Source organism: Cognatiluteimonas sedimenti (assembly GCF_022808325.1).
Taxonomy (GTDB): Bacteria; Pseudomonadota; Gammaproteobacteria; order Xanthomonadales; family Xanthomonadaceae; genus Cognatiluteimonas; species Cognatiluteimonas sedimenti.
Window position 1 is genome coordinate 171,300 of the sequence record NZ_JALGCL010000002.1, and the last position, 54,041, is coordinate 225,340.

General features: G+C 69.9%; 60 protein-coding genes and 1 tRNA gene (2 of these 61 cut by a window edge). 31 read left to right on the forward strand and 30 right to left on the reverse strand.

The genetic code is table 11. The features are described from left to right. The 14 genes from ruvC to MQC88_RS07500 form a co-directional block, all read left to right on the forward strand. Positions 1–49, forward strand: the 3' end of a protein-coding gene (ruvC, locus tag MQC88_RS07435) for a crossover junction endodeoxyribonuclease RuvC (protein ID WP_243320653.1). Its footprint begins 479 nt before the window's first position; only the last 49 of its 528 coding nucleotides appear in the window; the start codon falls outside the window, past its left edge; the stop codon is at positions 47–49. After that, positions 46–642, forward strand: coding sequence for a Holliday junction branch migration protein RuvA (gene ruvA / locus MQC88_RS07440; protein WP_243320655.1), 597 nt, complete (start codon positions 46–48; stop codon positions 640–642). The genes ruvC and ruvA overlap by 4 nt, the downstream gene beginning before the upstream one ends. Positions 643–667: 25 nt before the next feature. Further along, the gene (locus tag MQC88_RS07445) at positions 668–2,590 is read left to right on the forward strand and encodes a potassium transporter Kup (RefSeq protein ID WP_425491603.1); all 1,923 of its coding nucleotides are present in this window, start codon (positions 668–670) and stop codon (positions 2,588–2,590) included. Between the two features lie 49 nt (positions 2,591–2,639). Further along, on the forward strand, positions 2,640–3,707 hold the full coding sequence (ruvB, locus tag MQC88_RS07450; protein ID WP_243320659.1) for a Holliday junction branch migration DNA helicase RuvB: 1,068 nt from the start codon (positions 2,640–2,642) through the stop codon (positions 3,705–3,707). Next, the gene (ybgC, locus tag MQC88_RS07455) at positions 3,700–4,152 is read left to right on the forward strand and encodes a tol-pal system-associated acyl-CoA thioesterase (RefSeq protein ID WP_425491604.1); all 453 of its coding nucleotides are present in this window, start codon (positions 3,700–3,702) and stop codon (positions 4,150–4,152) included. Before ruvB ends, ybgC begins: the two co-directional genes overlap by 8 nt. Before the next feature lie 3 nt (positions 4,153–4,155). Further along, positions 4,156–4,938 carry a protein TolQ gene (tolQ, locus tag MQC88_RS07460; RefSeq protein WP_243320663.1) on the forward strand — a complete coding sequence of 261 codons (783 nt, stop codon included), beginning with the start codon at positions 4,156–4,158 and terminating at the stop codon, positions 4,936–4,938. Positions 4,939–5,071: 133 nt separating this feature from the next. Continuing rightward, positions 5,072–5,527, forward strand: a complete 456-nt coding sequence (locus MQC88_RS07465) for an ExbD/TolR family protein (protein WP_243321292.1) — start codon at positions 5,072–5,074, stop codon at positions 5,525–5,527. Between the two features lie 71 nt (positions 5,528–5,598). Beyond that, complete coding sequence (locus MQC88_RS07470; protein ID WP_243321294.1) at positions 5,599–6,468, forward strand: TonB C-terminal domain-containing protein; 870 nt, start codon at positions 5,599–5,601, stop codon at positions 6,466–6,468. A 107-nt stretch (positions 6,469–6,575) separates the two neighbouring features. Then, entirely contained in the window at positions 6,576–7,907 is a 1,332-nt protein-coding gene (gene tolB, locus MQC88_RS07475) for a Tol-Pal system beta propeller repeat protein TolB (RefSeq protein WP_243320664.1), read from the forward strand. Between the two features lie 108 nt (positions 7,908–8,015). After that, the gene (pal, locus tag MQC88_RS07480) at positions 8,016–8,528 is read left to right on the forward strand and encodes a peptidoglycan-associated lipoprotein Pal (protein WP_243320666.1); all 513 of its coding nucleotides are present in this window, start codon (positions 8,016–8,018) and stop codon (positions 8,526–8,528) included. Between the two features lie 136 nt (positions 8,529–8,664). Next, positions 8,665–9,477 carry a tol-pal system protein YbgF gene (ybgF, locus tag MQC88_RS07485; protein ID WP_243320669.1) on the forward strand — a complete coding sequence of 271 codons (813 nt, stop codon included), beginning with the start codon at positions 8,665–8,667 and terminating at the stop codon, positions 9,475–9,477. A 38-nt stretch (positions 9,478–9,515) separates the two neighbouring features. Further along, complete coding sequence (gene queE, locus MQC88_RS07490) at positions 9,516–10,205, forward strand: 7-carboxy-7-deazaguanine synthase QueE (RefSeq protein ID WP_243320671.1); 690 nt, start codon at positions 9,516–9,518, stop codon at positions 10,203–10,205. Between the two features lie 21 nt (positions 10,206–10,226). Further along, the gene (queC, locus tag MQC88_RS07495; RefSeq protein WP_243320674.1) at positions 10,227–10,928 is read left to right on the forward strand and encodes a 7-cyano-7-deazaguanine synthase QueC; all 702 of its coding nucleotides are present in this window, start codon (positions 10,227–10,229) and stop codon (positions 10,926–10,928) included. Between the two features lie 57 nt (positions 10,929–10,985). Further along, positions 10,986–11,061, forward strand: a tRNA-Lys gene (locus MQC88_RS07500). 90 nt (positions 11,062–11,151) lie between these two features. Here the strand turns inward: MQC88_RS07500 and MQC88_RS07505 are convergent. Continuing rightward, positions 11,152–11,994 carry a kinase gene (locus tag MQC88_RS07505; protein WP_243320676.1) on the reverse strand — a complete coding sequence of 281 codons (843 nt, stop codon included), beginning with the start codon at positions 11,992–11,994 and terminating at the stop codon, positions 11,152–11,154. A 17-nt stretch (positions 11,995–12,011) separates the two neighbouring features. Between MQC88_RS07505 and pdxH the strand changes: the two genes are divergently transcribed. Both pdxH and MQC88_RS07515 read left to right on the forward strand, forming a co-directional pair. Further along, entirely contained in the window at positions 12,012–12,614 is a 603-nt protein-coding gene (gene pdxH / locus MQC88_RS07510; protein WP_243320679.1) for a pyridoxamine 5'-phosphate oxidase, read from the forward strand. After that, entirely contained in the window at positions 12,611–13,423 is an 813-nt protein-coding gene (locus tag MQC88_RS07515) for an ABC transporter substrate-binding protein (protein ID WP_243320680.1), read from the forward strand. The genes pdxH and MQC88_RS07515 overlap by 4 nt, the downstream gene beginning before the upstream one ends. A gap of 176 nt (positions 13,424–13,599) precedes the next feature. On the opposite strand, the gene MQC88_RS07520 is transcribed toward MQC88_RS07515, so the two are convergent. Genes MQC88_RS07520 through MQC88_RS07530 form a run of 3 tightly spaced genes read right to left on the reverse strand, consistent with a single transcriptional unit; the run spans position 13,600 to position 15,699 of the window. After that, positions 13,600–14,085: a DUF4426 domain-containing protein gene (locus tag MQC88_RS07520; RefSeq protein ID WP_243320683.1), complete on the reverse strand. Its 486-nt coding sequence runs from the start codon at positions 14,083–14,085 to the stop codon at positions 13,600–13,602. 17 nt (positions 14,086–14,102) lie between these two features. Then, positions 14,103–14,951 carry a pyrroline-5-carboxylate reductase gene (gene proC, locus MQC88_RS07525; protein WP_243320685.1) on the reverse strand — a complete coding sequence of 283 codons (849 nt, stop codon included), beginning with the start codon at positions 14,949–14,951 and terminating at the stop codon, positions 14,103–14,105. 19 nt (positions 14,952–14,970) lie between these two features. Beyond that, complete coding sequence (locus MQC88_RS07530; protein ID WP_425491605.1) at positions 14,971–15,699, reverse strand: YggS family pyridoxal phosphate-dependent enzyme; 729 nt, start codon at positions 15,697–15,699, stop codon at positions 14,971–14,973. 159 nt (positions 15,700–15,858) lie between these two features. Between MQC88_RS07530 and MQC88_RS07535 the strand changes: the two genes are divergently transcribed. Both MQC88_RS07535 and MQC88_RS07540 read left to right on the forward strand, forming a co-directional pair. Next, the gene (locus tag MQC88_RS07535; protein WP_117201271.1) at positions 15,859–16,896 is read left to right on the forward strand and encodes a type IV pilus twitching motility protein PilT; all 1,038 of its coding nucleotides are present in this window, start codon (positions 15,859–15,861) and stop codon (positions 16,894–16,896) included. 118 nt (positions 16,897–17,014) lie between these two features. Continuing rightward, the gene (locus tag MQC88_RS07540; protein ID WP_243320687.1) at positions 17,015–18,145 is read left to right on the forward strand and encodes a PilT/PilU family type 4a pilus ATPase; all 1,131 of its coding nucleotides are present in this window, start codon (positions 17,015–17,017) and stop codon (positions 18,143–18,145) included. 102 nt (positions 18,146–18,247) lie between these two features. Here the strand turns inward: MQC88_RS07540 and MQC88_RS07545 are convergent, their stop codons facing one another. Next, on the reverse strand, positions 18,248–19,990 hold the full coding sequence (locus tag MQC88_RS07545) for a dipeptidyl-peptidase 3 family protein (RefSeq protein WP_243320689.1): 1,743 nt from the start codon (positions 19,988–19,990) through the stop codon (positions 18,248–18,250). A gap of 219 nt (positions 19,991–20,209) precedes the next feature. Between MQC88_RS07545 and MQC88_RS07550 the strand changes: the two genes are divergently transcribed. The 5 genes from MQC88_RS07550 to MQC88_RS07570 all read left to right on the forward strand — a co-directional run bounded on the left by MQC88_RS07550 (position 20,210) and on the right by MQC88_RS07570 (position 25,093). Next, complete coding sequence (locus MQC88_RS07550; protein ID WP_243320690.1) at positions 20,210–22,360, forward strand: toll/interleukin-1 receptor domain-containing protein; 2,151 nt, start codon at positions 20,210–20,212, stop codon at positions 22,358–22,360. Between the two features lie 129 nt (positions 22,361–22,489). After that, positions 22,490–22,888 (forward strand): hypothetical protein, encoded by a 399-nt coding sequence (locus MQC88_RS07555; protein ID WP_243320692.1) that lies wholly within the window; start codon positions 22,490–22,492, stop codon positions 22,886–22,888. Between the two features lie 112 nt (positions 22,889–23,000). Further along, positions 23,001–23,564, forward strand: coding sequence for a YqgE/AlgH family protein (locus MQC88_RS07560; RefSeq protein WP_243320694.1), 564 nt, complete (start codon positions 23,001–23,003; stop codon positions 23,562–23,564). Continuing rightward, positions 23,557–24,057, forward strand: a complete 501-nt coding sequence (gene ruvX, locus MQC88_RS07565) for a Holliday junction resolvase RuvX (RefSeq protein WP_243320696.1) — start codon at positions 23,557–23,559, stop codon at positions 24,055–24,057. The genes MQC88_RS07560 and ruvX overlap by 8 nt, the downstream gene beginning before the upstream one ends. A gap of 88 nt (positions 24,058–24,145) precedes the next feature. Continuing rightward, the gene (locus MQC88_RS07570; RefSeq protein WP_243320697.1) at positions 24,146–25,093 is read left to right on the forward strand and encodes an aspartate carbamoyltransferase catalytic subunit; all 948 of its coding nucleotides are present in this window, start codon (positions 24,146–24,148) and stop codon (positions 25,091–25,093) included. A 51-nt stretch (positions 25,094–25,144) separates the two neighbouring features. On the opposite strand, the gene mgtE is transcribed toward MQC88_RS07570, so the two are convergent. The 14 genes from mgtE to MQC88_RS07640 all read right to left on the reverse strand — a co-directional run bounded on the left by mgtE (position 25,145) and on the right by MQC88_RS07640 (position 36,970). After that, entirely contained in the window at positions 25,145–26,506 is a 1,362-nt protein-coding gene (mgtE, locus tag MQC88_RS07575; RefSeq protein ID WP_243320699.1) for a magnesium transporter, read from the reverse strand. 195 nt (positions 26,507–26,701) lie between these two features. Beyond that, on the reverse strand, positions 26,702–28,417 hold the full coding sequence (ptsP, locus tag MQC88_RS07580) for a phosphoenolpyruvate--protein phosphotransferase (protein ID WP_243320700.1): 1,716 nt from the start codon (positions 28,415–28,417) through the stop codon (positions 26,702–26,704). Beyond that, positions 28,417–28,686: an HPr family phosphocarrier protein gene (locus MQC88_RS07585; RefSeq protein WP_243320702.1), complete on the reverse strand. Its 270-nt coding sequence runs from the start codon at positions 28,684–28,686 to the stop codon at positions 28,417–28,419. The genes ptsP and MQC88_RS07585 overlap by 1 nt, the downstream gene beginning before the upstream one ends. A 12-nt stretch (positions 28,687–28,698) precedes the next feature. After that, positions 28,699–29,091: a PTS sugar transporter subunit IIA gene (locus tag MQC88_RS07590; RefSeq protein WP_243320703.1), complete on the reverse strand. Its 393-nt coding sequence runs from the start codon at positions 29,089–29,091 to the stop codon at positions 28,699–28,701. A gap of 155 nt (positions 29,092–29,246) precedes the next feature. Then, entirely contained in the window at positions 29,247–30,095 is an 849-nt protein-coding gene (rapZ, locus tag MQC88_RS07595; protein ID WP_315857093.1) for an RNase adapter RapZ, read from the reverse strand. A gap of 26 nt (positions 30,096–30,121) precedes the next feature. After that, entirely contained in the window at positions 30,122–31,075 is a 954-nt protein-coding gene (gene hprK, locus MQC88_RS07600; RefSeq protein ID WP_243320707.1) for an HPr(Ser) kinase/phosphatase, read from the reverse strand. A gap of 63 nt (positions 31,076–31,138) precedes the next feature. Then, entirely contained in the window at positions 31,139–31,600 is a 462-nt protein-coding gene (locus MQC88_RS07605) for a PTS sugar transporter subunit IIA (protein ID WP_243320709.1), read from the reverse strand. 18 nt (positions 31,601–31,618) lie between these two features. Beyond that, the gene (gene hpf / locus MQC88_RS07610) at positions 31,619–31,948 is read right to left on the reverse strand and encodes a ribosome hibernation-promoting factor, HPF/YfiA family (RefSeq protein ID WP_243320711.1); all 330 of its coding nucleotides are present in this window, start codon (positions 31,946–31,948) and stop codon (positions 31,619–31,621) included. Positions 31,949–32,065: 117 nt separating this feature from the next. Continuing rightward, a complete protein-coding gene (locus MQC88_RS07615; RefSeq protein ID WP_243320713.1) occupies positions 32,066–33,493 on the reverse strand; it encodes an RNA polymerase factor sigma-54 in 1,428 nt (475 codons plus the stop codon). An 85-nt stretch (positions 33,494–33,578) separates the two neighbouring features. Further along, positions 33,579–34,298: an LPS export ABC transporter ATP-binding protein gene (gene lptB, locus MQC88_RS07620; RefSeq protein WP_243320716.1), complete on the reverse strand. Its 720-nt coding sequence runs from the start codon at positions 34,296–34,298 to the stop codon at positions 33,579–33,581. Beyond that, a complete protein-coding gene (lptA, locus tag MQC88_RS07625; RefSeq protein WP_243320718.1) occupies positions 34,298–34,873 on the reverse strand; it encodes a lipopolysaccharide transport periplasmic protein LptA in 576 nt (191 codons plus the stop codon). The genes lptB and lptA overlap by 1 nt, the downstream gene beginning before the upstream one ends. Then, positions 34,857–35,414, reverse strand: a complete 558-nt coding sequence (gene lptC, locus MQC88_RS07630) for an LPS export ABC transporter periplasmic protein LptC (RefSeq protein ID WP_243320719.1) — start codon at positions 35,412–35,414, stop codon at positions 34,857–34,859. Before lptC ends, lptA begins: the two co-directional genes overlap by 17 nt. Continuing rightward, positions 35,411–35,947, reverse strand: coding sequence for a KdsC family phosphatase (locus MQC88_RS07635; protein ID WP_243320721.1), 537 nt, complete (start codon positions 35,945–35,947; stop codon positions 35,411–35,413). Before MQC88_RS07635 ends, lptC begins: the two co-directional genes overlap by 4 nt. A 27-nt stretch (positions 35,948–35,974) precedes the next feature. Next, the gene (locus MQC88_RS07640) at positions 35,975–36,970 is read right to left on the reverse strand and encodes a KpsF/GutQ family sugar-phosphate isomerase (RefSeq protein ID WP_243320724.1); all 996 of its coding nucleotides are present in this window, start codon (positions 36,968–36,970) and stop codon (positions 35,975–35,977) included. Between the two features lie 56 nt (positions 36,971–37,026). On the opposite strand from MQC88_RS07640, the gene MQC88_RS07645 reads away from it, so the two are divergent. Further along, positions 37,027–37,260: a BolA family protein gene (locus tag MQC88_RS07645; protein ID WP_243320727.1), complete on the forward strand. Its 234-nt coding sequence runs from the start codon at positions 37,027–37,029 to the stop codon at positions 37,258–37,260. Positions 37,261–37,262: 2 nt separating this feature from the next. Beyond that, entirely contained in the window at positions 37,263–38,522 is a 1,260-nt protein-coding gene (gene murA, locus MQC88_RS07650) for a UDP-N-acetylglucosamine 1-carboxyvinyltransferase (RefSeq protein ID WP_243320730.1), read from the forward strand. Positions 38,523–38,573: 51 nt separating this feature from the next. Here the strand turns inward: murA and MQC88_RS07655 are convergent, their stop codons facing one another. The 4 genes from MQC88_RS07655 to purM all read right to left on the reverse strand — a co-directional run bounded on the left by MQC88_RS07655 (position 38,574) and on the right by purM (position 41,854). Then, positions 38,574–39,296 carry a DUF3108 domain-containing protein gene (locus MQC88_RS07655; RefSeq protein ID WP_243320731.1) on the reverse strand — a complete coding sequence of 241 codons (723 nt, stop codon included), beginning with the start codon at positions 39,294–39,296 and terminating at the stop codon, positions 38,574–38,576. Positions 39,297–39,298: 2 nt separating this feature from the next. Beyond that, complete coding sequence (locus MQC88_RS07660; RefSeq protein ID WP_243320734.1) at positions 39,299–40,051, reverse strand: DUF3108 domain-containing protein; 753 nt, start codon at positions 40,049–40,051, stop codon at positions 39,299–39,301. Then, on the reverse strand, positions 40,048–40,722 hold the full coding sequence (gene purN / locus MQC88_RS07665) for a phosphoribosylglycinamide formyltransferase (RefSeq protein ID WP_243320736.1): 675 nt from the start codon (positions 40,720–40,722) through the stop codon (positions 40,048–40,050). Before purN ends, MQC88_RS07660 begins: the two co-directional genes overlap by 4 nt. Positions 40,723–40,795: 73 nt before the next feature. Next, positions 40,796–41,854, reverse strand: coding sequence for a phosphoribosylformylglycinamidine cyclo-ligase (gene purM / locus MQC88_RS07670; RefSeq protein WP_243320738.1), 1,059 nt, complete (start codon positions 41,852–41,854; stop codon positions 40,796–40,798). Between the two features lie 145 nt (positions 41,855–41,999). Between purM and MQC88_RS07675 the strand changes: the two genes are divergently transcribed. From MQC88_RS07675 to hda, 3 genes are read left to right on the forward strand one after another with little or no spacing between them, the layout of a single operon-like run. Further along, entirely contained in the window at positions 42,000–43,094 is a 1,095-nt protein-coding gene (locus MQC88_RS07675; RefSeq protein ID WP_243320740.1) for a DUF2066 domain-containing protein, read from the forward strand. Between the two features lie 7 nt (positions 43,095–43,101). Next, positions 43,102–44,253, forward strand: a complete 1,152-nt coding sequence (locus MQC88_RS07680; RefSeq protein ID WP_243320742.1) for an AI-2E family transporter — start codon at positions 43,102–43,104, stop codon at positions 44,251–44,253. After that, positions 44,250–44,981: a DnaA regulatory inactivator Hda gene (gene hda, locus MQC88_RS07685; protein WP_243320744.1), complete on the forward strand. Its 732-nt coding sequence runs from the start codon at positions 44,250–44,252 to the stop codon at positions 44,979–44,981. Before MQC88_RS07680 ends, hda begins: the two co-directional genes overlap by 4 nt. An 86-nt stretch (positions 44,982–45,067) precedes the next feature. Here the strand turns inward: hda and murU are convergent, their stop codons facing one another. Both murU and MQC88_RS07695 read right to left on the reverse strand, forming a co-directional pair. Beyond that, on the reverse strand, positions 45,068–45,790 hold the full coding sequence (murU, locus tag MQC88_RS07690; protein ID WP_243320746.1) for an N-acetylmuramate alpha-1-phosphate uridylyltransferase MurU: 723 nt from the start codon (positions 45,788–45,790) through the stop codon (positions 45,068–45,070). Next, the gene (locus MQC88_RS07695; RefSeq protein WP_243320747.1) at positions 45,787–46,803 is read right to left on the reverse strand and encodes an aminoglycoside phosphotransferase family protein; all 1,017 of its coding nucleotides are present in this window, start codon (positions 46,801–46,803) and stop codon (positions 45,787–45,789) included. The genes murU and MQC88_RS07695 overlap by 4 nt, the downstream gene beginning before the upstream one ends. 63 nt (positions 46,804–46,866) lie before the next feature. Between MQC88_RS07695 and MQC88_RS07700 the strand changes: the two genes are divergently transcribed. Continuing rightward, positions 46,867–48,282 (forward strand): mannose-1-phosphate guanylyltransferase/mannose-6-phosphate isomerase, encoded by a 1,416-nt coding sequence (locus tag MQC88_RS07700; protein WP_243320749.1) that lies wholly within the window; start codon positions 46,867–46,869, stop codon positions 48,280–48,282. 98 nt (positions 48,283–48,380) lie between these two features. Here the strand turns inward: MQC88_RS07700 and MQC88_RS07705 are convergent, their stop codons facing one another. The 3 genes from MQC88_RS07705 to MQC88_RS07715 all read right to left on the reverse strand — a co-directional run bounded on the left by MQC88_RS07705 (position 48,381) and on the right by MQC88_RS07715 (position 50,528). Beyond that, positions 48,381–48,638 (reverse strand): GlsB/YeaQ/YmgE family stress response membrane protein, encoded by a 258-nt coding sequence (locus MQC88_RS07705; RefSeq protein WP_243320751.1) that lies wholly within the window; start codon positions 48,636–48,638, stop codon positions 48,381–48,383. 71 nt (positions 48,639–48,709) lie between these two features. Then, positions 48,710–49,027: a GlsB/YeaQ/YmgE family stress response membrane protein gene (locus tag MQC88_RS07710; RefSeq protein WP_243320753.1), complete on the reverse strand. Its 318-nt coding sequence runs from the start codon at positions 49,025–49,027 to the stop codon at positions 48,710–48,712. A 10-nt stretch (positions 49,028–49,037) separates the two neighbouring features. Next, positions 49,038–50,528, reverse strand: coding sequence for a M20 family metallopeptidase (locus MQC88_RS07715; RefSeq protein WP_243320755.1), 1,491 nt, complete (start codon positions 50,526–50,528; stop codon positions 49,038–49,040). Positions 50,529–50,732: 204 nt separating this feature from the next. On the opposite strand from MQC88_RS07715, the gene MQC88_RS07720 reads away from it, so the two are divergent. Further along, positions 50,733–51,050: a ComEA family DNA-binding protein gene (locus tag MQC88_RS07720; RefSeq protein ID WP_243320757.1), complete on the forward strand. Its 318-nt coding sequence runs from the start codon at positions 50,733–50,735 to the stop codon at positions 51,048–51,050. Between the two features lie 159 nt (positions 51,051–51,209). Beyond that, the gene (locus MQC88_RS07725; protein ID WP_243320759.1) at positions 51,210–51,803 is read left to right on the forward strand and encodes a HutD/Ves family protein; all 594 of its coding nucleotides are present in this window, start codon (positions 51,210–51,212) and stop codon (positions 51,801–51,803) included. A gap of 10 nt (positions 51,804–51,813) precedes the next feature. Here MQC88_RS07725 and MQC88_RS07730 read toward each other — a convergent pair whose 3' ends face one another. Both MQC88_RS07730 and MQC88_RS07735 read right to left on the reverse strand, forming a co-directional pair. Then, positions 51,814–52,440, reverse strand: a complete 627-nt coding sequence (locus MQC88_RS07730) for a PepSY-associated TM helix domain-containing protein (protein ID WP_243320761.1) — start codon at positions 52,438–52,440, stop codon at positions 51,814–51,816. 63 nt (positions 52,441–52,503) lie between these two features. After that, positions 52,504–54,041, reverse strand: partial view of a TonB-dependent receptor gene (locus tag MQC88_RS07735; RefSeq protein WP_243320763.1) — the 3' portion only. Its footprint extends 628 nt past the window's final position; the window shows 1,538 of its 2,166 coding nt (coding positions 629–2,166); its start codon lies beyond the right edge, outside the window; it ends in the stop codon at positions 52,504–52,506.

Sequence of the window (54,041 nt, forward strand, 5' to 3'; positions counted from 1 at the left end):
CGCGCGCAGCGGCCTCACCACCGACCAGTTGCGGAGACGACGCGGATGATCGGGCGCCTCAAGGGCATCCTCGCCCACAAGCAGCCCCCGTGGCTGGTGGTGGACGTCAATGGCGTGGGCTATGAACTGGAGGCGCCGATGAGCACCTTCTACGACCTGCCCGACGTCGGCCGCGAGGTGGCGCTGTTCACCCACTACGCGCAGAAGGAAGACAGCGTGTCGCTGTACGGATTCCTGCGCGATGGCGAGCGGCGCCTGTTCCGGGACGTGCAGAAGGTCAGCGGCATCGGCGCGAAAATCGCGCTGGCGGTGCTGTCTGGCGCCAGCGTGGACGAGTTCGCGCGCATGCTGCAGGCCGGCGACGTGGCTGCCCTCACCCGCATCCCCGGGATCGGCAAGAAGACCGCGGAACGCATGGTGGTCGAGCTGCGCGACCGCGCGGCGGGCATGGAGTGGGGCGGGGCCAGCGTTGGCGGCCCGCTGGCCGGCGTCGCCGCCGACGCCCAGTCCGAGGCCACGGTGGCGCTGCAGCAACTGGGCTACAAGCCGGCCGAAGCCGCGCGCATGGCGCGCGATGCGGTGGCCGCCGGCGACGATGCCGCGGCCATCATCCGCAAGGCGCTAAAGTCCGCGCTGCGCTGAGGCGGCGAGGCGACTCCAGGGAAGCTTGATGTCCAACCACGCACCATCGGCGCAAGCCGCCAGCAAGGATACCCAAGGCCACGGCAATGTCGGTTTGACCGGCTTGGTCGTCGGTGCGATCGGGGTCGTGTTCGGGGACATCGGCACCAGCCCGCTGTACACGCTGAAGGAAGCCTTCAGCCCGCACTATGGCCTGACTGCCAACCACGACACGGTGATCGGCATCTTGTCGCTGGTGTTCTGGGCGTTGATGGTGGTGGTCACGCTCAAGTACGTCACCATCATCATGCGCGCGGACAACGAGGGCGAAGGCGGCATCATGGCGCTGATGGCGCTCGCCCAGCGCACCCTGCCCAAAGGGTCGAGCTCGGCGTATGCGGTCGGGATCCTCGGGATCTTCGGCGCGTCGCTGTTCTTCGGCGACGGCGTGATCACGCCGGCGATCTCGGTCCTGTCCGCGGTCGAGGGCCTGGAGGTGGCCGCGCCACAGCTCGACGCCTGGGTGGTGCCGATCACCGTGCTGGTGCTGCTGGCATTGTTCGCCACGCAACGCTACGGGACCGAGCGGGTCGGACGCGTGTTCGGTCCAGTCACGATCGCCTGGTTCCTCTCGCTGGCCGCCCTGGGCGTGGCCAACATCCACCATGAGCCCGAAGTGCTGCATGCGCTCAACCCGTGGTTCGCGACGCGCTTCTTCGTGACCCACGGCTGGCATGGGGTTTTCATACTCGGAGCCGTGGTGCTGGCGGTGACCGGTGGAGAGGCCCTGTACGCGGACATGGGCCACTTCGGTGCAAAACCCATTCGCCTGGGTTGGTATTTCTTCGTCCTGCCTTCGCTGATGCTCAACTACCTCGGCCAAGGTGCGCTGGTGCTCGAGGATCCGGCCGCGATCCAGAATCCCTTCTACCTCGGGGTGCCGGACTGGGGCCGGTTTCCGATGATCGGCTTGGCCACCGCGGCAACGGTGATCGCATCGCAGGCGGTGATCACCGGCGCATTCTCGGTCGCCCGCCAGGCGATGCAGCTGGGTTACATCCCCCGCATGGAGATCAAGCACACGTCCAGCGACACGATCGGCCAGATCTACATTCCATGGATCAACTGGGCGCTGATGGTCGCCGTGATCGCGCTCGTGCTGGCCTTCGAAAGCTCGACCGCGCTGGCATCGGCCTACGGCGTCTCGGTATCGGGCACCATGCTGATCGATACCTTGCTGCTGGCGCTGGTTGCGCGCGCGACCTGGCCGCGCTGGCGCATCTGGGTGTTACCCCTGTGCGCGGTGTTCGTGGTGGTGGACCTCGCCTTCCTGGTCGCCAACGGCGTCAAGTTCTTCGACGGGGCCTGGTTCCCGGTGGTCCTCGGTCTGTCCGTGTTCACCGTGTTGCGCACCTGGCGCCGCGGCCGCGAACTGCTGTACCAGGAGATCCGCAAGGAAGGCATCCAGCTCGACAGCTTCCTGCCAGGGCTGATGCTGGCGCCGCCGGTGCGGGTGCCGGGCACCGCGATCTTCCTGATCGCGCAGCAGGGCATGGTGCCGCAGGCGCTGCTGCACAACCTCAAGCACAACAAGGTGCTGCACGAACGCAACGTGTTCCTGACCGTGCAGACCCTTGACGTGCCATACGCGCCATCGACAGGACGCCTGCAGATCAGACCGATCGGCGACGACTTCTACCGCGTGGTGATCCGCTTCGGCTTCATGGAGACCCCCGACGTTCCGTTGGCGCTGATGCGCTCCTGCGACCAGGGCGGGGTGTATTTCGACCCGATGGAGACGACCTATTTCGCCAGCCGCGAGAACGTGGTCGCCGGCAAGCGCCGCGGCATGCCGGTGTGGCGCGACAAGCTGTTCGCGGTGATGCATCGCAACGCCGCGCCAGCGACGGTGTTCTTCCGCATCCCGGGCAACCGCCTGGTGGAGCTCGGGGCGCAGGTCGAAATCTGACCGCCCGGCGGCGCTGCCCTTCGCAAGGGCCACGTGCGACCATACCGGCATGACCGAAGACCGCATCATCGCCGCCGGTGCCACCCGTGAGGACGAGGCCGTCGAGGCCTCGATCCGCCCCAAGCGGCTCGACGAATACCTCGGCCAGCAACCGGTGCGCGAGCAGCTCGGGATCTACATCGAGGCGGCGCGCAAGCGCGGCGAGGCGATGGACCACGTGCTGATCTTCGGCCCGCCCGGGCTGGGCAAGACCACCCTGAGCCATGTCATCGCCAATGAACTCGGGGTCGGCCTGCGGGTGACGTCCGGCCCGGTGATCGAGAAGGCCGGCGACCTCGCCGCGCTGCTCACCAACCTGCAACCGCACGACGTGCTGTTCATCGACGAGATCCATCGCCTGTCGCCGGTGGTCGAGGAAGTGCTGTATCCGGCGATGGAGGATTTCCAGATCGACATCATGATCGGCGAGGGCCCGGCGGCGCGCTCGATCAAGCTCGACCTGCCGCCGTTCACGCTGGTCGGCGCCACCACCCGTGCAGGCCTGCTCACCGCGCCGTTGCGCGACCGCTTCGGCATCGTGCAACGGCTGGAGTTCTACGAGGTCGAGGACCTCACCCGGATCGTGCGGCGCTCGGCGCAGATCCTGGGCATCGATTGCGCGGCCGAGGGCGCCGGCGAGATCGCGCGGCGTTCGCGCGGCACCCCGCGCATCGCCAACCGCCTGCTGCGGCGCGTGCGCGACTACGCCCAGGTGCGTGCCGCGGGGCATATCGACCACGACGTCGCCAGGGCGGCGATGCAGATGCTCAAGGTCGATCCCCAAGGCTTCGACGAACTCGACCGCCGCCTGCTGCGCATGATCGTCGACAACTTCGACGGTGGCCCGGTCGGCGTGGAGTCGCTGGCCGCGGCGCTGAGCGAGGAGCGCGGCACGCTCGAGGACGTGGTCGAACCCTACCTGATCCAGCAGGGCTACCTGGTGCGCAGCGCGCGCGGGCGCATGGCCACGGCCAAGGCGTACCGCCATCTCGGGCTGAAACCCAGGGCCGGGCGCAACGACCTGTTCGCGGACGCAGGGTCGGAACCGGATCCCGCCGCAGATGCAAGTGGTGGCTGAACCCGTGTTCAGTTGGCCGACACGGGTGTATTGGGAGGATACCGACGCCGGTGGCGTGGTCTACCACGCGCAGTACCTGGCCTTCCTGGAGCGGGCGCGCAGCGAATGGCTGCGCGCCCACGGCAAGGGCCAGGAAGTGCTGCGCCGCGACCACGACCTGGTGTTCGCGGTGCGCGCGATGCAGGTGGATTTCCGCCTGCCGGCGCGGCTGGACGACCTGCTCGACGTCTCGGTGGCGTTGCTCCAGTGCCGCCGAGCCAGCCTGGTGCTCGCGCAGGCCATCCGTCGCGACGGCGCGCTGCTGCTGGACGCGCAGGTGCGGGTGGCGGCGCTGGGCGCGGGCGATTTCCGCCCGCGCGCGATCCCCGGCGCGCTGTACGCGGAATTGAAGCCGCTTGAAGTGACACTGCAACAACCTGATGCAATCCCACCCGATGGAGCGTGACGCATGACCCCATTGCTGGCAGCCCTGCAGGCCGCGGTCGAACCCCTGCCGGAAGACGCGCGCGCCGAAGCCGCGCGGGCCGTGGCCACCGCGGCGCCCGCCGCCGCGCACAACGGCATCGACATGCTGGCGCTGGTGCTGCACGCCAGCATCCCGGTGCAGTTGGTGCTGGTGCTGCTGCTGTTCGCCTCGGTCGCCTCGTGGGTGATCATCTTCCGCAAGAAGCGCGTGCTCGATCGTGCCGAGCGCGAAGCGGACCGCTTCGAGGAACGCTTCTGGTCCGGCTCGGAGCTGTCCAAGCTCTACGCCGGCGCCAGCGAGCGCAACCGCGACATCGGCGGGCTGGAGGCGATCTTCGAGGGCGGCTTCCGCGAGTTCAATCGCATCCGCCAGCGTCGCGGCGTGGATTCGCGGATCCAGCTCGAGGGCGCGCAGCGCGCGATGCGCGCGACCGCCTCGCGCGAGCTCGACGGGCTGGAGCACAACCTGGAGTTCCTCGCCAACGTCGGTTCGATCAGTCCCTACGTCGGCCTGTTCGGCACGGTGTGGGGGATCATGATTTCGTTCCAGGGCCTGGCCAACGTCAAGGAAGCCACGATCGCGACCGTCGCCCCCGGCATCTCCGAGGCGCTGATCGCCACCGCGATGGGCCTGTTCGCGGCGATCCCGGCGGTCTGGGCCTACAACCGCTTCGCCACCAAGGTCGAACGCATGAGCGTGCGCTACGACGCGTTCTCCGAGGAGTTCTCGTCGATCCTGCAGCGCCAGGCGCACCTGGACGAATAGCCGCCATGCCCCGGCCCCGCATGCCAGGCGCAAGGCATGTCATTCCGAACCCGGCCAGGGCGCCGATGGGCGCCCGCATTGCAGGTTTCCCGGCGCGACCGGCTGAAGACCCGAGAGGATTCCATCCATGGCCATGACCGCCACCGGCCGCCGCATCCGCAAGCGCAAGCTCAAGGCCGAGATCAACGTCGTGCCCTACATCGACGTCATGCTGGTGCTGCTCATCATCTTCATGGTCACCGCGCCGCTGCTGAACCTGGGCGTGGACGTGAAGTTGCCGCAGGTCGCGGCGGCCAGCGTCGAGCAGCCCAGGCAACAGGTCGTGGTCCAGGTCGGCGAGGATGGGGCGCTGTCGCTGATCCAGAAGGACGAACAGGGGCCGGCCGACAAGATCGCGCTGGACGCCGATGAACTGCTGCTCCGGGTTGCCGCGATCCGCAACCAGAACCCGAACCTGGTGGTGTTCGTGGCCGGCGACGGCGCGGTGCCCTACGCGCGGGTGATCGAGATCCTGCAGCGGCTGCGCACCGAAGCCAAGGTCGAGAAGGCGACGCTGCTGACCAGTTCGCCGGAGCCCGCGCAAAAGTGAAGGAAACCCGCGCCGACACCAATGCCGCGGTGGTCAGCGCGCTGGCGCTGCATGCGCTGCTGTTCGCGTTGATGTTCCTCGGCCTGTGGTGGACGCGCACCAATGCACCGCTGTCCGCGGCCGGGCCTGTGATCGAGGCCGACCTGGTCGATCCCGACGCCCTGTCCGCGCCGATGCGGCGCGCGCTCGACGCCCCGGCCAAGGCGCCCCCGGAACCCAGGCCGGTCGAGGACGCCGTCCCGCCGCCGCAACCGACCCCCGAAGCACGCCCGCAGGACGCCCCCGTGCCGCCGCAACCGCAGGCGCAGGAACCCATTCCCGTGCCCGACGCGCGCGAACAGGAGCGCGTCGAGCGCGACGCCGACGCCGCCCGCCGCGCCGCCCGCGAGCAGGAGGAAAAGCGCCGCCAGGAGCAGGTCGACCTGACCCGGCGCGAGCGCCAGGAAGCGGCCGAGAAGCAGCAACGGCTGGCGCAGCAGCAGTTCGCCGACAAGCTGAAGAAGATCCGGGCCGAGCGCGAAAAGGCCGCGCGCGCCGCCGACCTGGCCGAGCAGAAGCTGAAGCAGCTCGCCGATGCGCGGACCCGCAGTACCGCCGATGCGGCAACCCCTTCGGATTCCGCCGCCAGCCCGCCGCCCGGAAACAACGGGGTCGATCCCGACCTGGCCGCGCGCTACGCGGCGGCGTTGCAGGACGCGATCCTGCGCAACTGGACCCGTCCGGACACGGTGCCGCTGGGCCAGCGCTGCCGGATCACCATCCGCCAGCTGCCCGGCGGCGAGGTGATCGATGCCAAGGTCGCGGCCTCGTGCCCGTACGACGAACTGGGCCAGCGCTCGGTCGAGGCCGCGGTGCTCAAGGCGCAGCCCTTGCCCTACGCCGGCTTCGAGGCAGTGTTCCAGCGCACCCTGTACCTGAACTTCGAAGCGCAGGACCGCTGAGGCGGTTCGCGAGCAAGGCGGCACCGGGCCGGTGCGGCTCCATTCATCTTTGAGACAGCCTTCACGGCCAAGCTGTTAACAATCCTGACTTTCCCCCGGAAGTGCCGATGAAACGACCCCTGCGCCGGCTGGCGACCCTGATGCTGCTCCTGTCCACCGCGCTGCTGCCATTGCTGGCGGTCGCCCAGGACCGCGGGCTGGAGATCGACATCGTCGGCGGCAACGCCTCGGCGCTGCCGATCGCGGTGGTGCCGATGCCCTACCAGGGGTCCGCGGCGGCGCCCGGGACCGACATCTCCGAGGTGGTCGCGGCCGACCTGGCCCGTTCCGGCCAGTTCCGGACCCTGCCCGAGCGCGACATGGTCGAGCGCCCGACCCGCGGCGGCGAGGTCAATTACCCGACCTGGCGGCTGCTGAAGCAGGACTTCCTGGTCGTCGGCCGGGTGCTGGACGCCGGCGACGGCGGCTACCGGGTCGAGTACGAACTGTTCGACGTGGCCAAGCAGCAGCGCCTGCTCGGCTTCGCCATGACCGCGCGCAGCAACGCCATGCGGGACGTCGCCCACCAGGTCGCCGACGCCATCTACGAGAAGATCCTCGGCGTGCGCGGCGCGTTCTGGACCCGGATCGCCTACGTCACCGCCACCGGCGTCGGCAGGGGCAGCCGTTACGCGCTGATGGTCGCCGATGCCGACGGCTGGAACCCGCAAACCGTGGTCCGCTCCGGCGAGCCGCTGCTGTCGCCGTCGTGGAGCCCGGACGGGCGCAGGCTGGCCTACGTCAGCTTCGAACGCGGCAATTCGTCGATCTACATCCAGGACATCAACACCGGCGCGCGCGAACTGGTCGCCAGCTTCCGCGGCATCAATGGCGCACCGAATTTCTCGCCCGACGGCCGCCGCCTGGCGTTGACCCTGTCCAAGTCGGGGAATCCCGAGATCTACGTGATGGACCTGGGCAGCAAGGCGCTGACCCGGATCACCAACCAGATGGGCATCGACACGGAGCCGGTGTGGAGCGCCGACGGCGGTTCGCTGTACTTCACCTCCGACCGCGGCGGCAAGCCGCAGATCTACCAGGTGTCTTCCAGCGGCGGCGGCGCCAGCCGGGTGACCTTCCAGGGCAGTTACAACGCCACCGCCACGGTGTCCTTCGACGGCAAGAAGATCGCCATGGCCCAGGGCAACGGCAACAACTACCGGATCGCGCTGCTCGACCGCAGCCTGGGGTCGCCGCGCTGGTCGATGCTCTCGCCCGGCTCGCTGGACGAATCGCCCAGCTTCGCCCCCAACGCCAGCATGGTGCTGTATGCCGCGCGCGAAGGCGGTCGCGGCGTGCTGTACGCGGTCTCGGCCGATGCCCGCGTCCGCCAGCGTTTGGTGCTTGCGGACGGCGACGTGCGCGAGCCGGCCTGGGGACCGTATCGCCAGAAGCGTTGAACGGCCAGGCGCGCAGGCCTCCGGCCCGCGCGCTGCCACCCCTGATTTTCCATCAGCCAGCTTTCCACCAAGCCAGCTGTCCACCCAGCGAGAAGACGAGGAACGACGATGAACGCGACTACCCGAGTGTTGTTGACCGCGCTGCTGTGCGCCGCGGCCATTGGTTGCTCCAAGAAGGTCAAGGAAGCCCCGCCGGTCGATACCGGCCCGAGCACCGCCCCGGTCACCGAGCCGGCGACGGGCGCTGGCATGTATGGTCCCGAGGACCTGGACACCGATGCCTGCCTGCGCCAGCGGGTGGTGTATTTCGATTTCGACCAGGACGCGCTGCGCCCGGAATTCCAGGCGGCGATGGCTTGCCACGCCAAATACCTGCGCGACCGCCCGTCTTCGCGCATGACCCTGGAAGGCAATGCCGACGAACGCGGCAGCCGCGAGTACAACCTCGGCCTGGGCGAGCGCCGCGGCAATGCGGTGTCCTCGGCGCTGCAGGCCAATGGCGGCTCCGGCAGCCAGATCACCGTGGTCAGCTACGGCGAAGAGCGCCCGACCTGTACCGCGTCCAGCGAGGATTGCTGGGCCAAGAACCGCCGCGTGGAGATCGTCTACACGGCCAAGTAAGAGGTAGCGATGCGGCCGGGAGCGGATCCCGCTCCCGGCTGCGCATCGCAGGGGCCCTCGCCGCGCGAGCGCCTGCACGGCCCCCGCAACCGGGGGTTTTTGTTTGCGTTCGGCTTCGATCGACTAGAGTGCAGCCATGAACACACCACGCCTCCCGCTCCTGGTCGGCGCGCACCTGCTCGGCGCGCTGCTGCTTGCCACCGTCCCGCCGGCATCGGCGCAACGCGCCAGCCTCGCCGAGCGCGTCGCAGCGCTCGAACAGCAGGCCGCCAACAACCAGGGCAACGTCGACCTGCTCAACCAGGTCACCGCGCTCAAGGCCGAAGTGCAGGCGCTGCGCTCGCAGCTGGAAGAGTTGCAGCATCAGCAGCAGCAATGGCACGACAGCAGCCGCAACCAGTACCTGGACCTGGACGGCCGCCTCAACCGCCTGGAGGGTGGTGGGGTGGCGGTACCGGCGACGCCGGCATCGGCGAACGCGGCACCGCCGGCCGCGGCCGCGGGCTCCGCGGAGCGGCCGCCGGCCGTCTACGGCGATCCTGGCTTGCTGGCCGGGGCCGAGGGCGAGCGCGCTGCCTACGACGCCGCCTTCGACGTACTGAAGGCAGGGCGCTACGACGAGTCGGCGCGCCTGTTCCAGGACTTCCTGCAGCGCTACCCCAATGGCGCCTGGACCCCCAATGCGCTGTACTGGCTGGGCGAGAGCTATTACGTCACCCAGAACTACGCGATGGCGCAGCAGCAGTTCCAGTCGCTGCTGGATCGCTACCCGACCCACGACAAGGCCCCCGGCGCCCTGCTCAAGGTCGGCCTGTCGCAATACGGCCTCAAGCAGCTCGACGTCGCGGAAGCGACCCTGGCCCGGGTCGTGCAGCTGTACCCGGGCACCGATGCCGCGCGCACCGCCGACGACCGCCTGCGCGCGATGCAGCTCAACGCCTTGCGCTGAGCCGGCGCGCGGCGAGCGCCGCGGCTAAAATGGGCCCCATGACCATCGTTTCCGACGCGGCCGCCGCCCCCGATGCGGCCTCCGCCGCGGACCGGCTCCGCATCACCGAGATCTTCCTTTCGTTGCAGGGCGAGGCCCGCGATGCCGGCTGGCCGACGGTGTTCGTGCGCCTGACCGGCTGCCCCCTGCGGTGCCAGTATTGCGACACCGCCTACGCTTTCCACGGCGGCGACTGGTGGCAGGTCGACGCGATCCTGGCCGAAGTCGCCCGCCACGGCGTGCGCCACGTCTGCGTCACCGGCGGCGAACCGCTGGCGCAGAAGCGCTGCCTCGGCCTGCTCCGGCGCCTGTGCGACGCCGGCTACGACGTCTCGCTGGAAACCTCGGGCGCGGTCGATATTGCCGGCGTCGACCCGCGCGTCTGCCGCGTGCTCGACATCAAGACCCCCGGCTCGGGCGAGGCCGCGCGCAACCTGTGGCCCAACCTGCCGCTGCTGACCGCCCGCGACCAGGTCAAGTTCGTGATCTGCGACCGCGCCGATTTCGACTGGGCCCGCGCCGTGGTCGCCGAGCACCGCCTGCACGAAGCCTGCGAGGTGTTGTTCTCGCCGAGCGCGGCGCAATTGCCGGCACGCGAACTGGCCGACTGGATCGTGGCCGAAAAGCCGCCGGTGCGCTTCCAGCTGCAGCTGCACAAGCTGCTGTGGAACGACGAGCCGGGACGATGAACGCAATGCCCGACGCAAGCCATGGACGCTAGCGCGCGCAAGCCCGCCGTGGTGCTGGTGTCCGGCGGCATGGATTCGGCCGTGGTGCTGGCGATCGCGCGCGAGCAGGGCTTCGCCGCACACGCGCTGAGCGTGCGCTACGGCCAGCGCCACACCTCCGAACTGGACGCCGCCGACCGCGTCGCCCGCGCGCTCGATGCGACCGCGCACAAGACCGTGGCGGTCGACCTGCGCAGCATCGGCGGTTCGGCGCTGACGGACACCGACATCGCGGTACCGGACGACAGCGACGGCCACGTCATCGGCGCCGGCATCCCGGTGACGTACGTGCCGGCGCGCAACACCATCATGCTGTCGCTGGCGCTGGGCTGGGCCGAGGTGCTGGGCAGCGCCGACCTGTTCTGCGGCGTCAATGCGGTCGACTATTCCGGCTACCCGGATTGCCGCCCGGAATTCATCGAGGCCTTCGAGCGGCTTGCCAACGTCGCGACCCGCGCCGGGGTGGAGGGCGCCGGCTTCCGCGTGCATGCACCGCTGCTGCGGATGTCCAAGGCCGAGATCGTGCGCGAAGGCCTGCGCCTTGGCGTGGATTTCGCGCTGACCGTGTCCTGCTACCAGGCCGACGCGCAAGGCCGCGCCTGCGGCCACTGCGACGCGTGCCGGCTGCGCGCCGACGGTTTCGCCGCCGCCGGCGTCGCCGACCCGACCCGATACCGCGGGTAAGGCGGTGGTGGCGCGTGCTGCGCTAGAATTCGCCTCCCGTGCCGGCGCGGGTCTCGTGGGCCGTTAGCTCAGTCGGTAGAGCAGAAGACTTTTAATCTTTTGGTCGAAGGTTCGAATCCTTCACGGCCCACCACTTCCACCGGCTTCCGGTTCTCCGCAAGCGGGTACCGCAGCGCGCGGCGGCGCGTTGGGCATGATCGCGGGTGTATCCCACCTTGCGCCACTAGAACGGATCGAGTGGGTGGCGCTCGGCGTCCAGCCGGATCGTGCAGTCCGCGATGCCTGGCCAGGTGCGCATGGCTTGCCGGCTCACGCGCTCGAAGAACTGCACGAAGCGCAGCACCTGCGCATGCGACATCGCCTTGCGGTCGGGATGCCGCGCCTGCAGCGTCTGCTCCTGCTGCCACCGCCACTGCGGCACGATGTCGAAGCCCGGGCCCTGCAGGAACAGCAAGCGGGGCAGGCGCTGCCACAGCGCGGGATAGTCGTTGGCGAGCGCATCGTTGCTCCAGCGCCGCCAGGTGCCGTCGGGATCCTCGTCGCGCTCGAGCGCGTTGATTGGTTCGGCGAGCGCGGCCTGGTCTTCGGCCGGCACCTTCAGGAACCATCCTTCCAGGATCACCAGGTCGGCGTGCGCGACGACGGGCCAATGCGACTCGGGTTCGCGATCGTCGGCGATCTTGTCGAAACGGGGCAGCGCGGCGGGGCGGCCCGCGGCCAGCGCGTCCAGCACGTCGCAGGCCAGCGCCACGTCGTGGGTGCCGGGGGCGCCGCGGGTAGCGCACAGTGGATGGATCTGTTGGCCGAGCTCCTGGCGCGCGGCGTGGCCGAGGTAGAAGTCGTCGATGGACAGCGACACGACCTTGCGATCCTGCGTTGCCGCCAGGTCGGCGATCTGCGCGGACAGCGTGGACTTGCCGGTGCCCTGCAGGCCGGCGATGGCGAAGACCGGGCCGCCGGCGTCCTGCGCGGCCCGGTACACGCGGGCGACGAATTCCGGGGCGTAGCCCGTGCCGGGGGGCCGTGGGGCGGCCTGCTCGTGGCCGGGATGCGTGGGCGTTGCCATCGCGCGACAATAACGCAATGGACGAAGACGCTCTTTACTCGCAGGCGCTGGCCGAGTTCGCGCGGTTGTACGACGAGGCCGCGGCGGCCGGCGAACCCGACCGCAACGCGATGACGCTGGCGACGGCGTCGCTGGATGCGCGGCCGTCGGCACGCACGGTGCTGCTGAAGGCGTTCGACGCGCGGGGCTTCGTGTTCTACACCCACCTGGATGGCCGCAAGGGCCGCGAACTGCAGGCCAATCCTTACGCGGCGCTGCTGTTCCACTGGCCGCGCGTGCGCCAGGGCGTCCAGGTGCGGATCGAGGGCCGCGTGCACACGGTGCCCGACGACGAGGCCGACGCCTATTTCGGCAGTCGCCCGCGCGGCAGCCAGCTCGGCGCGTGGGCATCGCTGCAGTCCGAGACGCTGGATAGCCGCGAAACCTTCGAGCAGCGGCTGGCGCAGGCCGAGCGCAGGTTCGTAGGCCGCGACGTGCCGCGGCCGCCGCGCTGGACCGGGTTCCGGGTACGGCCGCGCTGGATCGAGTTCTGGCACGGCGCCGATTACCGGCTGCACGAGCGCTGGCTGTACGAGCGCGATGTCGCCTGCAACTGGTCGAAGCGGATGCTGTATCCGTGAAGGCTGACGTGGGCGGCCCCCGGCGCATCGTCTGCCTCACCGAGGAGCCGACCGAAGTCCTGTACGCGCTTGGCGAGCAGAATCGCATCGTCGGCATCAGCGGCTTCACCGTGCGGCCGGCGGCTGCGCGCCGGGAAAAACCCAAGGTCAGCGCGTTCACCAGCGCGAAGATCGATGAGATCCTGAAGCTCGAGCCGGATTTCGTGGTCGGGTTTTCCGATATCCAGGCCGACATCGCCGCCGAACTGATCCGCAGGGGCGTCGAGGTCTGGATCAGCAACCACCGCAGCGTGGACGGCATCCTCGATTACGTGCGCAGGCTCGGCGCGCTGGTAGGCGTTGCCGCGAAGGCCGATGCCTATGCGGCCGGACTGCAGCAGGGGCTCGACGCGATCGCGCGGCAGGCGGCCGCGCTGCCGCGGCGTCCGAAGGTGTATTTCGAGGAGTGGGACGAGCCGCCGATCACCGGCATCCGCTGGGTGGCGGAGCTGGTGCGGATCGCCGGCGGCGACGACATCTTTCCCGAGCGCGCGGCGGAATCGCTGGCGAAACAGCGCATCCTCGAGGATCCGGGCGAAGTCGTCCGCCGCGCGCCGGACATCATCCTGGGTTCGTGGTGCGGCAAGAAGTTCCGGCCCGAAAAGGTGGCCGCACGACCGGGCTGGGCCGCGATCCCGGCGGTGCGCGACGGTGAACTGCACGAGGTCAAGTCGCCGCTCATCCTGCAGCCGGGCCCGGCTGCGTTGACCGATGGCGTGCGGGAGATCGCACGCATCATCGGCGCATGGGCGGCGAAATCCAGGCGCTAGGGACGGTTCCTGCAGGAGCGGCTTGTCGCCGCGAGCTCCCGGCTTTCCGGATCGCGTCCGAGCAAGGCTCGCACCGACAGGCCGCGCCTCGACACGCCGGATCCCGCGCCTGCAAACAGGCGGAGCGCGCTCCTGCAAGCGCCTGAAGCTGCGCCTGCAAGCGACGGCATCGATGCCTACAACGGGAAGAAGTCGCGACTGAGCTGCAGGCGCGTGGCGCCGGCGCCCGCCGGCACCACGGCCACGTCGAAGCGCAAGGTCTCCGGCAGCGTCGTCGACACGGTTCCGACATAGTCGACCAGTCCACCGGTCTCCAGTGCGTGCATCGCAAGCTGCTGGCGGCCGCCGCGCAGGTCGGTCGCGGTCGCGGTAACCGTTGCCGGCAACGACACCGCGTCGGCGTCTCCGCCCTTGCGCACCGTCACCAGCAACAGCACCGTGGCCGGGTCGCGGGCGATGCCGTAGCGGGCGGCGACGCCGGCATTGAGCGCCGCGGTCTGCACCGCACTGGCACGGATGGTGACGTCGCCGATGCGGACGACCGCCTCGCCCTGGCTGTCGGCAGGGGCCGGCGCCGGGGCGACGGCTGCGGGCGACGGTTGCTGGCCGCAGGCGCCGAGCAGCGACAGCGACAGGGCCAGGACGAGGTGTGGCTTTTGCATGGGTGGCTCCGGGGCAGTCAGTCGTTCGCGGCGGACAGTTGGCGGCCGCGCAGGGTGGCCGCGGCGATGGCGTCCGCGACCAGTTCGCGCAGGCCGCCGGCTTCGAACGCCTCGATCGCGGCCTGCGTGGTGCCGCCGGGCGAGGTCACCCGGCGCCGCAGTTCGCCCGCGTCCGCGTCGTCCTCGGTGAGCATGCGCGCCGCGCCCAGGATCGTCTGCAGGACGAGGGTGCGCGCCGCTTCCGCCGGCAAACCCTCGGCGATCGCGGCCGCCTGCATTGCTTCGGCCAGCAGGAACACGTAGGCCGGGCCGCTGCCCGAGACCGCGGTCACCGCGTCCATCCGCGCCTCGTCGTCCAGCCATACGGTTGCGCCGACCGCCGCGAGCAGCGCCTGCGCGCGCCGGCGCCCGTCGGCGCCGACCCGCGGATTGGCGTACAACCCGGTCACCCCGGCGCCGAGCAGTGCCGGCGTATTGGGCATGCAGCGCACGACGGCGACATCGCCACCGAGCCAGCGCTCCAGTTGCGCGGCGGTGATGCCGGCGGCGACCGAAACCACCAGTGGCTGCGAGGCCTGCGCCAGCGGCGCGAGGGCCGCGCACACGCTGCGCAGCACCTGTGGCTTGACCGCCAGCACCCAGGTCGCCGCGCCGGCGACCGCGTCGGCCCCTTCGACGAACACCGCCACGCCGAAATCGCGCTGCATGGCGTCGCGCAGTTCCGCCACGGGTTCGGCCACGCGGATCGCGGCCGCGGGCTTGTCGCGCGCGACCAGGCCGCCGACCAGGCTGCGGGCCATGTTGCCGGCGCCGATGAAGGCGATGGTCTCGGGATTGCTGGCCTGGATCTCGGAGCTTGGGGGCATGCAGGTCTTCGCGTGGGCTTCAGGAGGTCGACGGCGTGCCGGGCCGGCCGCCCTTGCGCTCGCGGCTGCCGAACAACGCCGTGCCGACCCGCACCATTGTCGCGCCTTCGGCGATCGCGAGCGTGGCGTCGTCGCTCATGCCCATCGACAGGGTATCGACCTGCGGGTACCCCGGCCGCAGTTGTTCGAACAGGGCGCGCATCCGGCGGAAAGCCTCGCGGCGGCGTTCCAGGTCCGGCAACGGCGCCGGGATCGCCATCAGCCCGCGCAGCGCCAGCCGTGGCTGCGCGGCGATGGCGTCCGCCAGCGCGGGCACGTCCTCCGGCCCGCAACCGTGCTTGCTGGCTTCGTCGTCGATGTTGACCTGCAGCAGCACGTTCAATGGCGCGCGCTCGGGATCGCGATGCGCGGCCAGCGCCGCGACCAGCTTGGGCCGGTCCACGGACTGCACCCAGTCGAACAGCGCCGCGGCCTCGCGCGCCTTGTTGGATTGCAGGTGGCCGACCAGGTGCCATTCCAGGCCGGGGTCGCCGAGAGCTGCCTGCTTGGCCTGCGTCTCCTGCACGTAGTTCTCGCCCAGCGCCGGGGTCTCGCCGGGACGCGCGGCGCGCCAGGCGCCGACCAATTCCGCGACCGCGGTCGCGTCCTGGAATTTGCTCACGGCCAATAATCGGGGCGGTGGCCGCCCGGCCTGGCGCGCCGCGTTATCAAGTCGTTGCAAGAGGTCGTGCAGGGCGAGCGCAAGCACGTCGTGGCATCCTCTTGAATGGGCGGGGGTTGCCGGCGATTTGACATCCCGGAATTCGGCCTATACTGCCGCCCGGGAGCGTTCCGTTCCAGCGGAACGGGTGTTTCGGGGCAGCGCCGGCCATCAACGGCCGCTTCAGTCGAGTGCAGGGGAGCACGCATGGATATCGCCGAGCTGTTGGCGTTCTCGGTCAAGAACAAGGCTTCCGACCTGCACCTGTCGGCGGGCCTGCCGCCGATGATCCGGGTGGACGGCGACGTCCGCCGCATCAACATCCCGGCCCTCGACCACAAGCAGGTGCACGCGCTGGTCTACGACATCATGTCGGACAAGCAGCGCCGCGACTACGAGGAATTCCTCGAGGTCGACTTCTCCTTCGAGATCCCCGGCCTGGCGCGTTTCCGCGTCAACGCTTTCAACCAGAACCGCGGCGCCGGCGCGGTGTTCCGCACGGTGCCCTCGGAAGTGCTGACGCTCGAGGACCTGGGCTGCCCGCGCATCTTCAAGGAACTGATCGACCAGCCGCAGGGCCTGATCCTGGTGACCGGGCCGACCGGCTCGGGCAAGTCGACCACGCTGGCGGCGATGGTTGACAACATCAACAAGGAAGAATACGGGCACATCCTCACCATCGAGGATCCGATCGAGTTCGTGCACACTGCACAGAAGTGCCTGATCAACCAGCGCGAGGTGCACCGCGACACCCACGGCTTCAACGAGGCGTTGCGCTCGGCCCTGCGCGAGGACCCGGACTACATCCTGGTCGGCGAAATGCGCGATATCGAGACCATCCGCCTGGCGCTGACCGCCGCGGAAACCGGCCACCTGGTGTTCGCGACCCTGCACACCAGTTCGGCGGCCAAGACCATCGACCGCATCATCGACGTCTTCCCCGCCGGCGAGAAGCCGATGGTGCGCTCGATGCTGTCCGAGTCGCTGCGCGCGGTGATCTCGCAGGCGCTGCTGAAGAAGGTCGGCGGTGGCCGCACAGCGGCCTGGGAGATCATGGTCGGCACGCCGGCCATCCGCAACCTGATCCGCGAGGACAAGGTCGCGCAGATGTATTCGTCGATCCAGACCGGCCAGCAGTACGGCATGATGACCCTCGACCAGCACCTGCAGGACCTGGTCAAGCGCGCCGTGGTCACCCGCCAGCAGGCCCGCGAGTACGCCAAGGACAAGCGCCTGTTCGAGTAATCGCACATACAGTCATCCCGGGCGCGGCGAGGTTTGCGTCGCTTCCCGGGTCGCGTCGGTACAGGCAGGTCCCTCGCTTCGCATGGGACGACAATGCAGGCAGGGTAGTGGAGGCTCCATGAGCAGCATCGATTTCACCTCGTTCCTCAAGCTGATGGCGCACCAGAAGGCGTCCGACCTGTTCATCACCGCCGGCATGCCGCCTTCGATGAAGGTCCACGGCAAGATCTCGCCGATCACCCAGAATCCGCTGACGCCGCAGCAGTCGCGCGACTTGGTGCTCAACGTGATGACGCCGCCGCAGCGCGAGGAGTTCGAGAAGACGCACGAGTGCAACTTCGCGATCGGCGTCTCCGGCGTCGGCCGCTTCCGCGTGTCCTGTTTCTACCAGCGCAACCAGGTCGGCATGGTGCTGCGCCGGATCGAGACCAAGATCCCGACCATCGAAGAGCTGAACCTGCCGCCGATCATCAAGACGCTGGCAATGACCAAGCGCGGCATCATCATCTTCGTCGGCGCCACCGGCACCGGCAAGTCGACGTCGCTGGCGGCGATGATCGGTTACCGCAACCAGAACTCGACCGGGCACATCATCACCATCGAGGACCCGATCGAATTCGTGCACAAGCACGAGGGCTGCATCATCACCCAGCGCGAAGTCGGCATCGACACCGACAGCTGGGACGCGGCGCTCAAGAACACGCTGCGCCAGGCGCCCGACGTGATCATGATCGGCGAGGTGCGTACCCGCGAGGGCATGGACCATGCGATCGCCTTCGCCGAAACCGGCCACCTGGTGCTGTGCACGCTGCACGCCAACAACGCCAACCAGGCGATGGACCGCATCATCAACTTCTTCCCCGAGGACCGGCGCGGCCAGCTGCTGATGGACCTGTCGCTCAACCTCAAGGGCGTGGTCGCGCAGCAGTTGATCCCGACCCCGGACGGCAAGGGCCGGCGCGTGGCGATGGAGATCCTGCTCGGCACGCCGCTGGTGCAGGACTACATCCGCGACGGCGAGATCCACAAGCTCAAGGAAGTGATGAAGGAATCCACCAACCTGGGCATGAAGACCTTCGACCAGGCCCTGTTCGAGCTTTACCAGGCCGGCGAGATCAGCTACGAGGATGCATTGCGCTACGCGGACTCGGCCAACGAGGTGCGCCTGCGGATCAAGCTGGCGCAGGGCGGCGATGCCAAGACCCTGTCGCAGGGCCTGGACGGCGTCGAGGTCGCGGAAGCACGTTGACCCGGGGATCATCGGGCGCGGAAAAGCCGGGCACTGCCCGGCTTTTTTGTTGCCCGGTCGCGGGAATCGGTTCGGGGCGAATCGGCTTCCTGTGCGCGGGCGCTACTGCGCGACGGGCTCCTGCGCCGATGAAGCCGGCGCCGCGTATTGCGACAGGCCCAGGGTCTCCAGGCCCTGCTCGAAGCGGATGTCGACCGGGATCCCGGCCTTGTCCAGCTTCTTCAGGTCCGCCGCCAGTTCCGGGCCGACCACGCCCTTGTCGTCGGTCAACGCTTTCGCCTGCGCATAGTCGCCGTCGCCCTGGATCGTCAGCAGCGTCCGGCTGAGCGCGTTCATCGCCTCGTGCATGCGGTCGAAGTCGACCCGGTAGCGGCCACTCTGCGGGTCGCGCGCGAACGCGCCATGTTCGGCGAAGAAGTTGAAGCGCAGCATGTTGGCCTTGGCGTGCGCGTCGGTGGCGCCGAAGCGCACCGAGCGCAGGATTCCGGCGAGGAAGGTGACGTAGTTGTCCATCAGCCTGGACTTGTCGAGCTCGCCCTTGTTGGCAAGCGCATCGACCATGTACAGCCCGAGCACGTCGGCCTTGCCCTCCTCGAAGCTGGACGCGTAGTCCTTCAGCGCCTCCGACACCGTGCCCTTGCCGTCGAGCGTGTTCTTGATCCCGAGTCCGTGCGCGACCTCGTGGAACATGGTGTTCTGGAAGAACGCGTCGAAGGTGACGTTCTGCACCTGGTCCTGCGCGATCAGCTGCCTGGCGATCGGCACCATGATGGCGTCGAACTTCGCCTGCATCACGTTCTCGAGTTGCAGCCGGCGCGTGCCCTTCTTCAGCTGCACCTGCTCGTCGTTGGGCAGGTTGATGGCGATGGTCTTGGCGCCGACGTTGGCATTGCCGCCGTAGTACACGGCTTCGTAGGCATTGAGGTCCGCATCCGAACCGGGTGTTTCGGCCTTGTACCTGTCGTCCACCGGCAGGCCGCGCTGCAGGTCCGGCAGGAACGCCGCGAAGCGCGCCAGCTTTGCGCTCCAGGCCTGGTCCTTGACCAGCACCACGCCTTCGTATGCGGCCTTGTAACCGAACAGCTGGTCCTCGTAGGTTTCGATCGGGCCGATCACGATGTCCACGGGATTGGACTTCATGTCCATCCACGCCAGGTCGCTGGGCTGGAAGTCGTCGCTGAGCAGTGCGTCGGCGCGCATCGACAGGTAGTTGGCGAAGGACTTGTCGGCGCTGGCCGCCGCGGCTTCGCGCAGCAGCGCCGCCGCGCGTTCCAGGTCGGCCTTGTAGGCGACGTGGTAGGGCACGGTGGTGAGCTTGCCGGCGTCGTCGCGGCGCAGCAGCGTGTACCAGGAGGTCTTGTCCGGCAGGTCGGCGGCTTCGAATTCCGCCTTGGTCATGTCGGCCGGATAGAAGGTGCCGCCGGCTGGGCGCGGACCGATCCCGGGCAGCAGCGGCGTGTCCGCGTTGAGCCGGTCCCAGGGCCCGAAGTTGAGCGCGACCAGGTCACGGGTGGCGTCGTCGGGCGCGCGCGCCAGCAGTGCGGCGCGGTCGCCGTCCCAGGACTGTTGCCAGTAGAGGTCGTTCATCACCTCGCTGGCTTCCACCAGGCGCGCCAGCATGCGCTTGCCGCTGTCGTCGAACGCCGACAGGTCTGCCTTGAGCGGAACCGTGGCGTAGTCGCCGGCGTGCTGCGCGGCGTAACTCGCGGGCGTGGCGGCCGCGGGCGCGGCATCGGCAGGCGTGGGCGGTTGCGGCCCGCGCTGGCAGGCGGCCACCGCGAGGGCGGCGAGGCAGGCGAGCAGCAGGGGATGGCGCGGGATCCGGGGGCGGGTGGGGACGGGCATGGCGGGCTCCGCATCGGCTGGAAGGACCGCCATCGTAGCCGCGTCACAGGGTTGGCGGTCCGCGGCTGTCCGCATCCACGGGGTGGGCGCGTTCATACAGGGCCATCGAGGCGCCACCGGCGATGGCAGCGCGCACGGAATGCCAGGGACGATCGTCGCAGCGGCGATCGGCGGCATCCGCTCCGTACGACGTCATCCGTCCTCCCCCGGGGATCGCCGATGCCGCAGTGCAAGTACCACGCGTTCATCAGCTACAGCCACGCCGACCGCCGCTGGGCCGACTGGCTGCACAAGGCGTTGGAGACCTATCTGATCCCGCAGCGCCTGGTCGGGCGCACGACCGCCGCCGGGACGATCCCGAAACGGTTCGCACCGGTGTTCCGCGACCGCGATGAACTGCCCAGCGCCACCGACCTCGACCGCAAGGTCAACGAGGCGCTGGCGCAGTCGGCCGCGCTGGTGGTGATCTGCTCGCCGCACTCGGCCAGTTCGCGCTGGGTGGACGCGGAAGTGCGCGAGTTCAAGCGCCTCGGGCGCGAGCAACGCGTGTTCTGCCTGATCGTGGATGGCGAACCCAACGCGGGCGACATACCCGGCCGCGAACACGAGGAATGCTTCGCTCCCGCTTTGCGCCATCGCATCGGCGCCGATGGCGGATCGATGCCCGGGCGTACCGAGCCCATCGCCGCCGACGCCCGCCCCGGCAAGGACGGCAAGGCAAACGCCAAGCTCAAGTTGCTGTCGGGACTGCTCGATGTCGGCTTCGACGAGTTGCGCCAGCGCGAGCAGCAGCGCGCGCACCGGAAACTGGCGTGGGTGGCCGGGCTCTCGCTGGTCGGCATGCTGGCCACCAGCGGGCTGGCCGCGTTCGCGCTGCATGCGCGCAACCAGGCGCAATTCCAGCGCGAGCAGGCCGAGAACCTGATCGGCTTCATGCTCGGCAACCTGAAGGACAAGCTCGACGAGGTCAATCGACTGGACATCCTCGACGAGGTCGCCGACCACGTCATGGGCTATTGGGATGCGCAAGGCCCCGGTGCGAGCGTGGAGGGGAGCGGGAAGCGCGCGAAGGCGCTGTTGATGATCGGCCAGGTCAGGCTGGCCCAGGGCCGCATGGACGACGCCGGGAGGGCTTTCGCCGAATCGCTGGATATCGCCAGGGCGACCGCCGCCCGGCAGCCCGGCAACCCCGACCTGCAGATGGCGGTCGTCGATGCCTATTCCTTCCAGGGGCTCAACGAGTGGCAGCGCGGCGACATCGATGCCGCCCTGGCCCGTTTTGACAAGGCACTGCCGATCGTGGCCCGGGTCGTGCACGCGCACCCGCGAAACGGGGATTGGCAGGAGCGCTTGATGTGGGCCTACAACAACCGGGGACACCTGCGCGAAGTGCGCGGCCAGTTCGAGCAGGCGCTGGGCGATTACGTTTCCGTCCAGCGGGTCGCGCAAGCGCTGGTCGAGCGGCAACCCGGCAACGCCAAATACAAGCAGCGATTGGCGGATACCTATGACTCGCTCGGGCAGCTGTTGTACAAGCAGGGCAACCTGGCCGGCGCGGAACGCTACTATGCGGCCGAGCGCGCGCTGCTGCGCACCCTCCTGGCCGACGATCCACGCAACAACGTGACCAGGGCCTATCTGGCGGCGGCGGATACGTTCTATGCGCACGTAGCCGGGTCGCGCGGGCAGCTGGATGAGGCACGGGAAAGCCTGCAACGCGCCCATGACGTCGGCAGCGCGATGCTGGCCGAAAGCCCGGGCGACGTGGACCTCGCGGGAGACCTTGCGTCGTATTGCCGCAGGCTCGCCAGGGTCATGCGCCTGCAAGGGGACCGGGTGGCTGCGCGCCGGATGCTGGCGCGCGCGACCACGCTCTACGGCGACATCGTCGCCCGCGCTCCGGATGGCGTCCGCGGCCGCCTCGGAAAGGCGGCAACCCTGCTGGAATCGGCGCAACTGGAATGGCAGGAAGGCCACCGCGCCCGCGCCGCCGGCCTGGCCGCTGGCGCGCGTTCCCAATACGCGGCCTTGCTCCAGGAACGCCCGGATAGCCGCGATGCCAGCCTGGGCCTGGCATCGGCGTTGCTCCTGCTCGGCAAGCTGGACGCGCACCTAGGCAGGCCTGCAGCGGCTGCGGACGCGTGGAATCGTTCGCTCGACGCATTGCGTGTCTATGGCGATGATTCGCGGGACCCGGAGCAACTGTCGGTCCGCGCGGAGTTGCTGCAATTGCTGGGGCGGACCACGGAAGCGCGCGTCCTCGTCAGCCGGCTCGATGCGGCCGGTTATCGCGATCCCGCGTTCCTCGAGTGGGCTGCCGCGGGCATCAGGCCTCGTCCAGCAGCGACGCCGACGAACGGGAATCGATAGTGGAGATCCGGCAACTGCGCGGGGCGCGCAAACGACATTCGGATGGGGCGCGCATGCCCACCCGATGACGGCCCGGACCGGCTCAGCAGGAATATCAGGGGAACACCGGCAACCACGAGGAGCAACGCCATGGCGATCAAAGTGAGACTCAGGGGCGATACCGTCACCGTGCACCCAGCGGTGCACGCGATGAACAGGGGCAAGCGCCCGGTGGAATGGCGGCCCCACGAGAACAGCGACACCTTTACCTTCGACGATCCGCCGATCACCTTCGACGATCCCGGGGCGCCTTTCACCGGCATCACCGCTAGCGGCGACAGCGCCTCGGGCACCGACGACAACAGTGCCACGGCGGACACCGACTACGGCTACCACGTGCACCTGATCGACGCCGACGGCAACCACATCACGTATCCAGCCAAGGGCGGCACGATGCCGGCGGGTCGGAGTACCCAGGTCGCGAACGCGCGGCAGGGCGGGGACGGCTTGCTCCAGAGCGACCCGGTGATCCGCAATCGCCCGACCTGAGCGTGGCAACCATGCCGGCGGCTGCCGGGGTGCGGCGCGGCACCAGGCCGGCGCCCCGCCGGCATCACGCCGCCGTAGGGAACGCGGCCGGACGGCACGCTAGAATTGGGGCATGGACGCCCCGGGTACCCTCGCCAACCAGCTGCTGATCGCGTTGCCGACGCTGGCCGACCCCAATTTTTCGCGCAGCGTCGCGCTGGTCTGCCAGCACGACGCGGATGGCGCGATGGGCGTGGTCATCAACCGTGCTTCCGAATACACGCTGGGCGAGGTGTTCCGGCAGATGGGCATCGACAGCGACGACGACGGGCTCAAGGCGCGCCAGGTGCTGGCCGGAGGTCCCGTGCACCCGGAGCGCGGCTTCGTCATCCATGACGGCGCGCGGGAATGGGATTCCAGCCTCGCCATCGCCGACGGCCTCTACGTCACCACCTCGCGCGACGTGCTGGAAGCGATGGCGCGCGGTGAAGGCCCGGCGTCGGCGACCGTGGCGCTGGGCTGTGCCGGCTGGGGTGCGGGGCAACTGGAACACGAACTGGTCGAGAACAGCTGGCTGACGGTGCCGGCCGACGCCGAGGTGCTGTTCGTGCTGCCGCTGGAGGCGCGCTGGCAGGCCGCCGCCGGGCGCATCGGCGTGGACCTGGCGCGGATGGCGGACTACAGCGGCCATGCCTGAGCGCAACGCGCCGGCGGTGACGCAGGCGCCGGCGCCGCCGTCGATCCCGCGCGACGGGACCGTGCTCGGCTTCGACGTCGGCGCCCGCCGGATCGGGGTCGCCGTCGGCAGCGCCTTCGGCCACGGCGCGCGCGCGCTGGCGGTGGTCGACGTGCATGCCCAGGGCCCGGACTGGCCGGCGATCGACCGCCTGCAGCGCGAATGGCGGCCGGACGGTTGCGTGGTCGGCGATCCGCTGACCCTGGACGGTGGCGACCAGCCGATCCGCGGCGTCGCCCATGCCTTCGCCGCGCAGCTGCGAACGCGCTACGCCCTGCCGGTGGTGCTGGTGGACGAGCGCTCGAGTTCGATCGAGGCCGCGCAGCGCTTCGCGGTCGACCGCGCGCAGGGCCGCCGCAAGCGCCGCGACGCGGCGGTGCTGGACGCGGTCGCCGCGGCGGTGATCGTCGAGCGCTGGCTGGCCGCGCCGCAGGATGCGCAGCCGCTTGCGTGATGCATTCCGGGCGCGCCTGTGGCCCATCCGCCCTTTGGGCACTTTTCCCCGCATGCGGGGAGAAGGACAACCGCGAGCCTGAGCCCAGATGACCGAACAACTCGATTCCAACGGACGCCTGCGCCACCTGCTGACCCTCGAGGGCCTGCCGCGCCCGGTGCTGCTGCGCTTGCTCGACCGCGCGCAGGCGCTGCGCGAGCACGCCTTCGACGGCACCGCGCTGCGCGCGACGCTGGCCGGCAAGGCGGTGTGCAACCTGTTCTTCGAACCCTCCACGCGCACGCGTTCCAGCTTCAGGCTGGCGGCGACGCGGCTGGGCGCCGACACGCTGGATTTCGACGCCTCGACATCGTCGACCAAGAAGGGCGAGAGCGCGGCCGACACCCTGCGCACGCTGGAGGCGATGGGCGTGCACGGCTTCGTCGTGCGCCATCCCGACGATGGCGCGGTCGCGGCGCTGGCACGCGTCGCGGGCGACGGCACCGCACTGGTCAACGCCGGCGACGGTCGCCATGCGCATCCCACCCAGGGCCTGCTCGACATGCTCACGCTGCGCCAGGCCCGGGGCGACGATTTCGCCGCGATGAAGGTGCTGATCGTCGGCGACGTGAGGCATTCACGGGTGGCGCGCTCGGACCTGCACGCCTTGCGCATCCTGGGCGCCGGCGACATCCGCGTCTGCGGCCCGCAATCGCTGTTGCCGGACGACGGAACGCTCTCTGGCTGCACGGTGAGCGGGGATTTCGACGCCGCGCTGGAAGGCGTCGACGCGGTGATGATGCTGCGCCTGCAGCGCGAGCGCATGGCCCAGGGCCTGGTGTCCTCGCTGGAGGACTACCACCGCGACTACGGGCTGACCGAAGCGCGCCTGCGCCGGGCCGCCCCCGATGCCGTGGTCATGCATCCCGGGCCGATGAACCGTGGCGTGGAGATCGATGCCGCGGTCGCCGACGGCCCGCAGTCGCTGGTGCTGCGCCAGGTGGGCAATGGCGTTGCGGTGCGCATGGCGGTGCTGGAGGCACTGCTGGCGCGCTGAGTGGCACCTGCCGGGGTGCGGGCCCTTTTCGCCGCCGCGCCTGCGGCGGCGTCAGTGCAGCAACACCAGCGTCGCCAGCCCGAGGAAGCTCAGGAATCCGATCACGTCGGTGACCGTGGTCAGGATCACGCCGCCGGCCAGCGCCGGGTCGAAGCCCATGCGCTTGAGCGTCAGCGGAACCAGCACGCCGGCAAGCGCCGCCGCACTGAGGTTGATGGTCAGCGCGCTGGCGATCACCAGCGACAGCCGCCAGTTCTGGAACCACGCCAGCGCGACCAGCGCGACCACGGTGCCCAGCATCAGGCCATTGATCACGGCGACGCGGATCTCCTTCCACAACAGCACCTTGGCATTGCTTGCGCCGACCTGGCCCAGCGCCAGGCCACGGACCATCAACGCCAGCACCTGCGTTCCCGCGTTGCCGCCCATGCCGGCGACGATCGGCATCAGCACGGCCAGCGCGACCACCTGCTGCAGCGTGCCCTCGAACTGGCCGACCACGCTGGAGGCGAGGAAGGCGGTGACCAGGTTGATGCCCAGCCACAGCATGCGGCCGCGTACCGCGCGCCGCACCGGGCTGAACAGGTCCTCGTCCTCGTCCAGGCCCGCCGCGCCCAGTGCCTGGTGCTCCGCCTGCTCGCGGATGATGTCGACCACGTCGTCGATGGTGATGCGGCCGAGCAGGATGTTGTTGTCGTCCACGACCGGCGCGGAGATCCAGTCGTGGTCGGAGAACTGGCGTGCGACCTCGTCGGCGGATTCGGTCACGTCGATCGCCGGCTGCTCGTCGTCGAGCAATTCGTTGATCGGGGTGTTGGCTTCGTGCGTGAGCAGCGCCTGCAACGCGATCCGACCGAGGTACTGGTGCCGGCGGCTGACGACGTAGAGGTGGTCGGTGTGGTCGGGCAACTCGCCGCGCAGGCGCAGGTAGCGCAGCACCACGTCGACCGTGGTGTCGGTGCGCACCGTCACCACGTCGGGATTCATCAGGCGCCCGGCGCTGTCCTCGGGATAGGACAGCACCTGCTCGAGCCGCTCGCGGTTCTCGCGGTCCATCGACTTGAGGACTTCGTCGATGACGGTGTCGGGCAGGTCCTCGACCAGGTCGGCGAGGTCGTCGATGTCGAGGTCCTCGACCGCGGCCACGATCTCGTCCGGGTCCATGTCCGCGATCAGGCCCTCGCGGACCTCGTCGCCGACGTGCAGCAACACCTCGCCGTCGTCCTCGGCGTCGACCAGGCCCCAGACCACGGTGCGCTGGCCCGGGGGCAGCGATTCGAGCAGGTTGCCGATCTCGGCCGGCGACAGCGTGTTGACCAGCCGCCGCACCGGCCCGAGGCGACCGCTGTCCAGCGCGTCGGAAAGCAGTCGCAGCTGGCGCGCGGTCTTGTCGTGGCGGACGGCTTCGGCCATGCGGGCTTCCCGTGCTGGAGGCGGGTGGAGCGGGTCGCATCCGCGATCGGCGCGACAGGATCAGGCGTTCATGCCGCCATTATCGCCCGCGGGCATCCCGGTGCACAGCCTGTGGGCGTGGATCGGGCGCGAAACGGGAACCGTGGCGATGTTGCCGGCAGCGATGGCGGCAGGACGCGCGGCTGCGGGCCGCTGCTACGCGATGCCGGCCTGCCGCAGCCATTGCTCGATCGAGGCGCGGTCGCGCGCGCGCAACAGCGCGCCCGCGCGCGCCCGCAAGCCGCCGAGGTCGCAGTCGCGGATCGCGCGGCGCACTTCCAGCAGGGTAGCCGGATGCAGGCTGAATTCCTCCAGCCCCAGCGCCAGCAGCAGCGGGACGAAGGTCGCGTCGCCGGCCATCTCGCCGCACACCGCCACCGGCTTGCCGCGCAGCCGTGCGATCCGGATCACGTCGCGCAGCAGCCGCAGCACCGCCGGATGCAGCGGGGTGTACAGCTCACCGAGGGCATCGTTGTTGCGGTCGGCCGCGAGCAGGTATTGCACCAGGTCGTTGGTGCCGATGGAGAGGAAATCGAGCTCGCGGATGAAGCCGGGCAGGGCGATGGCAGCCGCGGGCACCTCGATCATCGCGCCCAGCGGGATCGCGTCGGCGACCTCGAAACCGGCCTCGCGCACCTCATCGACGACCCGCTGCAGCCGCGCGCGCACCGCGACGAACTCCTCGCGGCTGCTGAGCATCGGCACCAGCACCCGCACCGGGCCGTAACCGGACGCGCGGACGATGGCGCGCATCTGGGTGTCGAACAGTGCCTCGCGCGCCAGCGACAGGCGCACGCCGCGCAGCCCCAGCGCCGGGTTGGGTTCGTAGTCGAGCGTGAGCCCGGTGCGGTCGGCCTTGTCGGCGCCCAGGTCCAGGGTGCGGATGGTGACCGTGCGCCCGGTCATGCCAAGCACCAGGTCGCGGTAGGCGTGGAACTGGGCATCCTCGTCGGGCAATTCGCTGCTGCCCAGGAACAGGAATTCGGTGCGGTACAAGCCGACGCCCGCGGCGCCGAGCGCATGCGCCTCGGCCACGTCCTCGCGCGACTCGGCGTTGGCCCACAGGCGGATGTCGACCCCGTCGAGCGTGCGCGACGGCTCGCGGCGCAGGCGCTTGAGCTGCTTGCGCTCGCGCGCTTGCTCGCGCACGCGGCTGCGGTGCGCGCGCAGGTCGGAGGCATCGGGCTCGACCACCACCGAGCCGCTGCCTCCATCGACCGCCAGCACGTCGCCATCGTTGATCTTCTGCAGCGCGAGGGTCGCGCCCACCACCAGTGGCAGGTGCAGGCTGCGCGCCAGGATCGCGCTGTGCGACAACGCGCTGCCGCCGGTGGTCACCACCGCCATCACCCCCTGGCCCTGCAGTTGCGCCAGTTCCGCGGGCGCGACGTTGTCGGTGACCAGGATCTCGCCGGCCACGCCCTGCAGGTCGGCGCCGCGCCGGTGCAGGGCGGCATGGATGCGGCCGATCACCTGGTCGATGTCGTCGATCCTGCTGCGCAGGTAGGCATCGTCCATGCCGTCGAACACGGCGGCGATGCGGTTGCGTTGCAGGCGCAGCGCGTAGTCGGCGGAATAGCGACCGGTGCGGATCAGGTCGTCGAGGCCGTGCAGCAACTCCGGGTCGTCGAGCAGCAGCGCGTGCAGGTCGAGGAACTCGCCGACCTCCTGCGCCAGCGCGCCGTGCAGGCGTTCGCGCAGGCCGTGCATGTCGCTGCGGACGATGCGGATGGCTTCGTGCAGGCGGTCGAGTTCGGCGTTGACGTCGTCGATGCGTTCCTCGGCGACCTCGAGCACGTGGGGCACGCGAACCCGCGCGCGCCCGAGCGCGGTGCCGCGCGACGCGCCGTGCCCGGGCAGTACCCGCCGCATCAGCCTTCCTCGTCGAACAGGCGCTCGAACAGTCCCGCCACGGCGTCGGCCGCCGCGGCCTCGTCCTCGCCTTCCACGCGCAGCAGCACCGGCGTACCCATGCCGGCGGCCAGCAGCATCACGCCCATGATGCTCTTGGCGTTGACCTCGCGGCCCTTGGCCGCCAACGTGGCATAGCTGCGGTAGCCGGACAGCAGCTGCACCAGCTTGGCGGTCGCGCGCGCGTGCAGGCCGAGGCGGTTGGCGATCATGAGCTCGCGTTCGATCACGGGCGGGCGGCCTCAGGCATCGTCATGGATCACCCCGTTGCGGGCGCCGGCGGCGGCGACCGCGGGCAGTTCGTCGAGGTCCAGCTCGGCATAGTTCATCACCCGCAGCAGCATCGGCAGGCTCACCGCCGAGACCCGTCGCACCGGCGTCCCCAGCCGCGCGAGCCTGGCGGCGAGGTTGCTCGGAGTGGCGCCATACAGGTCGGTCAACAGCAGCACGCCGACGCCGTCGTCGACCCGCCGCAGCGCGGCGCTGGCCGCGGGTAGCAGGGCGTCGGGATCGGCGTCGAACGCCACCTCGAAGGCTTCGGCCTTGAGCGGCAACTGCCGCAGCAACCGGGTCGCCACCGCGATCAGCGCCGGCCCGATGCCTGGGTGGGTGACGAGGAGGATGCCGACGGCCATGGCACCAAGTTAGCAGAGGCCGGCGATCGGCCAAAGCCCGGCCGCGACGGACGTGGCGTGGCGGCCGCGCCCGGCCAACCCCGGTGGCCTTGGTGTCGATGCTCCCGTACCGCAGCTGCCGTCCGGTCGTCGCGGCCGACGGGCCGCGCGCGGCGTCAATCGAGCTCGCGGTGGTGCACGGCGACTTCGCCCCAGCCGCGTTCCCGGCAGTGCGCGGCTAGGTGCTCGGCCAGGTACACCGAACGATGGCGGCCGCCAGTGCAGCCGAAGGCGATGGTGGCGTAGCTGCGGGTGTCCGAGCGCAGCCGCGGCAGCCAGTGATCGAGGAAGGTGGCGACCTGGCTGCTGTATTCGGCCACTTCCGGTTGTGCCTCCAGGTACTCGCGCACCGCCGGGTCGCGACCGGCCAGCGGTCGCAGCTCCGGGTTCCAGTGCGGGTTGGGCAGCACCCGCGCATCGAACACGAAGTCAGCCTCCGGCGGCACGCCGCGCCGGTAGGCGAAGGATTCGAACAGCAGCGACAGGGTCTCGTCGCCGCCGAGGCCGAACTCCGTGATCACCGTGCGCCGCAGCTGGTGCACGTTCAGCGTGCTGGTGTCGATCACGCTGTCGGCGATGCGGCGCAGCGGCTTGAGGACCTGGCGCTCGAGCGAGATCGCATCGGCAAGCACCAGCCCGAGGTGGCTGAGCGGGTGCCGGCGGCGGGTGTCGGCGTAGCGCCGCAGCAGCACGGTGTCCTGGGTGTCGAAAAACACCAGCCGCGGGTCCAGCCCCATCGCGCCCACCGCCGACAGCCAGTCCGGGATGTTGGCCAGGTCGCTGTGGCGGTTGCGCACGTCGATGCCGACCGCGAGCTTGTCCGGCGCACCGTCGTCGCCGGCGACGCTGCGCACGAATTCCGGCAACAGTTCCGCCGGCAGGTTGTCGACGCAATAGAAGCCCAGGTCCTCGAGGGTCTTCAGTGCGACCGACTTGCCGGAACCGGACATGCCGCTGACGATGATCAGCAACGGGTGGTGGGCATCGCCGCTCACGTCGCCCGCTCCAGGAAATGGCTGTGCCGCGCCATGAAAGCGGCAGCCGGGTCGACGCCCTTGGCGCGCAGGATATGCACGCGCGCGGCGGCTTCGCTGAGCACCGCCAGGTTGCGGCCCGCCATCACCGGCAAGGTGATCACGGGCACGTCCAGGTCGAGCACGCGGCGTGCGCCGCTGTCGCCGGTCAGGCGTTCCAGCCCGTCGGCCGAGCGCACCGGCTCGGCCATCGGCCGGGTCAGGTGCACCACCAGGCGCAGGTACTTGTTCCGCTTCACCGCGGTGTCGCCGAACATCTCGCGGATGTTGAGCACGCCCAGGCCGCGGACCTCGAGCAGGTCCTGCAGCAGCTCCGGGCAGGTGCCGTCGAGCACGTCCGGCGCGATCTGGGTGAACTCGGGCGCGTCGTCGGCGACCAGTCGATGGCCGCGGGTGACCAGTTCGAGCGCCAGTTCGCTCTTGCCCGACCCCGATTCTCCGGTGATCAGCACGCCGATCGAGTAGATCTCCATGAACACCCCGTGCAGCGTCACCCGTGGCGCGAGCTTGCGCGCCAGGTGGTACTGCAGGTGGTTGAGCAGTTCGTGGCCGCGCTTGGGCGAGGACCACAGCGGCGTCGACGATTCCTCCGCCGCCAGCCGCAGGTCCTCGGGGCAGGCCTGGTCCTTGCTGATCACCAGCGCCAGCGGCCGGAAATGCATGATCTTCTGGATCGTTTCCCAGCGCTGGCGCGAATCCAGGCCGTCCAGCCAGGACAGTTCCTCGGTGCCCAGGATCTGCACCTTGTTGGGGTAGATCGCGTTGAGGTATCCGGCCAGCGACGGTCGCCGCGCCACGGTCTCGACCGCCTCCAGCACGTGGTCGGCGCCTTCCTGGCCCGCAATCCAGCGCAGGTCGAGGCGTTCGCGCTGCTGTTCGAACAGTTCGTTGGCGCTGATCCGGGTGGTCATGTCCTGGCCGTCATGTGGGGCCGCAAGCGCGGGCCGTCCCGGCCCGGCGCCCGCCATGTTGCCTCATGGCGTGGTTGCGAGGGTACCCAGCAGCACGCCGCGCAATGCCTGCGCATCGCCCGCCTGCCGCAGGGCAGCGCGGAATGCGGGGTCGGCGAAGCGTTCGGCGAGCTCGGAGAGCAGCTGCAGGTGTTGCTGGGTGAAATGCTCTGGCACCGCCATCGCGAACACCAGGTCTACCGGCATGCCGTCGCCGGCGTCGAAGTCGACCGGGTGCTGCAGCCGCAGGAAGGCCGCGCGCACCTCCTCGAACGCATTGCTGCGACCGTGCGGGATGGCGACGCCGTGCCCGATCGCGGTGCTGCCCAGCCGTTCGCGCTGGCGCAGGCACTCGCCGATGGTGGCGGTCGTGGCGGGCGCGGCGTCGGCCAGCAGGCGCGCGGCCGCATCGAGCACGCGCTCGCGGTCGACCGGTTCGACCAGCAGCACGATGCGGTCGGCGCTGAGGAGTTCGGTCCAGGGCATCGGGTGTGCGGCGCCCGGTCAGGCGAAGTCGCCGCTGCGCGAGCTGCTCTCGGCGCGGCGATGGGCATCGACCTGTTTTTCCTTGTGCTTGACCAGCAGGCGGTCGAGCTTGTCGGCGAGCAGGTCGATCGCCGCGTACATGTCGATGGCGCTGGCATCGGCGTGCAGGGTGCGGCCGGCGATGTTGACGGTGGCCTCGGCGCGGTGGTCGGGCTTGTCGAGGCTGAGCTGGGTGCGCACGTCGAGCGGCTGCTCGAAATGGCGGCCCAGGCGCGCGAACTTCGTCTCGACGTAATCGCGCAGGGCCGGGGTGACCTCGATCTGCTGGCCGTGGGTTTCGATGCGCATCGCAACCTCCTTCGTCTGCGTGGACCGACAGCATCGCCCGGATCCCGGACGACGCTGTGAATACGCCGTTAAACCCGGTGACGGGAACGGTGCCCCCGCGGCGGGCGGCACCCGGGTTCAATCGATCCGGATGCGGTCGTGCGAGGGCGGGATGCGCATGGCCTCCCGGTATTTTGCCACGGTGCGGCGTGCGACCGGCACGCCCGTGGACTTGAGGGTTTCGGCCAGGCGTGCGTCCGACAGCGGCTTGCGCGGGTTCTCGTCCTCGATCAGCCGCCGGATCATCGACTGGATCGCGGTACTGGACGCCTCGCCGCCACCGTCGGTGTCGATGCCCGAAGCGAAGAACGCGCGCAACGGCAGGGTCCCGCGCGGGGTACGCACGTACTTGCGCGACACCGCGCGCGAGATGGTGGATTCGTGCAGCCCGACCTCGGCGGCGACTTCCCGCAGGGTCAGCGGGCGCAGCGCCTGGTCGCCGAATTCCAGGAATCCCGATTGCTGCCGCACCAGGCAACGCACCACCTTGAGCAGGGTTTCGCCGCGGGCCTGCAGGTTCTTCAGCAGCCAGCGCGCTTCCTGCAGGCGCCCGCGCAGGTAACCGGCGTCGTCGGCGCCGGCGGCGCCGATCATGCGTTCGTAGCCGCGGTGGATGGTCAGCCGCGGGGCGTGGCTGCTGGCCAGCGCCACCCGCCACACGCCCTGCTGCCGCCAGATCACGCAATCCGGGGTGATGTAGGTATCGGCAGGCAGCGCGCCGATCTGCGCGCCCGGCCGCGGGTCGAGCGTGCGCAGCAGCTGCAGCGCCGCCTGCACCTGGGCGGCATCGCACTGGAGTTCCGTGGCCAGGCCGTCGATGCCGGCCTTGGGCAGGCGTTCCAGTGGGCCGGCGGCGATGCGCAGCGCCAGCGCCTTGCCTGCGGTGTCTTCGGGCAGCAGTGCCAGCTGCAGCGCGAGGCATTCGCCGAGGTCGCGCGCGGCGACGCCGGGCGGGTCGAAGCGCTGCAACTGGCGCAGCACCGCGAGCACTTCCCCGGGCGTTGCCTCCAGATCCGGTCGCAGCGTCTCCAGCGTGGCTTCGACCGGTTCGCGCAGATAACCGTCGTCATCGATGGCGTCGATCAGCGCCAGGCCGATGCGGCGGTCGCGCGGCGACAGATGGGTGAGGTGCAACTGCCACAGCAGGTGGTCCTGCAGCGATTCGATCTCGACCGCGCGCTCGGCGGCCTCGCCGTCGTCCTCGTTCGATACCGGCCCAAGGCGTTGCTGCCAGGGCTCCTCGCCGCGCGTCCATGGCGGCAGGTCGTCCGCGGGGAAGGCATCGGGCGCGCCGTCGTCGGTCGCGTCGGCCGCGGGCTCCCCGGGGGTGTCGACGCTGGGCAGCGGTTCGGGCTCGGCCCAGTCCAGCAACGGGTTGCTTTCCACCGCGGAAGCCAGCTCGGCGTCCAGCTCGAGCGCCGACAGCTGCAGCAGGTGGATCGCCTGCCGCAACTGGGGCGTGAGCACCAGTTGCTGGCCGAGCGTGGTCTGAAGGCGGGGCTTCATGGCGGGTACAACGCGTCCAGGCTGGGGACGGCGGCCGCGTGGCCCGGATCGAGTCCCCGCTGCGGCCGCGGGTGGACCCCGGAGGCTACAGGCGGAAGGACTCGCCCAGGTACACGCGACGCACGTCCGGATTGGCCAGCAGCGCGTCCGGAGCCCCCTGCGCGAGCACGCCGCCTTCATTGAGGATATACGCGCGGTCGCAAATGCCCAAGGTCTCGCGCACGTTGTGGTCGGTGATCAGCACGCCGATGCCGCGGTTCTTGAGGTGGCGGACGATACGCTGGATCTCGCCGACTGAAATCGGGTCCACGCCCGCGAACGGTTCGTCCAGCAGCATCAGCCGCGGCTTGGCCGCCAGTGCGCGCGCGATTTCCACGCGGCGCCGTTCGCCGCCGGAAAGGCTGGCGCCGGCCTGGTCGGCGACGTGCGCGACCTGCAGTTCGTCCATCAGGCTTTCCAGCTCGCGCTCGCGCCCGGCCTGGTCCAGGTCCGGGCGCAGTTCCAGCACCAGCCGCAGGTTGTCGGCGACGCTGAGCTTGCGGAACACCGAGGGTTCCTGCGGCAGGTAGCCCACGCCCTGCTTGGCGCGGATGTACATCGGTTCGGCGGTGATGTCGCGGCCGTCGAGCAGGATCCGGCCGGCATCGGCCGGCACCAGGCCGACGATCATGTAGAAACACGTGGTCTTGCCGGCGCCGTTGGGGCCGAGCAGGCCGACGACCTCGCCGGCGTCCAGGCTGAGCCCGAAATCCCGAACCACCTCGCGCGAGCGGTAGCGCTTGCGCAGCCCCTCGGCGACCAGCATTACTCGCCGTCCTTGTCGTCCGGCGGCATGGACGCCGCGGCCGGTGCGGCCTGGGCGTTGCGCGGCAGGATCCGCATCTTCACCCGGCCACCGCCTTCGCCGCCGCTCTCGACGCTGCCGGACTTGAGGTTGTAGACCACCCGCTGCCCGCTCATGCTGCCGCGCGGCTGCTGGATCTGGACGTCGCCGGTGAAGACCACGACCTCGGTGCGCAGGTTGTAGTCGACGCCGTTGGCGCGCGCGGTCATCGGCGTGCCGTCGTCCATGACCTGCTTGAGCACCACCGGGCCGCCGCTGAACACCGCACGGGTCGGCTCGCTGTCGACCATGGTGATGCGCGCGGTGCTGGAAGTGATGTCGAGGCTGCCCTGGGTGATGTGCACGCCGCCCGACAGCGTGTTGGTGCTGTCGGCGCTGAAGGTGCCTACCTGGTGGCCGGCCTCGATGTCCATCGGTTGCCGGCGGTCGGCGGTGCGCGCCAGCACGGTGGTGGCCGCGAGCATGGCGGCCAGGGCGAACAGCAGCGCCGTGGGGCGCGCGGTCGCGTGGCGGCGGGGATCAGCGTGGCGGGACATGGCGGATGCGTACCTGCGACTTGATTTCGTAATGCCTGGTGGCCAGGTTGGTAACCAAGCCACGGCCGCGCAGTATAGAACCGGGCTGGGTGATGGTGACGGCCACGGGGGAGGTGGCCACGTTGCGGTTGGGGAATACGTTCAGCCGCTGGGTCCGCATCTCCACCTTGCGCCCCTCCGGCGGGCCGTCGACGCGGACGTCGTCGCGCAAGCGCAGTTCATTGCCCTTTTCCGAGACCCAGCCGGTCTTCGCCCGCACCTGCCAGTAGTGCTGCTCCGAATCGGGCAGCAGGAACAGCGGCGTCTCCATCGTCATGGTGTGGTCGCCGGGGTCGCGCTCCATCCGCGGCGCGCGCAGCGTGAACGATTCCTTGCCGGTGGCGCCATCCAGCGCGACCAGTTCGAAATCGTGCAGCACGTAGTCGGAGCGGCCACTGCTGCCGCGGTTGTCGCTCGACTCGCCGCGATGGGTCCACACCGACCAGCCCGAGACGATCGCGCCGGCAAGCAGCAGCAGCGTCAGCGTGGTGCGCCAGTTCATGCCAGCAGGCCTTCGACCTTGCCCTGTGCGGCCAGCAGCAGGTCGCACAGCTCGCGCGCCGCGCCCTTGCCGCCACGGGCGACGGTCCGCCAGTGCACGCGCTCGCGGATCCACGGGTGCGCGTCGGCCGGCGCCGCCGCCAGCCCCACTTCGCGCAGCACCCCCAGGTCGGCGAGGTCGTCGCCCATGAAGGCGACCGCATCCATGTCCACGCCCTGGCGCGCGGCGAGTTCGCGCACGCAGGCAAGCTTGTCCTTGACCTGCGAGAACGCCTGGGCGCCGAGTTCGGCGGCGCGGCGTTCGGCGATCGCGCCCGGGCGCGCGGTGACGAAGGCGACCGCGATCCCGAAGCGCTGCAGCAACGCCAGGCCCTGGCCGTCCTGGACGTGGAACGCCTTGGTTTCGCGGCCGTCGGCATCCAGCAGCAGGCGGCCGTCGGTCAGCGTGCCATCGACATCGAAGCAGGCGAGGCGGACCTTCGCGGCGCGCGCGAGGATGTCGGCGGGGAAATCGCTGGTATGGGAATAGGGCATCGGCGGCGTGTCAGCGGGCGCGTGGCATCACACCACCCGTGCGCGCAACAAGTCATGAATGTTGAGCGCGCCGACCACGCGGCCGTCGTCGTCCACCACCAGCAAGGCGTTGATCTTGTGCGCTTCCATCATCTGCGCGGCCTCGACCGCGAGCGCGTCGGAGCCGATGGATTTGGGCGTCCGCGTCATCACCTCGGCGATGCGGGTCGCGCGCAGGTCGATCGCGGCATCGTCCAGGGTGCGGCGTAGGTCGCCATCGGTGTACAGGCCGAGCAGGCGGTCGTCGTCGTCGACCACCGCGGTGATGCCCAGGTGCTTGCGGCTCATCTCCAGCAACGCTTCGCTGAGCGAGGCTTCCGCGCGGACGCGGGGAACGCCCTCGCCGCTGTGCATCACGTCGGTGATGTGCAGCAACAGGCGCCTGCCGAGCGTGCCGGCGGGGTGCGAACGGGCGAAGTCGTCGGCGGTGAATCCGCGCGCCTCCAGCAATGCGACGGCGAGCGCATCGCCCAACGCCAGCGCCGCGGTGGTGCTGGCGGTCGGGGCGAGGTCGAGCGGGCAGGCTTCGGCCGGGACGCTGACGTCGAGGTGTATGTCGGCGGTGCTTGCCAGGGTCGAATCGGCGCGGCCGGTCATGGCGATGACCTGGTTGCCCTGGCGCTTGAGCACCGGCAGCAGCATCAGCAGTTCGTCGGTCTCGCCGGAGTAGGAGAGCGCCAGCACCACGTCGGCGTCGGTGATCATGCCCAGGTCGCCGTGCCCGGCTTCGCCCGGGTGCACGTAGAAGGCCGGGGTACCGGTGGAGGCGAAGGTCGCGGCGATCTTGCGGGCGATGTGCCCCGACTTGCCCATCCCGGTGCAGACCACGCGCCCGCGCCCGCCCAGCAGCAACCGGCAGGCGGCGCTGAAGGCGCCGTCGATGCGCGCGGCGATCGCCTCCAGCCCGCGGGTCTCGACCTCGAGCACGCGGCGGCCGCTGGCGGCAAAGTCGAACATGTCGGGAGATGCGGGCTCGGGCGCCATCGGCACGGTGGTGCATTCCGCTAGACTTGAGCGCCCGATTTTACGCGACTGGCCCGATGAACGCCGAAACCATCCAGCAGCTGATCCAGCAGGGCCTTCCCGGGGCCCGGGTCCAGGTCGAAGGGCCCGACGGCGTCCATTTCGAGGCCACCGTCGTCAGCGACGCGTTCCGCGGCAAGCTGCCGCTGGCCCGCCACCGCCTGGTCTATGCCACCCTGGGCGAGCGCATGGGCGGCGAAATCCACGCGCTTGCGCTGAAGACCCTGACGCCCGAAGAAGCCGGCGCCTGAGCATGCACAAGATCGTGGTCCAGGGCGGCGTGCCGCTGCGCGGCGAGGTCCGCATTTCCGGCGCCAAGAACGCGGTGCTGCCGATCCTGTGCGCGGGACTGCTCGCCGACGGCCCGGTGCTGATCCGCAACGTACCCAACCTGCACGACGTCAAGACCACGCTGCGGCTGCTGGCCGAGCTTGGCGCAGGCATCACCCTCGACGACAGCTTCGACATCCGCATCGATCCGCGCAGCGTGCGCAGCCATGTCGCACCGTACGAACTGGTCAAGACCATGCGCGCCTCGGTGTTGGTGCTGGGGCCGCTGCTGGCGAAACACGGGGCTGCGGAAGTATCCCTGCCCGGCGGCTGCGCGATCGGCTCGCGCCCGGTCGACCAGCACATCAAGGGCATGCAGGCGCTGGGCGCGGATGTAAGCGTCGAGCATGGGTTCATCAAGGCATCCGCGAAGCGCTTGCGTGGCGCGCGGGTGGTGTTCGACATGGTCAGCGTCGGCGCCACCGAGAACGTGCTGATGGCGGCCACGCTCGCCGAAGGCCGCAGCGTGCTCGAGAACGCGGCGATGGAGCCGGAAATCGTCGACCTCGCCGAATGCCTGGTGGCGATGGGGGCCCGGATCGAAGGCGCCGGCAGCGGCCGGATCGTGGTCGAGGGCGTCGAGCGCCTGCACGGCGGGGAACATGCCGTGGTCGCCGACCGGATCGAGACCGGCACCTTCCTTGTCGCCGCGGCGATGACCGGCGGCCGCATCACCGCCACCCACGCGCGCCCGGACACCCTGGACGCCGTGCTCGACAAGCTCAAGGAAGCCGGCGCAGAACTCGACTGCGACGGCGACCGCATCAGCCTGGACATGCACGGGCGCCGCCCGCACGCGGTCAATTTCAGCACCGCGCCGCATCCGGCGTTCCCGACCGACATGCAGGCGCAGTTCATGGCGCTGGACTGCATCGCCGACGGGGTCGGCGTGATCAACGAGACGATCTTCGAGAACCGCTTCATGCACGTGCAGGAACTGCTGCGGCTGGGTGCCGACATCCGCGTCGAAGGCCACACCGCGATCGTGCGTGGCGTCGACAAGCTCGGTGGCGCCCCGGTGATGGCGACCGACCTGCGCGCGTCGGCGTCCTTGATCCTCGCGGGGCTCGTCGCCGAGGGCGAAACCACCATCGATCGCATCTACCACCTGGATCGTGGCTACGAGAACATCGAGGCCAAGCTGTCGGGGCTGGGCGCACGCATCAGGCGCATCGACGGCTGAAGCGGAAAAGCCGCGCGATGCGCGGCTTTCCAGGGTTTGCCCCGCGGCGCGTCAGCGCACGGACTTCAACTGCAGGTCCATCTCGTCCTTGCCGTCCTTGCGCTGCAGGATCCGCGCCGGCACCGGCAGGCCGTCGACCACCCAGATCACGGTCTGCTTGTTGCCGTCGGTGCGCGACACCTTGGTCGCGGGTCGCGGCTTGCCGCCGACCTGGATCGTGTCCTGCCCCGCGATTTCGTAGTTCAGCTGCTTGGCGCGGCCGTCGTCGACCATGTGGTAGTCCAGCGGCCTGCCGGCAGCGACATCGCGCGGGATCGCCAGGTTGACCAGCATCGCGTCGAGGTCGCCGCCGCGCAGCGCCACCGGCCCGGCGCGGTCGGCCTTGACGTCGCCGCTCCAGCGCGCTTCCTTGCGGGTCCAGTCGTAGGTCGCCTTCTTGCTGCTCTTCTTGATCAGCAGCATCGAGGAATCGCTGTTGGACAGCGGCTTCCACTTGCCGCCCTCGGCCTGGAACAGGGTGTTCTGGCTCAACTGGGCGATGGCGCTGTCGATGTCGAGGCTGTACTTCCAGCGATCGCCGCCGGCGGGCGCCAGGACCATCGTGCCGGTGCCATGCAGGCCCATGTAGTTGGCCTGGTAGGTCGCGGTGAAGGGCTTGAGGGCCGCCGGCTGCGCCGCGACCGCGGGCAGCGCCACGCACAGCGCCAGGCATGCGGCGGCGACCGGGCCGCGCTTGCGCGCATGGTGATGGAGCGGGGTGCGGGGGCTAGTCATTGTCATTGCATGGCTTCCTTGTATTCGACCAGGCGCAGGTCGGTGGCGTCGCCGCCGTTTTCGCGCTGCAGGATGCGGATGGGTGTCGGCACGCCGCTGGCGACCCAGACCACGGTCTGGTCGTTGCCGTCTTCGCGGCTGACCCGCATCGCCTCGTAGGACAGGCCGTCGACTTCGATGCCTTCGGTTTCCGGCGCGACCACGTAGGTGTGGTCGCGCGCTCGCCCGCCCTCGACGAAACGGTAGTGCAGGGTCTTGCCGGGGGCGGCGTCGCGGATCAACGCAAGGTCGATCAGCACGCCGCTGAGATCGCCATCGCGCAGGGCGACTGGGCCGCGCCGCGACGGCTTGACGTCGCCGCTCCATCGCGCGCTGCGGGACGCCCAGTCATAAACGCCGGTGCTTGTCCGGTTGGACAGCAGCATGCGCCGCACGGTGCTCTGGCCGAGCGGCCGGTAGCCCTGGCCGTCGCTGTCGAACAGCGTGCTCTGCTGCATCTTCAATCCGGTCATGCGCATCAGGCCGCTGCCCTGCATTCCCAGGTCGATGCGCCAGCGGCCGCCGTCCAGGTTGACCAGCTGCATGGTGGCGTTGCCGAGCTGCCGGCCCTTGTCCAAGACCCGGTAAGTCGCCACGAACGGCGCCAGCGCGGGCCTCGCGGCCGCGGATTCGGCCGGCCCGGATGCCTGCAACTGTTGCGCCAGCGCAAGGCCGGGCAACAGGCAGGCCAGCAATAGGGATCGCGGCAATGTCATGGCTGGGTCGGTTCCGGGTAGCCGGGGGAATCTAAGCGCAGGGGAGTAAACAGCGGATGACCGTCGAGCAGTACCGTTGCGCCGCGTTCAGCGATGCGGCCCGCCACCGCCAACCGCACCACCGCGACCAGCAGCGGATGTTCGGCCCGCAGCACGCGCGCGGCGAGGCGTTCCGGGGTGTCGCCGGGCTGCACCGGCACGCGCGCCTGCGCGATCACGGCGCCGGCGTCGAGTTCGGGCACCACGAAATGCACGCTGGCGCCGTGATCGCGCTCGCCGGCCTGGAGGGCGCGCGCGTGCGTGCGCAGGCCGCGATAGGCCGGCAACAGGGAGGGATGGATGTTGAGCACGCGGCCGCGGAAGCGTTCGACGAAGGCATTGCCGAGGATGCGCAGGTAACCGGCGCAGACGATCCAGTCCGGCTGCACGGCAGCGACCGCATTGGCCAGCTCGGCGTCGAATTCGGCGCGATCGACGTATGCCCTGGCCTCGCGGCCCCAGCGCAGCGACTCGGGCACGCGTTGCAGCGCGGCCGCGTCCGGGCGATCGGAGAACACACCCACGATCCGCGCGTCGGGATCGCCGGCTGCGATCGCATCGAGCAACGCCTGCAGGTTGCTGCCGCGGCCGGACGCAAGCACCGCGATGCGGGGGAAGGGGGACGGCGACATCTACCGGGCCTTTTGCGCCTTGCGCGGCGCCACTGCCGGTAGCGATGCCCGTGGTCGCATCGCGCCGCCGCCCTCAGGCGATGCGGACGCGGGGTTCGCCCGTGGCCGCGACCACTTCGCCGATGCCGCGATGGGCGAGCCCGAGGCGGTCCAGTTCCGCGCCGATCGTGGCCACGGCGCCCGGCGCGACCACCAGCACGAAGCCGATGCCGCAATTGAAGGTGCGCCACATCTCCTCGCGCGGCACCGCGCCCTCGCGTTGCAGCCAGTCGAACACCGGCGGCAGCACGATCGCCGAGGCCGCGATGTCCAGGCCGAGGCCGTCGGGCACCACCCGGATGATGTTCTCCGTCAGGCCGCCGCCGGTGACGTGGGCCATGGCGTGGATCGCGCCTGCGTGCGCGCCGCGCAGCAGTTCGAGCACCGGCTTCACGTACAGCGCGGTCGGCGCCATCAGCGCGTCGACCAGCTGCACGCCGCCGAGGTCGAGGTCGCCCGGGCGGCCGGCGCGGTCGTAGATGCGCCGGATGAGGGAATAGCCGTTGGAGTGCGGGCCGCTGGAAGCGATGCCGAGCAGCACGTCGCCGGCGCGCACCTTGGCGCCATCCAGCAACTGCGACTTCTCGACCGCGCCGACGGTGAAGCCGGCCAGGTCGTATTCGCCCGGCGGATACATGTCCGGCATCTCGGCAGTCTCGCCGCCGATGAGCGCGCAGCCGGCCAGTTCGCAACCGCGGGCGATGCCGCCGACCACGGCGACGGTGGTGTCGACATCGAGCTTGCCGGTGGCGAAGTAGTCGAGGAAGAACAGCGGCTCGGCGCCCTGCACCAGCACGTCGTTGACGCACATGCCGACCAGGTCGATGCCGATGGTGTCGTGGCGGCCGAGCTGCTGCGCCAGCTTCAGCTTGGTGCCGACGCCGTCGGTGCCCGACACCAGCACCGGCTCGCGGTACTTGCCCGACAAGTCGAACAACGCGCCGAAGCCGCCGAGGCCGCCCATCACCTCGGGCCGGAAGCTGCGCTTCACCAGCGGCTTGATGCGTTCGACCACGGCGTTGCCGGCGTCGATGTCGACCCCGGCATCGCGGTAGGTGAGGGGGGTGGGGGCGGCTGGCTTGGACGTGTTCACACGGGATCCGTTGCGCGTTCGTCGGCGCGCGAAGCGGCAATTTTAACAGTGCCGCCGTGGCCAGGGCCCATCATCGGGCCCTGCAATGGACGTACCGGCAAGGGTACGGCACCATTTCGGCTGGTTTGCAGGGCAAGGACGGACGATGCGGCGCACTATCCGGAAGGCGTGGACGGCGGGATGGCTGGCGCTGGCGCTGGCCGGCGGCACGGGGCTGGCCTACGCGCAGCGAGTCGAAGGCGACCGCGCCGCCGCGCAGGGCGTCTACCAGGCAGAGGTCCCGGTCCGCAGCCAGTCCGAAAGCGAGCGCAATGCCGGGTTCGCGCGGGCGCTGGCGCAGGTGCTGGGCAAGCTGTCCGGCGACCGCAGCGCCGCCGGCCGTCCGGGCGTCAGCGACGAACTGCGCCGCGCCAGGGACTACGTCGAGGGCTACGACTACCGCCAGGACGAAGGCGTCTCCGCGACCACCGGCGCGCCGACCTACGACACCACCCTGGTCGTGCGCTTCGACCGGGCCAAGCTCGACGACATCGCCGCCGCGCTTGGCCTGCCGGTCTGGCCGACGCCGCGGCCCAAGCCCGTGCTGTGGCTGGCGATCGACGACGGCAGCGGCCCGAGGCTGGTGGGCCTGGCCAAGGCCGATGCCGCGCGTTCGACCCTGGATCGCGCGATCGAGCGCGGCTATCGCCTCGGCCTGCCATCGGGCAGCGCCGCCGAGCAGGCCGCGGTCGGCGCGATCTGGCGTGGCGACGCCGGCGCCATCGCCCGGATCTCGGCGCACTACAGCCCGCCGATGCAGCTGATCGGCAAGCTCTACCGCGCCAAGGGCGGCTGGGCCGCAGACTGGATCTTCGTCGACCACGGCAAGGTGTTGTCGCGCTGGTCCAGCGACGATGCCAGCGCGCGCCGGACCATGGCCGCCGGCGCCGATGGCGCCGCCGATGCGCTCGTGCGCAGGTATGCCAAGGCCGCGCCTGTCGGTCCCGCGGGGCGGTACGTGGTGCGTTTCACCAACATCCGCGGCAGCCAGGACTACATGCGGCTGTCCGCCTACCTCGACGGCTTGTCCATGGTGCAGGGGATCACGCCGCTGCGGGCGACGCCGCAGGCGCTGGAACTCGAACTGCAACTGGCCACCGGCCTGCGCGGTTTCAGCCGCGTGCTCGATGACGAGCTGCTGGAAGCCGATCCGCTGCAAGTCGACGGCGACGGCGAAGCTTCGACTTTCCGGCTGCGCTGAGGCTGCCTTGGACGACCACGACGCCCACGTGCTGGCCACCTTCCTGCAGCGCCTGCAGTGGGGACTGCTGGCGTTGGCCGTGGCCTGGGTGTTCTGGCTGCTGTCGCCGATCCTGACCCCGTTCGTGCTCGCCGCCCTGCTGGGCTGGCTCGGCGACCCGCTGGTGGACCGGATCCAGCGCGCCGGGCGTTCACGCAATACCGCGGTGATGCTGGTGTTCACGGTGATGGCGTCGATCGTGCTGCTGGGGTTGTTGTTGCTGCTGCCATTGCTGCAGCGGCAGGTCCTGACCCTGGTGGCGTCGCTGCCGCATTACCGCGACTGGTTCGTCGGCACGCTGTTGCCGTGGATCGAGGCGCGGACCGGCCTGCAGCTGGTCGGGTGGCTGGACCCGATGCGACTGATCGAACTGGCGCGGGTGCATTGGGAGCAGGCCGGCGGCGCGGCTTCGACCATGCTCGGCTACCTCTCGCGTTCGGGCTTCGCGTTGCTGGGCTGGGTCGCCAACCTGGTGCTGTTGCCGGTACTGACGTTTTTCTTCCTGCGTGACTGGGACCTGTTCATCGAGCGCATCGCCGCGCTGGTGCCGCGCGACCACGCGGCCACTGCGTCGCGGCTGGCACGCGAATCCAGCGCGGTGCTTGGCGGCTTCCTGCGCGGGCAGTTGCTGGTGATGCTGATCCTGGGCGTGCTGTACGGCATCGGCTTGTTCGCGGTCGGCCTGGACCTGGGGATCCTGATCGGCATCATCGCCGGCCTGCTCACCTTCGTGCCCTACCTGGGCCCGACCACGGTGATCGTGCTCGGTGGCATCGCCGCGATGGTCCAGTTCGGCGACTGGGAGCACATGCTCGGCGTGGTTGCGGTCTGGGGCATCGGGCAGGTGATCGAAAGCTACTGGCTCACGCCGAAGCTGGTCGGCGACCGCATCGGCCTGCATCCGATGGCGGTCATCTTCGCGGTGTTCGCCGGCGGCGCGCTGTTCGGGTTCCTCGGCCTGTTCCTCGCCCTGCCGGTGGCGGCAGTGGCCAACGTGCTGTTGCGTTACGCGCACGAGCGTTACACGCACAGCCGGCTGTATGCCGGCGAGCGCCCGGCGATCCTGCTCGACGAGTTCGTCGATCCCGAGGACCCGGCGGCGGCACGGGACGACGCGTGAGCGAGCCCGTCTCCGGCGCGGCGCGGCAATTGCCGCTGGCGCTGCGTTATCCGCCCGACCAGCGCCTGGACACGTTCATCGCCGCGCCTGCCGGCGCACTGGCGCAATTGCGGGCGATGGCAGAGTCGCCTGCCGGAGATTGGCTGTACCTGTGGGGCCCGGCAGGCGTCGGCAAGACCCACCTCGCGCTCGCCGCCTGCGCCGCGGCCGAAGCCGTGGGCCGGCGCGCCGCCTACCTGCCGTTGCAGGTCGCGGCCGGCCGCCTGCATGCCGCACTCGACGCGCTGGAAGGCAGTGACGTGATCGCGCTCGACGGCCTCGACGCCATCGCCGGCAATCGCGACGACGAAGTCGCGCTGTTCGATTTCCACAACCGGGCGCGCAGCGCCGGGACGGCGTTGATCTATGCCGCGCGGCTCGCGCCCGATGCGCTGCAGCTGTCATTGCCGGACCTGCGTTCGCGGCTGTCGCAATGCGCGCGCCTCGCACTGGCGCCGTTGGACGACGATGGCCGCCGCGCGGTGCTGCGCGAGCGCGCGCAACGGCGCGGGCTGGTGTTCGACGAGGCCGCGCTGGCATGGCTGCTGAAGCGGGTCGGCCGCGACCTCGCCGGACTGGCTGGCCTGCTCGACCGCCTGGATCGCGCTTCGCTTGCCGCGCAACGGCGGCTCACGGTGCCGTTCCTGCGCGGCGTGCTCGGAGCCGATCGATCGCAGGAAGCGGGCTGAACGAGCGGCCGCGGTCGCGCGTGTCGCCAGGCCAGGCGCCCAATCGGGAAGGTTCGCGGCTGGAACCGCTCCCGCGACCGCGCCCGCTAAGGCTGCAACGATGCCTTCAGTTCGGCGTCCAGCTGCGCCAGCCGTTGCGGTGTACCGACATCGGTCCAGCGGCCACGATGGTGGTCGCCGGTGACGCCCGAACCCGCCATCGCCGCGCGCAGCAATGGCGCGAGCTTGAACCGCGGCGGCAACGCGTCGGCGCCAGGCGCCGCGCCGACGACCTCGCGCCAGTCGTCGAGCAGCGACGGCCGGTAGACGCCGATGCCGGCGAACGTGAGCTTCTCCGGGCCATCGGCGGCGACGGTCCCGTCCTTGCGCAGGGCGAAGTCGCCATGCGGGTGTTGCGGCGGATTGTCCACCAGTACCAGGTGCCCGCGGCCCGCGGGATCGCGCGGAAGCCGCGCGAAATCGAAATCGCACCAGACGTCGCCGTTGACCGCGATGAAGGGCGCGTCGTCGCCGCCGGCCAGCAGCGGCAGCGCGTTGTGCATGCCGCCACCGGTTTCCAGCGGCGTGTCGCCCTCGTAGGCGTAGTGCAGGCGCAATCCCCAGTGCGCGCCGTCGCCGAGTACGCGCGGGAATTGCGCCGCCAGCCAGCTGGTGTTGATGACGACGTCGCGCACGCCCAGCGCGGCCAGTTTTTCCAGGTGCCATGCGATCAGCGGCTTGCCGCCGACGGCCAGCAGGGGCTTGGGCGTGGTGTCGGTCAGCGGGCGCATGCGCTCGCCCAGGCCGGCGGCCAGGACCAGCGCCTTCATGCCCGAGTCGCGCCGGAGGCCATCGCGGGCTTGACCGTGTGCTCGATCAACGCCTGCAGCGGCTCGAGTTCGGGATATCGCGGCAGCACGCCGTCGAGGTAGGCGAAAAAGCGCGGCACGTCGGCAAGGTACCTCGGCTTGCCGTCGCGGTGGTTGAGGCGCGCGAAGATGCCGATCACCTTGAGGTGGCGCTGCACGCCGATCCAGTCGGCATCGCGGCGGAAGCGCGGCAGCGGCGGCACCGGCAGGCCGGCGGCGTGCGCACGCGCGTGGTAATGCTCCAGCCAGCCGTCCACGCGCGCCTGCGGCCAGCTCAGGAAGGCGTCCTTGAACAGGCTCAACGGGTCGTACGCGATCGGCCCGCGCACCGCATCCTGGAAGTCCAGCACCGCCAGCCCGCCGGCCACGGGCATCAGGTTGCGCGGCATGAAGTCGCGGTGCACCAGGACTTGCGGCTGCGCCAGCGCGGCGTCCACCAGGCGGCGGTAGGCGAGGTCGAGCGTCTCCAGTGCCGCGCATTCCAGGGCAATGCCCAGGTGTCGGCCCAGGAACCATTCATCGAACAGGCGCAGCTCGCGCGCCAGCAGCGCCTCGTCGTAGGCCGGAAAATCTGCTGGCACGGCGATCGCTTGCAGTTTCAGCAGCTGGTCGATGGCGGCATCGAACATGGCGTCGGCATTGTCGGCGTCGATCGCCTGGAGGCAGGTGTCGGCGCCAAGGTCTTCCAGCAGCAGGAAGCCGCGTTCGATGTCCTGCGCCAATACCCGCGGCACGCGCACGCCGCCCTGCTCGAGCAGGGTGCGGATGCGCAGCCACGGGCGCACGTCTTCCCGGTCCGGTGGGGAATCCATCACGATGCCGCTCGGCTCGTGGCCGGAGGTGCGCCAGTAGCTGCGGAAGCCGGCGTCGGTGGACGCGCGCACGAGCTCGAGCGCGGGATCTGCAAGCGCGTCGCGTGCCCAGCGCAGGCGCTGGCCGGCGCGGATCGGGTCGGATGGCGTGGATGGCTGCATGCGTGCTCCGGCGCGCGGTCGCCGCGGGCCTACAGGGTAAACTGGGCTTCATGTGACAGGGAGATGCTCGTGGCGAAATTGCAACCCGTGCTGTTGTCGGGAGGTTCCGGTACCCGGCTGTGGCCGCTGTCGCGCGAGGCCTATCCCAAGCAGTTCCTGCCGCTGGTCGGGCAGGACACCATGCTGCAGGCGACCTGGCGCCGGGTGGCCGGGCTGGCCGATGCCGCGCCGATCGTGGTGGCGGGCGAGGAGCACCGGTTCCTGGTCGCCGAGCAACTGCGCCAGGCCGGCGCGCCGGCGCCGGCGATCGTGCTCGAACCGGTCGGCCGCAACACCGCGCCGGCAATCGCCGCGGCCGCGTTGCAGGCCACCGCTGACGGCGACGATCCGCTGTTGCTGGTATTGCCATCCGACCACGTTGTCGCCGATGCCGACGCTTTCCGAGCGGCCGTGCGCGTGGCCAGCGCCGCGGCGGAGCGGGGCGCGCTGGTGACCTTCGGGATCGTGCCGACCGCGCCGGAGACCGGCTTTGGTTACATCCAGGCAGATGCAGGCGGTGGCGATGGCGTCACCAAGGTCGTGCGCTTCGTCGAGAAGCCCGACGCCGCGACCGCGCAGGCGTACCTGGCCACGGGCGGCTATTACTGGAACAGCGGCATGTTCCTGTTCCGTGCCTCGCGCTACCTGGCCGAACTCGAACGCCTGCGCCCGGACATCCTCGCCGCCACCCGCGCCGCGTTCGCGGCGGCCAGGCGCGACGGCGACTTCATCCGCCTCGACAAGGAGGCGTTCGCAGCCTGTCCGTCGCAGTCGATCGACTATGCGGTCATGGAGGCCACCGATGCGGCGATGGTGTTGCCGGTGGACATCGGCTGGAACGATGTCGGCTCGTGGTCGGCGCTGTGGGACGTGGCGGCGCGCGACGCCGACGGCAATGCCCACCATGGCGACGTGATCGCGGTCGACAGCCGCAACAGCTACGCGTACGCGCGGCGGCTGGTGGCGCTGGTGGGTGTCGACGACGTGGTCGTGGTCGAAACCGACGACGCCGTGCTGGTCGCGCGCAAGGACAAGGTACAGAAGGTCAAGGACGTGGTCGCGCTGCTGAAACAGGAGCAGCGCAGCCAGGCCGCGCTGCACCGCGAGGTGCACCGGCCCTGGGGCAGCTACGATTCGGTCGACCAGGGCGCGCGCTTCCAGGTCAAGCGGATCAAGGTCAAGCCCGGCGCGCAGTTGTCGCTCCAGTCGCACACGCAGCGCGCAGAGCACTGGATCGTGGTCAGCGGCACCGCGCGGGTGACCCGCGACAACGATGTGTTCGAGCTGCACGCCAACCAGTCGACCTACATCCCGATCGGGGCGAAGCATCGGCTGGAGAACCCGGGCACCGAGGTGCTGGAGCTGATCGAGGTGCAGTCCGGCGACTATCTCGGCGAAGACGACATCGTCCGCTACGAGGATGCGTACGGACGCAGCTGACGACTGGTTGCGTCTGGCCGCTGGAAAACGGGCCCGCGTCTGGATGAAGGAAAAACGCCCCGCGAAGCGGGGCGTTCCGTGTTGCGTGGCGGCCCGGTTCAGGCGGCCTTTGGGGTTTTCTTGCGGACCATCCCGTAGACGAACAGCAGCAGGACGGCGCAGGCGATGGAGACGGCGAAGCCGAGGAACCTGTTGCCGATGCCGAGCGCGCCGCTGACGTAGCTGCCGATCCAGGCACCGACGACGCCGAGCAGGATCGTGAGGATCCATCCCATCGGGTCGGCGCCCGGTTTGAAGAAACGCGCCAATACGCCGATCACGGCGCCGATCAGGATCGTGTAGAGGATGCCACCCATGCTGTTCCCTCCGGTCAGTAGTGTGGGTACCGCGGTTGCATCCTAGCAGCCGACTACCGGTCCGGACGCTGTCAGGTACCGGGCTTCTCCTTGCGCCGGAACAGGCCGCCGAGGAGCGACAGCGCGAAGCTGCCCGCCAGCGCGGCGAGGAAGCGCGAACCCGGCCCCGGCAGGCCGATGCCCAGTGCCCCCGCCACCGCCACGCCCAGCACCGCGCCGGCGACGCCGAACAATGCGGTTGACCACAGGCCGATGCTGCGCTGGTTGCTGGTGGCGAAGCGGACAAGGAATCCGGCGAACAAGCCGATCACCACCAGCGCGACCCAGCCGTCGCCGAGGCGATCGAACAACTGCATGAACTGGACGAACTCGATCGGGCCGTCGGTCATGGCAGGTTCCTCAGCAGCAACCGTGGTCGCCGCGTTCCGTGGCGCCGGCGACGATTGCGGCACCCGTGGTCTCGCCGCGCACGCTGGCGGCGTGGTGTTCGGCGATCACCCGCGCCACCGATGCGGTCACCTTCTTGCCCATCGGGATGTGCAGGAATTCGTTCGGGCCGTGCGCGTTGGAGTGCGGTCCGAGTACGCCGGTAATCATGAACTGCGCGCCGGGGAACTTTTCGCCGAGCATGCCCATGAACGGGATCGAGCCGCCTTCGCCCATGTACATCGCCGGCGCGCCGAAGAACTCGTGGCTGGCGGCGTCGATCGCCTGCTCCAGCCAGGGCGCCATCGCCGGTGCGTTCCAGCCGGCCGAGGCTTTTTCCAGCTCCAGCGTGACCTGTGCGCCGTTGGGAGGGTCGCGCAGCAGCGTTTCCTTCAGCAACTCCCCGGCACGCTTGCCGTCCAGGGTGGGCGGCAAGCGCAGCGAGAGCTTCACCGCCGTATGCGGGCGCAGCACGTTGCCGGCCGATGCCAGTGGCGGAATGCCGTCGACGCCCGTCACCGACAGCGCCGGGCGCCAGGTGCGGTTGAGCACCAGCTCGGTGAGGTCGTCGGTCATCGGTGTCATTCCGGGCAGGAACGGGAACTTGTCGAAGACCGCGTCGCCGAGCACGTCGGCCACCTTGCGCGCCTGCGCCAGGCGGTCCGCGGGAACGTCGGCCTGCAGGCCCTCGAGCAGGATGCGACCGCTGGCCTCGTCCTCGATCCGCGACAGCAGTTGCCGCAGCAGGCGGAAGCTCGACGGCACGATCCCGGAGGCATCGCCCGAATGCACGCCTTCCTCCAGCACCTTGACCGTGAGGTTGCCCCCGGCCAGGCCGCGCAGCGAGGTAGTGCACCACAGCTGGTCGTAGTTGCCGCAGCCCGAGTCCAGGCACACCACCAGCGACGGTTGGCCGATGCGGTCGGCGAGGTGGTCGACATACGCAGGGAGGTCGTAACTGCCCGATTCCTCGCACGCCTCGATCAGGATCACGCAGCGCGCATGCGGCGCACCCTGGTCCTGCAGCGCCTGGATCGCGGCCAGAGAACCGAAGATCGCGTAACCGTCATCGGCCCCGCCGCGGCCGTAGAGGCGGTCGCCCTTGAGCACCGGCTGCCAGGGGCCCAAGCCGTCGTCCCACCCGGTCATTTCCGGTTGCTTGTCGAGGTGGCCGTAGAGCAGCACGCAGTCCGCGCCGGTGTCCGCGCCCGTCGCCGGGACTTCGAGGTAGATCAGCGGGGTGCGGCCTTCCAGGCGCACGACTTCCACCACCAGCCCGGGGATCGCCTGCGCCTTGGCCCAGCGCTCCATCAAGGCGACCGCCGCGTCCATGTGGCCGTGTTCGACCCACTGGCTGTCGAACATCGGCGACTTGTTGGGGATGCGGATGTATTCGACGAGTTGGGGAACGATGTCCTCGTCCCACTTCCCGGCGACGAAGCGGTCGATCTTGCTGGCGTCCATGAATGGCCTTGCCTGATGGGATGGGTGGATTCTACGCCGCGCTGCCGTGTAGGACTTTTCCGACACCGCGATGCGGCATCCACCGGCTTCGCCGTGGCACATCCAGCGATACGGTGTGGCCATGGCGATGCGGACACTGTGTCCACCGGCGGCGCAGCCAGCCGGGAAGGAAACGGAAGCCCACACCACCCAAGGAGATCCGCCATGAACGTCTTCGCCACCGCCCTCAAGTCGCTCGCCCTGACCTTGCTGCTGGCCACCAGCGCCTTTGCCGCCGACCGGGTCAACATCAATACCGCCGATGCCGCCGCCATCGACCAGGCCCTGCTCAACGTCGGCCCGGCCAAGGCCGAAGCCATCGTCGCCTACCGCAAGGCCCACGGCAGCTTCAAGAGCGCCGAACAGCTCGCGCTGGTCAAGGGCATCGGCCTGAAGACGGTTGAGAAGAACCGCGACCGCATCAGCCTGGGCAGCACCGCGCCGGCGCGCAAGCCGGCCGCCAAGAGCGTCGCCAAGCGCTGAGCGCAAACCGTGGCCGCGCAGGGATGCGCGGTCGCAGGCAGGGGCTGGATGCCCCAACGGAACCGGCAGGACGCCGATACAGGGACGTAACGTCGCCAGCCCGCACAGGACGTGCGCGCTGGCGGCGGCTTTGGCGCGTGCGGCCGCTACACTTGGCCCATGTCGGCCTCGCATGTAATCCCCGCCAATGAATACCGGCGCGAGCGCTGGAAGAACGGCGCGGGTTGGACCCGCGAGATCCATGCGCATCCGGCGACGGCGCCCGCCCGGGGCTGGGACTGGCGCCTGTCGATCGCCGAGATCGAGGACGATGCGCCGTTCTCGGCCTTTCCCGGCGTGGACCGCGAGCTGGTCCTGCTCAGCGGCAACGGCCTGCGCCTGCGTTTCGAAGACGGGGCCCTGCATGCGCTGCTGCCGCCGCACGACCGGCTGCGTTTCCCCGGCGAGCGCGCAGTGGCCGGCGAACTGATCGACGGACCGACCCAGGATTTCAACCTGATGTGGCGGCGCGACACGATCGACGCGCAGCTGTGGCACCGGCCACTGGTCGGGCCGATGGTGGTGTTCGTCGAACCGGGCGAAACCTGGGCGCTCCATCTGATCGCCGGCCAGGCGCATTTTGCCGACGCCTCCGGGCTGCCGGACCTGGCCGCCGGCGATACCGCGTTGTTGCAGGCCGGCGAAGCGCGGCAGCGGCACGTGCTCGATGGCGGGGGCGAGTTGCTGGTCGCCAGGCTCTCGCAGCGGCGCTAGCGCGGGGCGATCAGGCCAGCGCCGGCCACGACACCGCCGCCAACACCAGCAGCGACACGCCGAACACGCTCATCGCCATCTGTCTCAGGCTGCGACCGCGCGCCCATAGCCACAGCCCCGAGAGGCCGAGCAGCAGCATCGCCAGCGCGAAGCTGTCGGCCAACAGCACCCAGGCCAAGCCGCCTCCCACGGCCTTGTGCAGGCGGTTGAGTGCCGCCAGCCAGGTTTGCCGGTTGTGCTTGACCTCGGCAGTAGCGTCGCCCGGCTGGTACTGCAGCGCCCACGAGGCGCGCGCGTTGCCGCCCGACAGGCTCCATTGCCCGGGCGCGCCTTCGGACGCGCCGCGCGGCGCGCCCTTGCGGATCGATTGCGCATCCAGGCCCCGTGCCTGCAGCAGCCACTTCGACAGGTCCTCGGCGGAACCACGCGCCTGGGCCGGGATCTCGAGCACGACGCGCCCGGCGTCGATGCTGTCGCCCTGCGGCCACGGGTTCTCGCCGAAGCGGTGGTTCATCACCAGGCCGGTGAAACCGTACACGATTGCCGCCAGCGCGCCCCAGGCACCGATCCACAGATGCAGCTGCCGGAGCATGCGGTGGATGCGCTGGCCATTGCGCGCGCGCGGGACGTGGTTCATGCGGATGCCTGGAGGCTGGTGCGGATGGCGGCGCCGGCCGTCGGGCAGGCAGCGTGTAGCCGGTCAGTAGTGGAAATTCAGCGTCAACCACGCGCTACGCGGGGCGCCCGGGCTGATGTTGTCGTTGTTGTGGGCGCTGGCGAAATAGCGCTTGTTGGTGATGTTCTCGATGTTGAGCTGCAGTTGCAGCGACGGATCCAGGGTCCAGTACAGCGCGGCATCGAAGCGGGTGAAGGCGGGCACCGTCACCTGGTTGTCGATGTTGGCGAAGATCGCGCCGCGGTGGACGATGCCGAGGCCGGCTCCGAACGCCGGGTTGAAGTCGTAGCGATTCCACAGCGACGCCGAGTGTCCTGGCAGTTGCGCCAGCCGGTTGCCGGCCAGGGCGCTGGGCGATTGCGTGCTGGTGAGCTCTCCGGACTGGTACGCATAGCCACCCATCAGCTGCCAGGCCTGGGTGATGCGGCCGGCGATGCCGAGTTCGACGCCCTTGGTGGTCTGGCCGTCGACCAGGATCATGGCGGTGGGGTCGGCCGGGTCCACCACCGCGACGTTGCCGCGGTCGAGGCGGTACATGGCGATGCTGGCGGACAGGTCGGGGCGCAGGTCCCACTTGGCGCCGATCTCGCGGTTGCGGAAGGTCTCCGGATCCAGGGCCGCACTGCTTGCGCGCAGCGAAGACAGCTGGTCGCCGGCGCGCGGCTGGTAGGCGATGCTGTAGCTGGCATACAGCGAGACGGCATCGACCGGCTTGTAGACCAGGCCGGCGCGCGGCGACAGCAGGCCGTCGTCGCTGCGCAGGATTTCCCCGCTGCGGTTGTCGCGCAGCTCGACCCGGAAGTCGTCGTAACGCAGGCCGACGATCGCCTGCCAGCGCGGCGAGAGTTCGATCTGGTCCTGCAGGTAGACCGCGGCGACCTTGGCCACGCCGTGGTTGTCGGCATCGTCTTCGTCCTGGCGGAACTGGACCGGCGCGGCGGCGGTGGGATGATCCAGCGGCACCTGCATGCTGGTGGCGGTGCTGCCGGGCGCGCCGAAGTAGCCGGTCATGCGCAGGTTGTCGGTGACTTGCCGTCCGGACTCGGCACCGGCGAGCAGGGTGTGTTCGATCGTGCCGGTGGACGCATGCCAGGTCAGGTCGGTCTGGTTGAACAGGTTCCTGCGCGTGGTCGCGTTGTTGTAGGCGGCCAGCGCCACCGTCTGCGTCGCCGCGTCAACCTCGCGGGGGAAGACGTTCTGGTAGAACTTGTCGTAGTCCGCCAGGCGCAGGTGGTTGCGCAGGCTGGCACCGCCGTCGAACGCATGCTCGAGCACGATGTCGAACGCATCGACCGTCGCCTGCACCGGGCTCTGCGCGGGATCGCCGAAGAAGACGGACGGATCGACGTCGAGCGGGCGCCCGCCCAGCGACGGCACGCCGCGATCGGCGACGCGCTCGTCATGGAAGCGCTCGTACGACGCCTGCAGGCTGGTGCGCCCGCCCAGGTCGATGCCGAACGTCGGGTTGATGCCGTAACGCTCGAGCTGGAAGCCGTCGCGGAAGCTTTCGGAATCCTCATAGACCGCGTTGAGGCGGAAGCCGGCGTCCTGGCCGACGCCGG

Bases quoted from the DNA above. Each gene is read 5' to 3' on its own strand.
- ruvA (WP_243320655.1), top strand. From the start codon at position 46: ATGATCGGGCGCCTCAAGGGCATCCTCGCCCACAAGCAGCCCCCGTGG.
- ruvB (WP_243320659.1), top strand. From the start codon at position 2,640: ATGACCGAAGACCGCATCATCGCCGCCGGTGCCACCCGTGAGGACGAG.
- tolQ (WP_243320663.1), top strand. From the start codon at position 4,156: ATGACCCCATTGCTGGCAGCCCTGCAGGCCGCGGTCGAACCCCTGCCG.
- MQC88_RS07465 (WP_243321292.1), top strand. From the start codon at position 5,072: ATGACCGCCACCGGCCGCCGCATCCGCAAGCGCAAGCTCAAGGCCGAG.
- MQC88_RS07470 (WP_243321294.1), top strand. From the start codon at position 5,599: ATGTTCCTCGGCCTGTGGTGGACGCGCACCAATGCACCGCTGTCCGCG.
- tolB (WP_243320664.1), top strand. From the start codon at position 6,576: ATGAAACGACCCCTGCGCCGGCTGGCGACCCTGATGCTGCTCCTGTCC.
- pal (WP_243320666.1), top strand. From the start codon at position 8,016: ATGAACGCGACTACCCGAGTGTTGTTGACCGCGCTGCTGTGCGCCGCG.
- ybgF (WP_243320669.1), top strand. From the start codon at position 8,665: ATGAACACACCACGCCTCCCGCTCCTGGTCGGCGCGCACCTGCTCGGC.
- queE (WP_243320671.1), top strand. From the start codon at position 9,516: ATGACCATCGTTTCCGACGCGGCCGCCGCCCCCGATGCGGCCTCCGCC.
- queC (WP_243320674.1), top strand. From the start codon at position 10,227: ATGGACGCTAGCGCGCGCAAGCCCGCCGTGGTGCTGGTGTCCGGCGGC.
- MQC88_RS07505 (WP_243320676.1), bottom strand. From the start codon at position 11,994: ATGGCAACGCCCACGCATCCCGGCCACGAGCAGGCCGCCCCACGGCCC.
- pdxH (WP_243320679.1), top strand. From the start codon at position 12,012: ATGGACGAAGACGCTCTTTACTCGCAGGCGCTGGCCGAGTTCGCGCGG.
- MQC88_RS07520 (WP_243320683.1), bottom strand. From the start codon at position 14,085: ATGCAAAAGCCACACCTCGTCCTGGCCCTGTCGCTGTCGCTGCTCGGC.
- proC (WP_243320685.1), bottom strand. From the start codon at position 14,951: ATGCCCCCAAGCTCCGAGATCCAGGCCAGCAATCCCGAGACCATCGCC.
- MQC88_RS07535 (WP_117201271.1), top strand. From the start codon at position 15,859: ATGGATATCGCCGAGCTGTTGGCGTTCTCGGTCAAGAACAAGGCTTCC.
- MQC88_RS07540 (WP_243320687.1), top strand. From the start codon at position 17,015: ATGAGCAGCATCGATTTCACCTCGTTCCTCAAGCTGATGGCGCACCAG.
- MQC88_RS07545 (WP_243320689.1), bottom strand. From the start codon at position 19,990: ATGCCCGTCCCCACCCGCCCCCGGATCCCGCGCCATCCCCTGCTGCTC.
- MQC88_RS07550 (WP_243320690.1), top strand. From the start codon at position 20,210: ATGCCGCAGTGCAAGTACCACGCGTTCATCAGCTACAGCCACGCCGAC.
- MQC88_RS07555 (WP_243320692.1), top strand. From the start codon at position 22,490: ATGGCGATCAAAGTGAGACTCAGGGGCGATACCGTCACCGTGCACCCA.
- MQC88_RS07560 (WP_243320694.1), top strand. From the start codon at position 23,001: ATGGACGCCCCGGGTACCCTCGCCAACCAGCTGCTGATCGCGTTGCCG.
- ruvX (WP_243320696.1), top strand. From the start codon at position 23,557: ATGCCTGAGCGCAACGCGCCGGCGGTGACGCAGGCGCCGGCGCCGCCG.
- MQC88_RS07570 (WP_243320697.1), top strand. From the start codon at position 24,146: ATGACCGAACAACTCGATTCCAACGGACGCCTGCGCCACCTGCTGACC.
- mgtE (WP_243320699.1), bottom strand. From the start codon at position 26,506: ATGGCCGAAGCCGTCCGCCACGACAAGACCGCGCGCCAGCTGCGACTG.
- ptsP (WP_243320700.1), bottom strand. From the start codon at position 28,417: ATGCGGCGGGTACTGCCCGGGCACGGCGCGTCGCGCGGCACCGCGCTC.
- MQC88_RS07590 (WP_243320703.1), bottom strand. From the start codon at position 29,091: ATGGCCGTCGGCATCCTCCTCGTCACCCACCCAGGCATCGGGCCGGCG.
- hprK (WP_243320707.1), bottom strand. From the start codon at position 31,075: ATGACCACCCGGATCAGCGCCAACGAACTGTTCGAACAGCAGCGCGAA.
- MQC88_RS07605 (WP_243320709.1), bottom strand. From the start codon at position 31,600: ATGCCCTGGACCGAACTCCTCAGCGCCGACCGCATCGTGCTGCTGGTC.
- hpf (WP_243320711.1), bottom strand. From the start codon at position 31,948: ATGCGCATCGAAACCCACGGCCAGCAGATCGAGGTCACCCCGGCCCTG.
- MQC88_RS07615 (WP_243320713.1), bottom strand. From the start codon at position 33,493: ATGAAGCCCCGCCTTCAGACCACGCTCGGCCAGCAACTGGTGCTCACG.
- lptB (WP_243320716.1), bottom strand. From the start codon at position 34,298: ATGCTGGTCGCCGAGGGGCTGCGCAAGCGCTACCGCTCGCGCGAGGTG.
- lptA (WP_243320718.1), bottom strand. From the start codon at position 34,873: ATGTCCCGCCACGCTGATCCCCGCCGCCACGCGACCGCGCGCCCCACG.
- lptC (WP_243320719.1), bottom strand. From the start codon at position 35,414: ATGAACTGGCGCACCACGCTGACGCTGCTGCTGCTTGCCGGCGCGATC.
- MQC88_RS07635 (WP_243320721.1), bottom strand. From the start codon at position 35,947: ATGCCCTATTCCCATACCAGCGATTTCCCCGCCGACATCCTCGCGCGC.
- MQC88_RS07640 (WP_243320724.1), bottom strand. From the start codon at position 36,970: ATGGCGCCCGAGCCCGCATCTCCCGACATGTTCGACTTTGCCGCCAGC.
- MQC88_RS07645 (WP_243320727.1), top strand. From the start codon at position 37,027: ATGAACGCCGAAACCATCCAGCAGCTGATCCAGCAGGGCCTTCCCGGG.
- murA (WP_243320730.1), top strand. From the start codon at position 37,263: ATGCACAAGATCGTGGTCCAGGGCGGCGTGCCGCTGCGCGGCGAGGTC.
- MQC88_RS07655 (WP_243320731.1), bottom strand. From the start codon at position 39,296: ATGACTAGCCCCCGCACCCCGCTCCATCACCATGCGCGCAAGCGCGGC.
- MQC88_RS07660 (WP_243320734.1), bottom strand. From the start codon at position 40,051: ATGACATTGCCGCGATCCCTATTGCTGGCCTGCCTGTTGCCCGGCCTT.
- purN (WP_243320736.1), bottom strand. From the start codon at position 40,722: ATGTCGCCGTCCCCCTTCCCCCGCATCGCGGTGCTTGCGTCCGGCCGC.
- MQC88_RS07675 (WP_243320740.1), top strand. From the start codon at position 42,000: ATGCGGCGCACTATCCGGAAGGCGTGGACGGCGGGATGGCTGGCGCTG.
- murU (WP_243320746.1), bottom strand. From the start codon at position 45,790: ATGAAGGCGCTGGTCCTGGCCGCCGGCCTGGGCGAGCGCATGCGCCCG.
- MQC88_RS07695 (WP_243320747.1), bottom strand. From the start codon at position 46,803: ATGCAGCCATCCACGCCATCCGACCCGATCCGCGCCGGCCAGCGCCTG.
- MQC88_RS07700 (WP_243320749.1), top strand. From the start codon at position 46,867: ATGCTCGTGGCGAAATTGCAACCCGTGCTGTTGTCGGGAGGTTCCGGT.
- MQC88_RS07705 (WP_243320751.1), bottom strand. From the start codon at position 48,638: ATGGGTGGCATCCTCTACACGATCCTGATCGGCGCCGTGATCGGCGTA.
- MQC88_RS07710 (WP_243320753.1), bottom strand. From the start codon at position 49,027: ATGACCGACGGCCCGATCGAGTTCGTCCAGTTCATGCAGTTGTTCGAT.
- MQC88_RS07715 (WP_243320755.1), bottom strand. From the start codon at position 50,528: ATGGACGCCAGCAAGATCGACCGCTTCGTCGCCGGGAAGTGGGACGAG.
- MQC88_RS07720 (WP_243320757.1), top strand. From the start codon at position 50,733: ATGAACGTCTTCGCCACCGCCCTCAAGTCGCTCGCCCTGACCTTGCTG.
- MQC88_RS07725 (WP_243320759.1), top strand. From the start codon at position 51,210: ATGTCGGCCTCGCATGTAATCCCCGCCAATGAATACCGGCGCGAGCGC.
- MQC88_RS07730 (WP_243320761.1), bottom strand. From the start codon at position 52,440: ATGAACCACGTCCCGCGCGCGCGCAATGGCCAGCGCATCCACCGCATG.